A 57,671-nucleotide genomic window follows, 5' to 3' on the forward strand; every position below is an offset into this window, starting at 1 on the left:
GGTCTGACTCCTCTCTCTTTTGCAATATCTGCAATATCGGATAATTTTCCGGTTGTAACCCTCTGATCGGCCCTAAATCCCCTCTCAATTATCGCTACCGGTTTGTCGCTGTCCATGCCGTTTTCAATGAGCGATTTGGTTATATTGGGCAGGTTTTTGACACCCATAAGAATTACTATTGTTCCCGGAGATTCGGCAAGCCATCTCCAGTTTATTGCTGATTCGGGTTTTGTCGGATCTTCATGCCCTGTCAGAAAGGTCACCTGAGACGCAAATGTCCGGTGAGTAACAGGAATGCCGACATTTTCAGGCACTGCAATTCCGCTTGTGATACCCGGCACTGTCTCGACTTCTATGCCCTTTGCCCGGAGATATTCCATCTCCTCTCCGCCACGCCCGAAGAGGAATGGATCTCCGCCTTTAAGCCGGACCACGTTTTTGCCTTTCAGAGCATACTCTGCCATCAGGTTCTCTATCTCGTCCTGCTCTCTGGTGTGTTTTCCGCCGTATTTTCCGACATCAACCTTCTCGACATCGGGAAGGCTGTTTATGACCTCTTCTCCGGGCAGCTGATCATAAAGTATTACATCGGCACTGTCGATTACCTCGCGTGCCTTAAATGTCATAAGGTCAAGACCGCCGGGGCCTGATCCTACAAGATACACTTTTCCGGTCATTTTATTTTAATCCTTGATAATTCTGTTATTTCTGTGATTATTCTGAATCTATGGGAGTATTTAATATTCCAGACCAAGGCTTACCCGTGCCTCTTCTATAAGGTCAAAGGCAAGACTTTTCAGTTTCTGTCCGATAAACCGTGCTTCCTGCGGAGATCCTCCGCCATCCTCTATTCTCTCATAGCGGCTGCCGTCAAGGGAGAGCACTTCGGCTATTAAAAATCCGCTCTCGCAATAGACTCCCTGCGGAGTATAGCAGCCTCCGCCAATCTCTTCCATCACTACCCTTTCGATTGCAGTATCCTTCTCTGTCGGAATGTGGTTTATTGTTTCAAACTGTGCGGCAAGGTCATCGTCATTCCGGCAGACAACCGCTATTGTGCCCTGGTTTGGGGAGGGAACGTACCACTGCGGAAGAAGCCTTGTGCCCGGAAGATTAAGTCCAAGCCTCTGCATACCGGCTTCGGCAAGGACTATTGCATCGTATTCTCCTTCCTTTAGCTTTCTAAGCCTTGTATCTACATTCCCACGCAGTTCCTTAATCTCTGCATTGAGATTGCCACGCATCAGCTGGGCACGCCTTCTTGTGCTTGAGGTGCCAACAACCTTAATCTCCTCAAGCGGGCATTCGTGAACGAGGAAGTCTGCCGGAGAATCGCGTTTGAGTATTGCACATGTCCTGACACCTTCCGGCCTTGCGGCGGGGATGTCTTTCATGCTGTGGACTGCAAAATCAACCTCACCTCTGGTGATGGCATCATCGAGTGCCCGGACAAATATTCCCTGACCCCCTACCTTGTGAAGGGGGACTTTTGTATTTGCGTCACCCTCGGTTTTTATTATCTTTATCTCCGTTTCTATGCCCAGATCTGAGAGCATTGCACAGACCTTTTCGGTCTGTACAAGAGCAAGTTCTGATCCTCTTGTGCCTGCGATCAGAGGCATTCTGAATATGCTCCGGCAATTTTTTCAATGTCTGCATCTGAATGTGCGGTTGAGATGAAGTTTGTCTCAAACTGTGCAGGAGGCAGGAAAATTCCGGCTTTGAGCATCTTCTTCCAGAATAATGAGAATGCCTCTGTGTCGCTCTCCTTTGCCTCTATGTAGTTCTGAGGCGGTGTGTCCCTGAAGAAGAGTTTGAACATTGAGCCTTCATTTACAAATCTGGACTGGTATTTTTCCGGAAGGGACTCTTTTATTACCCTGATATTCTCTTCGAGTTTTACGTATATCTCAGGATTTTCACGCAGGTAGCCGACTGCGGCCTTTCCTGCGGCAAGTGTGAGCGGGTTTCCGCTGAATGTGCCTGCCTGATAGACAGGGCCGGACGGTGCGACCATCTCCATTATCTCTCTTCTTCCGCCGAATATCCCAACCGGAAGTCCGCCTCCGGCTACTTTCCCAAGAGTCGTAATGTCAGGTTTGATGCCGAATTTTACCTGTGCACCACCGATTCCAAGGCGGTATCCGCAGATAACCTCGTCACAGATGAGAAGTACGCCGTTCTCCTCCGTAATTTTCCTGACTTCCTGCAGATAACCTTTTTTTGGCAGAATCGGCCCTACATTGCCCATTACAGGTTCAAGTATGAAGGCGGCGATGTCGTTATTCTTTTCTATAAGTTCTGTTAAGGATTCGGTGTCATTGTAGGGCACCTGTGCGGTGTGCTTTACTATATCTGCTATTACACCGGCAGAGTCAGGAACGCCCATCGTTGTTGCGCCTGATCCGGCTTTTATCAGCACTCCGTCATGAGCTCCGTGAAATCCGCCTTCAATCTTGATTATGTCTTTTTTGCCGGAAAAACCCCTGGCAAGGCGGATTGCTGCCATAGTTGCCTCAGAACCGCTTGAGACAAAGCGGCACATATCAATGGACGGATGATCCGCTATAATCATCCGGGAGAGGTCCAGCTCAGATGGAGTTGGTGTGCCATACAGCCACCCTTTTTCAATCTGCTCTGCAATTGCTGATTTTACAACCGGATTTACATGGCCGAGGATTAACGGGCCGTAGCCGAGGCAGCAGTCAATCAGTTCTTCGCCGTCTGCTGTCTTTAATTTTGATCCTTCTGCACTCTCCACATAGAATGGATATGGTTTTATTGCCCTTACCGGACTGCTGACTCCACCGGGAATCAGCTTTTTTGCTTCTTCAAATAGTTCACTGCTTTTCATTTAGCCACCTCGCTGTATCTTCTGCAAAATATGTTATTATCAGGTCTGCCCCTGCCCTCTTGATTGCTATGAGACTTTCAAGAGCGACCTTTTTTTCATCAAGCCATCCGTTTGCCGCTGCGGCTTTGATCATTGAATATTCCCCGCTCACCTGATAAGCGGCAAGGGGAAGTCCAAGCGTCTTTACTGACGATATTATGTCAAGGTAAAATCCAGCCGGTTTTACCATCAGTATGTCAGCACCTTCGTATAGGTCAGTTTCTGACTCAAAAAATGCCTCGCCTGGATTTTCGGGTGCCATCTGGTATGTCGATCTGTCTCCGAATGACATGCCGGAGTCTGCTGCATCCCTGAACGGGCCGTAAAGTGCACTTGAGAATTTCGTTGAGTATGACATTATTGGTGTCTCAGTGAATCCTTCCAGGTCAAGTGCTTCTCTTATAGTTGCCACCATTCCGTCAAGCATGCAGGACGGGGCAATGATGTCTGCACCGGCCTTTGCCTGCGATACTGCAATCTTTGCCATCACTTCAAGTGATTCATCATTTAACAGGTCAGTTCCGCAGGGTGTATCTCCGATTATCCCGCAGTGCCCGTGGTCTGTATATTCGCAGGCGCAGGTGTCGGCTATTACAACCATCTCCGGGACTTCCTTTTTGATCTCCCTGACTGCCCTCTGGATAACTCCGTTCTCTGTCCAGCCGGAAGTTCCCTCTGAATCCTTATCTTTTGGGATTCCAAAGAGAATTATTGATCTTATTCCGGCTGACTGAACTCTCTGTGCCACAATTCCTGCTGATGAGAGCGGGTATCTGTACTGTCCCGGCATTGATTCAATTGCTCTTTTTTCTTCGATTGTCTCATCGAAGAAGAGCGGCATTACAAGGTCGTCCTTTGTAAGGACTGTCTCCTTAAACAAAGGCTGGATATGTCTCTTTCTCAGTCTTCTCAGTCTTCTTTGCGGGTACATGTTCTTCCTCTTGTTATTGCCAGAACCAGATTTTCAGCTGATCTGATGTCACCCGATTCTGCACATCCTCTTACTGCTACCGTTGCATCGCTCAGCAGTTTTTTTACGAGGACTTTTGTTAAGTCGTCTATCACTTCGGAAACACTGTTCTCTGTTTTTCCTATTCTTGAGACTGCCCTGTCCCTCTCTCTGACTCTTATAGCCTCTGCCCATGTATGCAGGTCAGCGAGCGGTTCGTTTGCAGCCGCACGGTTGATGAGGGATATGAACTGCCTGTGCTCTTCGAGGAGAAATTTTTCGGCATTTTCAGCCTCTTTTCGCCTGAGCCTCATATTTTCATTGCTGACAGATTTAAGGTCATCAATTGTGAAGAGTTTTACACTATTAATATCTCCGGCTTTCTCCTCAATGTCCCTTGGCTGTGCAATGTCTATTAAGATGAGCGGCCTTTTTGTTTCGTCAAGCGGCCAGCGGATCCTGTCCAGGGCCTCTTTCAGTGGTTCTGTTTTTATTACCGGATGAGGTGCTCCTGTGCATGAGATTACTACGTCTGATAGTGAGATGTAGTGGTAAAGTTCATCCATCATTACGGCTTTGCCGCCGATCTCTTCGGCAAGGATTTTTGCCCGTTTAAATGTCCGGTTTGTAACATATATGGCTGTCAGCTCTTTTGCCGAGAGTGCCTGTGCAACCAGTTTTCCCATCTCTCCGCCCCCTACGACAAGGATGTGCTTTCCGGAGAGTGTGCCGATAAGTTCTTCTGCAAGTTTGACAGCCGCCGATCCGATTGAGACCGCGCCGTTGTTTATGTTTGTTCTCTTTCTGACTTCAATTCCGGCATGGACTGCCTTTGTAATGCAGAGGTCAAGGACAGGGCATGATGTGCCTGCCTCCTGCGCCTGTGCAAGGGATTTTCTGAGCTGTCCAAGAATCTGGTCCTCTCCGACTATCATGGAATCCATTCCGGCAGCAAGGTAGAGGAGGTGCTTTAAGGCCTCACATCCTTCTTTGAGCCAGAACCCGGTTCTTCCGTTATCTGTCAGGTAGTTTTTGAGGGTTTCTGCATCGCCCTGTACGAATATTTCTATTCTGTTGCATGTCTGAAGCAGCACTACTCCCTTGAAGTGCTCTCTTGCATTGTTCAGAAAGTCTGTCTCTTCTTCAAACCGGAATTTTTCCAGTTCTGAGATGTCAGAGTTGTGATGGGATATTCCTGCGAATGCAATATCTGTGTGCAGTTTGTATTTCATGCGAGGTATTTTCCGTGTATGTATTCTCTTGCAGAATTTTTGTCCTTTTCGAGTTGTTCCCAGGCGGTTTTGTCACTGAGGATTTCTCTGATTATTCCGTTTCTCTCGCTTTGATCTTCAATTGTCTCTTTTAAGCGTTTTCTTGTCTCTTCCGTTATTTCGATCATTCCGTCAAGGTTTTTGAATTTTTCTTCAAGGAGTATTCTGATATGCCTTGAAATGCCGGGGCTTTTTCCTCCGGTTGTGACTGCGATTGTGTAGTTTTCGCCTTTAATAATTGAAGGAATTATTATGTCCCCCGGTTCTCCGTCTGCATTGTTGAACGGGATTTTTTCAGTCCGGCATATTTCGCCGATTTTATTATTGACTGATTTATCTGACGTTGCAGCAATTACAAGTGCAGAGTTTTGTATTATTTCAGAGATTTCTGTATTTTGATCGAATTTTTCTTTTTCTGTGCCGTATTTTTTATTCTGTGATTTTTTTTCCACTGAATTTTTGTCCATTGGAACTTTGTCCGGTGGATTTGAGTCCGTCTGTATGTCTGTTAATCCGGAGAGTTCTCTTTTCAGAAGTTTTGCCTGTATTGATTTGAATTCCGGAAGGAAACTTCCGCTTATTATTGTAAGTTCAGATTCGCCTGAAAAATAGCCGGCTTTTCTGAATCCGACTTTCCCTCCGCCGAATATTGTAACCCTTTTTCCGGTAAAGTCATGGATCAGGGGTATCATAAATATGATTTGATCGGGATATCTTTAAAATTTATTCATACTTTCCTGGTGGTTTTGTATGAACTGATCCGGGTAATATCTGTTTATGGTGAAGTTCTGAGTATTGTCTTCTGCGCTGTACTGTGGAGGGGATATTTATCTGCCGTTTTTTTGATAATTTTCAGTTTCTCTATGAGATTTTTTGATCTTATTTCTATTTATTTTGCTGATTTCCAAATTTTTGGTTCCTGATAATTTTCGGTTCTGTCTGTTTATTTTTGGATTTATCTTTATATTGATGTCTTTTCTGATTTCCATTTGCTTTATTTTAGTTTCCCGTTAATTTTTCTGATTCTGAAGTTAATTTCGACAGATTTATAAATTTCACCTGCTTATATTGTAGAGCACCACGGGTGCAAGGCACAAAAGCAACTGGTAATTTAGGAAATATTTGTGCGCCGATAGTGTAGTGGTTATCACTAAGCGTTGCCAACGCTTAAACCCGAGTTCGAGTCTCGGTCGGCGCATCAGACAATACGTCCGAATACGGTATCTTCCGTTTTGTCAGTTAAATTTAATTCTGTTGATTTTTTGTGCGCCGATAGTGTAGTGGTTATCACTAAGCGTTGCCAACGCTTAAACCCGAGTTCGAGTCTCGGTCGGCGCATATTATTATATATCCCTGAATCTCAGAGTGTATCTGATTATTTACTGCTCTTATCAGAATAAATAAATTTCAGGATTTCTTCTCCATCTGACGTATATTCCGTATTTTTTGTTTCCGCTGAATCTGCTTCATTGGCAAATGGTACAAATCCGTTCTTTTCAAGAACTTTTATTGACTGATTGTTTCCGGGTTCTGTATTTGCGATTATTTTCCCTGATAATCCTGAATATTTGGACCATCTGATCATTGCCCTTATTGCTTCTGTGGCATATCCTCTGTTCCGGAACTGTTCAATGACTGAATATCCAAGCTCATAATTTCCGTTTTCCTGTGATATGAATCCGCCGCTTCCAATGAGTGTTTTATGGGTCTTAACTCTGTTCTCTGCAGAAATATCTCTCATGACCCAGTAAAATGTATATATCTTCTCCTGCTTTGCGAGTTCAAAAAATAACTCAAGAACATCTCTGGTGACTGATTCATGTGGCCAGTTTTCCGGGATATATATATCTTTCAGGACATCGGGGATTTCTTTTTTCTCCAGCTCAAATTCAAATATTTCAGCAGTTGCCGGGATAAGAAGGAGTCTTCCTGTTTGTATTTCGTTAAAATTCATTTATTTTCCTCTGATTCTGTTATACTCTGTAATATTTGGTTGCGGATATGCTTCTTAATCTGAAAATTTCCGGGAATGCTGTGGAAAATGTCTGCTTAAAAGAAATTGGTGGTAAATATTTCTCCGCAGAAATTCCGGTTGTCAGAAAGCTCAGATATTATCTCTGTCTTCTCTTTTTTTTATCGGCCAGTTTAATTTTTTTATCGGTGCCGGATAATATACCAATTTTCCGGAGTTCGGAGACAATCATTGAAATTTCCTTATCAGTAAGTGTAATGTCGAATCCGGAGTTATCTTCTGTGTTTCTGATTGCTGTCTCATTAATTTCCTCTGCAAGTTCCTCTACTGGAATTCCATTATTCTCAGATACAACATCTAATAATCTGTAGATTATATGTTTTTTTATGCTGAGGTTCTTGATCAGCTGTATGGCTTCATCCTCATCATAATCCAGTTCATATATCAGATCAATCAGTTCTTCATTATTGCAGTACAGGTGAACTGATGGGTCAATTTTAACAAGATATTTTGTTGTGAGTTCGTAGTGCATCTGCCTGACAATTTCTCCTGCCTGGAAGTCTTCCGGCAGATTCACTCTATGTAATGTTAAATTTATCTGTATATCTCCACTGTCAATTTCTTTTGGTGCGATATATCCCTCTTCAGATTTTTCGACAAATCCCTGCTCTATGAGCATATTGTAATATATGAACTCCGGAACTTCTATTTCATCAAGTGGATTATCTATTAATTCTTGATCCTGCAATTTTTCAGTCTCTGCTAATTCAGCACTGCCTGGAGATTCGTTGTCAGATTCAGTATTTTTTGCTTCTGATAATTTTTTTGGTTCTTTAATATCGTCGTTTGTTACTGTCTCTTCTGTAGATTCTTCAGAATCGTCACTAAATTGTTCAATATAGGATTCATATTTTTCTTTGTAAATTTTTAAGAAAAGTTCTTTTGATTCTTCTATATTTTCGTTTTTAAAAAGCACTTCTCCGGCATTCTGATTTTCAGTTATTTTATTAACATTTATTACTATATTCCTGAGCTGTTCTTTTGCACTTTCCAGGTCATTTTCAAGAATATAGTATTCAGAAGTTTCGGGTTCTTCAAGCCAGTTGATGATATCTTTTACTTTTCCTACCAGATTTTCTTCAATAATGCCTTCACTATATGTCTGTTTCTGAGCTTTGCAACCTTCCTTTTTAAGAAAATCAATAAATTCGGAAGCATCCTCTTCATCGTAAAAAGAAATTCTCTCTTCAAGTATCATAATCAGGTTTATGTCTTTTTGGTGGAAATAAGTTTGTGGGATGTTTCCTGTTATCCGGAATTATTCAGGGGTTTGGCGGGTTATGCTGGAGTTATCCAAAATGAGATTTTATCATCACACTTTGTTGTAGATTTGCGCGATTGGGTGGTGGTGGTTGCTTTTAGGGGTGAAATTCAAATTCAATATTTTAATTTTCCGGTTTGGATCTGTTGGATATGTTCCAATAATTCTCACATTCACGAAGGGTTTATATGTGGCGACAGACAACATTGTAAGGCCGAAGTATTACGGGAACAGACGCCTCAGGGTGGCTGTAACGTTTAATTCGGGAGTCCTGTGAGTTTTTTCACAGGGTGGAAGTAAGCTAAGATGGATTCGCTGAGATATGCTTTCCTCTGCTTTTTGTAAATCGTAAAACAATGTGTTTATATAACAATAAATCTAACATTGTTACCTCGATTCTTAGATGGAGAACCGAAAGCACCCGGATGGGGGTGTCGGTTCTGACGTTGGCACTGACAATGCGGAAATTTGTTTAATAACCGCTAATTCCTTTTAGATAAACTAGTGAAATATCGATAGTGTGCCGAAGTGTAAGTACTTCAAACAATTAATTCTGGTTGATCCTGCCAGAGGTCACTGCTATCGGGGTTCGATTAAGCCATGCGAGTTGAGAGGGTTAAGACCCTCGGCAGACTGCTCAGTAACACGTGGATAACCTGCCCTAAGGTGGAGGATAACCCCGGGAAACTGGGGATAATACTCCATAGGTTAAAGATACTGGAATGTTCTTTAACCGAAAGTTCCGGCGCCTTAGGATGGATCTGCGGCCGATTAGGTTGTTGTTGGGGTAGTGGCCCAACAAGCCTGTAATCGGTACGGGTTGTGGGAGCAAGAGCCCGGAGATGGAATCTGAGACACGATTCCAGGCCCTACGGGGCGCAGCAGGCGCGAAAACTTTACAATGCAGGAAACTGTGATAAGGGAACCCCGAGTGCCCGTATATGCGGGCTGTCCGGATGTCTAAAAAGCATCCGAAGAAAGGGCCGGGCAAGACCGGTGCCAGCCGCCGCGGTAATACCGGCGGCTCGAGTGGTGGCCACTTTTATTGGGCTTAAAGCGTTCGTAGCTTGAATAATAAGTCTCTTGGGAAATCTGCAGGCTTAACCTGCAGGCGTTTAAGAGAAACTGTTGTTCTAGGAACCGGAAGAGGTGAGAGGTACTCCGGGGGTAGGAGTGAAATCCTGTAATCCCCGGGGGACCACCGATGGCGAAGGCATCTCACCAGGACGGCTTCGACAGTGAGGAACGAAAGCTGGGGGAGCGAACCGGATTAGATACCCGGGTAGTCCCAGCCGTAAACGATGTGCGTTAGGTGTGCCGGTGACCACGAGTCTCCGGGGTGCCGAAGGGAAACCGTGAAACGTACCGCCTGGGAAGTACGGTCGCAAGGCTGAAACTTAAAGGAATTGGCGGGGGAGCACCACAACGGGTGGAGCCTGCGGTTTAATTGGACTCAACGCCGGAAATCTCACCGGATAAGACAGCGGAATGATAACCAGGTTGAAGACTTTGTTTGACCAGCTGAGAGGAGGTGCATGGCCGTCGTCAGTTCGTACTGTGAAGCATCCTGTTTAGTCAGGCAACGAGCGAGACCCACGCCAACAGTTGCCAGCATGTTCTCCGGAATGATGGGGACACTGTTGGGACCGCCTCTGCTAAAGAGGAGGAAGGAATGGGCAACGGTAGGTCAGCATGCCCCGAATTATCCGGGCTACACGCGGGCTACAATGGTCAGGACAATGGGTAACGGCACTGAGAAGTGTAGTCAATCCCCTAAACCTGTCCCAAGTTCGGATTGTGGGCTGCAACTCGCCCACATGAAGCTGGAATCCGTAGTAATCGCGTTTCAACATAGCGCGGTGAATACGTCCCTGCTCCTTGCACACACCGCCCGTCAAACCACCCGAGTGAGGTTTGGATGAGGCTGTGGTTTATTGCCGCAGTCGAATCTAGGTTTCGCAAGGGGGGTTAAGTCGTAACAAGGTAGCCGTAGGGGAATCTGCGGCTGGATCACCTCCTAACGAAATATCGTGAGGGGTAATTAGCGGTTATTAAACAAACTGTAAAATTGTCAGTGTTAACATAAACAAAAAGCAGAGGGCTCATAGCTCAGCTGGAAGAGCGCGGCGTTTGCAACGCCGAGGCCGGGGGTTCAAATCCCCCTGGGTCCATAGCCGTTTTTTCGGAAACGGCTTTTCAATGCACCCGTTGATGTGAATCGACGGGGAAGGGCTGAGAGTCAGTAAGGACTCTTTGAGGCCGTGTATAGGTATTCACACAACGACGTTAAATGGATTTTAACGGTTAAACCGATAAAATGCTGAATTACGTTCTGCCTGTCAGTGAATGGCTCGGTTCGAGTGCCGACGAAGGGCGTGCCAAGCTGCGATAAGCTCCGGGAAGACGCAAGGATTCTATGATCCGGAGATACCCTAATGGGACATCCTGTGACATTAAGTCACGATCGGTAACGATCGGTAACCCCCCGAATTGAAACATCTCAGTAGGGGGAGGAAGAGAAATCAAACGAGATGTCGTTAGTAAAGGCGATCGAAAACGACAGAGTTCAAACTGAATCCCGGCAACGGGAGATGTGGTGTTGATAGGCCCACTGTTTTTGTGAGATATGAAGTGGAATTTGTTCTGAAAAGTCAAACCAAAGAGGGTGACAGTCCCCTACACGTAAATCTCTCACATATATGTGGTGTCCTGAGTAGCGCGGGTTGGAATTCTCGCGTGAATCCGGGGGTCATCAACCTCCAAAACTAAATACTCCTCGAAACCGATAGTGTAATAGTAGCGTGAGCGAAAGCTGAAAAGTAACCCTGAAAAGGTGGTTAAAAGTGCCTGAAACTGGCAGGCGATGGTGTGTTATGGCGTTAAAGGATCTTTACCGCGAAAGAATCAGCCGCGAGGCTGTAGTATGGGCGGTATTGCCAGCGTCATAACTTACGTTTTGAAGAACGGGCCAGAGAGTTTATTCTGTCGGCGAGGTTAACCCTGCGGGAAGCCGAAGCGAAAGCGACAGGTTCGTAGTGCCTTACGGCACATGGGACGACGTATTAAAAGTGCGTGAAGTCGGCAGGATAAGACCCGAAGCCTAGTGATCTATGCGTGGGCAGGCTGAAGCGTGACGAAAGTTGCGTGGAGGGCCGAAGCGGTATTGATATGCAAATCATTCGTGTGACCTGCGTATAGGGGTGAAAGGCCAATCGAACTAGGCATCCGCTGGTTCCTCTCGAAACATGCCGTAGCATGACCTGGATGGAGATAGACGGTGAGGTAGAGCACTGATTGTGGGAGTTGGGGAAGAAATTCCTTACCCTGCTGTCAAACTCCGAATTCCCCGTCATCTGAGAAGTCCGGAAGTCCGCACTGCGGGGTAAGCTTGTAGTGCGTAAGGGAGACAACCCAGACCGTGGTTAATGTCCCTGAGTGTAGGTTAAGTGTAAACACTAAATGAGGTCCCAGGCCAAAAACAACTGGAAGGTGAGCTTAGAAGCAGCTACCCTTTAAAAAGTGCGTAACAGCTTACCAGTCTAGGTTTGGGGCGCAGAAAATGGACGGGGCTCAAACCTACCACAGATACCACGGACCATATATTAATATGATGGCGTAGAGAGGCGTTCTGCATGGGCAGAAGCAGGGGTGTAAGCTCCTGTGGACCGTGCAGAAATGAGAATTCTGGCATTAGTAGAAGCATTAGATGGGTGAGAATCCCATCCGCCGGAGGGGCTAGGTTTCCTCGACAATGTTCGTCAGTCGAGGGTTAGTCGGTCCTAAGGTGTATCGTAACTCGAGTACGTCGAAAGGGAAACAGGTTAATATTCCTGTACCATCGGCCAATAATCCTGACGCTTCGGGATATGCTGTGCAGGGCCGTCGCCCTGTTTAATCGTATAAGCTCTTGGAGAACCGCAATGGTGAGAATTGAGTGAAAGCGTGATGAAGTAATACAGCAAATTCCTGGAGCCCGTGAAAAGGGGGCCAGATGACCGTACCGAGATCTGACACAGGTGCCCCTGGCTGAGAAGGCCAAGGCGTATCGGTTTAATTGTGTTTAGGGAACTCGGCAAAATAGCTCCGTAACTTTGGAATAAGGAGTGCCTGCTTGGAGATCAAGCAGGTCGCAGTGACTCGGGGACTCCGACTGTCTAATAACAACATAGCAGACTGCAACTCGGAAACGACTAGTATAGTCTGTGATTCCTGCCCAGTGCGGGCATCTGAAAACCGGGTACAACCGGACGAAGGACCCGTAAACGGCGGGGGTAACTATGACCCTCTTAAGGTAGCGTAGTACCTTGTCGCTTAATTGGCGACTTGCATGAATGGATTAACGAGAGTCCTACTGTCCCAAACACAAGTCCGTTGAACATTTTATCCTAGTGCAGAGGCTAGGGACCCCATATGGGAAGTGAAGACCCCGTGGAGCTTTACTGCAGCCTGTCGTTGTGTTACGGTATTCCTTGCGCAGAGTAGATGGGAGACTTTGATCCTGCCCTTGTGGGGGCAGGTTAGTCGTAATCTGAGACACCATCCTTGGTTTACTGTAACACTAACTCGTTTACGAGGACATCGGTAGGTAGGCAGTTTGGGTGGGGCGCCACACCCTCGAAAAGGTATCAAGGGTGCCCCAAGGTCAACTCATGTGAGTCAGAAACTCACAGAAGAGTGTCAAGAGCAAAAGTTGGCCTGACGCTGATACGAATAGCAAGTATCTGCGAGAGGAAACTCGGGTCTAACGAACCAATACGCGCTTTTGATGAGTGCTATTGACGACAGAAAAGCTACCCCGGGGATAACAGAGTCGTCGCCGGCAAGAGCACATATCGACCCGGCGGCTTGCTACCTCGATGTCGGTTCTTTCCATCCTGGCTGTGCAGCAGCAGCCAAGGGTGAGGTTGTTCGCCTATTAATGGGGATCGTGAGCTGGGTTTAGACCGTCGTGAGACAGGTCGGTTACTATCTATATGGGGTGTCGGGAGTCTGAAGGTAAGATGGAAATAGTACGAGAGGAACTTTCCGTCGTCGCCACTGGTAGACCGGTTGTCCGACAGGGCAATGCCGGGTGGCTACGCGATAAGGGATAAAAGCTGAAAGCATCTAAGCTTGAAACCTGACCTGAAAAGAGACTCCGTCACAGGACGCGGGTAGAAGACCCGTTTGATAGACCTGGGATGTACGCACGAAGGCAACGACGTGTTCAGTCCACAGGTACTAAAGTCCGATAATTCGGCAACGGAAACATTACTTAACCGTTAAAATCCAGACGAAATCGTTGTGTGAATGCCAATATGCCGGATAATTGCAGACAATAATTCAGGTTCATGACCTGATGTCCGGTCTGTGATTGCGGCCATAGCGGCGGGGAAACACCCGGACTCATCTCGAACCCGGCAGTTAAGCCCGCCCACGTTGGGTGCTGTACTAAGATACGAGAGTTCTTGGGAACCACCTAACGCTGCAATTGCTCATGTGAGTGATTGTGTCTATTCTGAAAAGTTATTTTGTTAGTGTAAGCTGTTATTCTCCGACATTATGTCATTAAGCCTTTATAAATATATTTATGCTGTCGATTGCTCATATTTGTAGCAATAGTTAAATATTTGAAAATCAGGTTTTAATTGTGATACCTGCATCTGATTATGATTCTGCTGAAAAAAAATGCCTCCCATACTGGAATGTTTTTTTTGATACCCTTCTTGAATTTATTCCGTGTGATTGTGAAAATATTCTGGAGCTGGCATCAGGAACTGGTTTTTTAACCGAAATTTTAGCTGCTGAATTTCCGGATTTGGATATAACGTGCCTTGATATTAACAGGGATTATATTGAATTTGCCCGTCGTAAAGAAAATCTTTCTGGAGTTAAGTTCATAACCGGAGATATGCGTGAATTTGTCTCTCACATAAAATATGATGCAATTTTAATTTCGCAGGCTCTGACATTTTTGAATGCTCATGACAGGCTGAAACTGGCAGGAAATATTTACCATATGCTCAATGACGGCGGCACATTTATTGCAGGTGATATCTTCAGTCCGGAAAGTTTGTTTGAAAGAGATCTCTACAAAAAATTGTGGATAACTTTTATGGTTAAAAACGGTTTTTCGCCTGAAGAGGCAAGTGATATGGTTGCTCCTCTTGACGATTACTGTCAGGGGAATACAGTCTCATCTTTTGAAGAAATACTTAATTCAGCTGGTTTTAGCCGGGTTATTGTTCCATACCGGAGAGAATATTATGGAATTGTTATTGCATATAAATGATCTGCCCGGTGAAATGGAAGTCTGCTTCCGGAGGTATTTTTTAATTTCCGGATGAAATGTGAATATATTGAGATATTAGATCATTGACTGTCTCTTTTAAACGTCAGTTTTTTGGCTTGTAGTTCTTAATAACGCTTTTCTCCTCATTTTTGGTATAATTATTTATTATTTTTTGTATCTTTGTCTTAATTAATTGTACAAAATTACAAACATTAATCTTTAAAACCAGCAAAAATAAGATGTGATGAAGATCATCTCCGCAGGCAGTGCAGAAGAAAAGTTCGGAATACCTCCTGATTTCCTTAATGGTGAGGATAAAGGAGTGCCGGATAATTTCATCCGGATTCCGGAAACAATTAGTAAATCAGGTAAGGAGAGCATATATGCGAATACATGCAGTTCTCTAACTGTACACAACTCCGATAATCCGGAAATATCTGAGATAACCATTCTTCCCGGAATTAACCGGGATGGCTGCCGGGAAAATTTTAACAGCATAACCATCCGTCCGGGAGATACAATATCAGTTGTCGGGCCGACCGGTTCTGGCAAGAGTGCACTGATTAATGACATTGAGATCTTCGCCAGAAAGGATACAGTCACCGGAAGAACCGTTCTCATAAATGGTGAAGATCCTCCGGATGAATACATCAGAGACCCTGCAAAAAAGCCCGTTGCACTGATTACCCAGAATACAAAATGCCTGGCAGATCTTATTGTCAGGGATTTTCTTCAGATGCACCTTCTCTCAAGGAAAATGACCGGAGACAGTATTATTCAGGATACAATCTCACTTGCAAATGAGTTCACCGGAGAAAAAATAATTCCGGATGTGAAGATGACCTCACTTTCCGGAGGGCAGACGAGATCACTTATGGTAGCTGATGCGATAATAATCTCCAATGCTCCGATAGTTCTTCTGGATGAAGTGGAAAATGCAGGAATTTTCAAGGAAAAAGTTATCGAGGCTTTAAAAAAGCACCAGAAATCCTTAATTTTTGTAACCCATGATCCTCTTGTCTCCCTTCTCTCGGACAGAAGAATTGTAATGAAAAACGGTGCTGTCGATAAAATACTAATTCCCGGAGAAGAAGAGAGAGATGCTCTCCGGGAGATTATCAGAATGGACGGGATATTCTGTCGTATGAGGGAGAAGATAAGGGCTGGTGAATTAATTACTTCAGCCGGTGTCATATGAAATTACTTGTCATCGCCGGGCCGCCTTCTGCCGGAAAAACTGCGGTTGTAAGGCAGATAATAAAGCATTTCAACCCGGAAGTTTTGTGTGCATACCTTAAAATTGATGTCGTGACAGCATTTGAGGACAGAGAACTTGCAGAGGAGTTTGGTATTCCGGCAAGGAAGATCTGCTCCGGAGATCTATGCCCTGACCATGCCGGAATTATGGTTATGAAAGATGCAGTCTTATGGGCAGAAGAGGAAGGTGCAGATATGCTGATCGTAGAGAGTGCGGGTCTCTGCCTCAGATGTTCGCCATATACTACCCAGTCGCTTGGAATTGTAGTGCTGAGTACTGTATCCGGAATAAATTCTCCCTTAAAGATGGCACCAATGCTGGCACTTGCAGATCTTGCGGTTGTGACAAGAACTGATCTCGTTTCCCAGGCGGAAAAAGAGGTATTCAGGGAGAGAATTAAAGGTGTAAACGGGAATCTTGACATCGTTGAGACAAATGCGGTTCAGGGTACAGGTATGAGATATCTCTTCAGGGCAATAGATGAACAGACGGATATTTCAGATGCTGATGAGATTGTTCTCAAAGGCACTCCTCCCCTTGGAGTCTGTACAGTATGCGTTGGCAAAAAAGAGATCGGCTGGCAGAATCATTTTGGGGTGATAAGGCCGCTTGACAGTGCAGAATTTATGTTTCGGGGTGAATGAAATGGCAGGATGGCAGCCGCCCGGAAAAGACTGCGGCAGATGTGGCTGTCCTGAATGCAGTGAGTTTATAATTTTATTGAAGTCCGGAAAAAAGGTGCTGACAGACTGCCCTTTTTACAGACCGGAAAGTGAGCCTGTATTGATAAATATTGCCGGAGATACGAATTACAAAGATACTGATATCATTGGCAATTCTCTAGATTTTATACTGCATGCACTTCCCGGAGAACCGTCTGCAAGAAAAGTTGTACAGCCTTTTCGTCCTGATCTTGTTGAAAAATGGAATATAATTCCGGGTGATATCGTTCTTGGCCGTCCTGAAGGTGCGGGATGTCCGGTTCAGCATGTTCTTTCTGTAATAGATGCCGACTCCGTAACAGGAGTTTTAACCACTCATGTGGTAAGTCCTCTTATTGCAAGAGATCCAAAGAGAGATGTTAAAGACATTAAGGCCTATAATATGATAGCTTTTGAAGGAATTGCAGAGACTAAAAGGAATCCTCCGGTATTCGGGATGAGGCAGAGGTTTCTGCCTGGTTACTGCATGATGCATCTTGGTCATACCGGATTGGTAAATATGGTGCTGAAAAGACCTTCAGGTGTTCACATAAGGGTGGAGGATATTATTATATGAAAACAACTGCTGAAATCAAAGCAAAACTGGATAAAGGAGAAGCAAAAGTCTATATGGCAGCCGAATTTAAAAAAATGATACGCGATGGCGGAAAACCGTCTCTTGATGACGTTGATATTGTTACATGCGGGACATGCGGGATAATGTCTGGTGCAATGGCGGTAATAAGCCTTCAGGTGGCAAAGCCGGGTACATTCAGACGTGCAGATACAGTCTCTCTGAACGGAGTGCCTGCATATCCTGGTCCAAGTCCGAATGAAGGTCTTGGCATAGTGGATCTGGTTGTATACGGAACCACCCATGCTTCTGATGATTATGGCGGTGGTCATTTATTCCGTGATATCATTGAGGAGAAGGAGATTGAAGTTATTGCAGAAGCCGGCGGGAAAAGCTATTCCAATATACTGTATGGTGATGAATTCCTCTCTTCAAGGATGATTGCCACAAGATGCGCCTACAAAAACTACTCCTGTTTTGTGAATCAATCTCCTGAAGATATAAATACAATATTTTCAGCCCTGCCCCTTCGCGGCAATCTGGCTGAGGCCACAGTCAGCGGCTGTGGTGAAATAAATCCGCTTCAGAATGATCCTGAGATGAGATCCCTGAAGTCCGGTGCGAAAATTCTCTTAAACGGTGCTGAAGGTTTTATCATGGGGCCTGGTACCAGGAGCACACCGGAAAAACCTAATCTCTCGGCATTTGCTGATATGGGCGGGATGTCTGGTGAATATACCGGGGGATTTATCACTTCGGCAGGTCCCGAATGTATAATGTCTGTGGCTGGTGCAATTCCGGTAACAGACGAAAAAATCCTTTCAGATGTGAGCATACTTGACGAGAATATTCCTCTTCCGATTGTGGATATTAAGGACAGATCGCCGCTTGCATATGGGACAAATGCAGACATATGGCAGGGAACTGACCACAGAATTAATGTAAATCCGATGAACTGCATATTCTGTGGTGACTGTCCTGCACTTGCAAAATGCCCGACAAAGGCTATTATGCCGGGCGGTGGTGTTATTTCATCAAGGTGTGTCTCATGCGGAAACTGTATCCGGACATGCCCCGGTGAGGTTTATTCAATGAAGACAAAGCCGGTTAATGTTGGCGGAAGAGAGATCCCTGTAACTCTCAGGCAGTCTGACAGAACGAGAGGGGATAAAATATCAGGAGAATTAAAGGAGAAGATTATTGATGGTACTTTCTTATTTCTCTGAAGGAAAATCTCCAGTATGGTGAGTTAAATGGGTGAATATAAGCTAAAATGTCCATACTGCGGTAAGATATTTCCGGATAGGTACACAAATGAATGCCCGTCTAAATGCGGACTGATTCGTGCAGATTACGGGCACAGGCAACTCACTGTCAGAAACCTTCCCGGAATGTTCAGATTTCAGGACTGGCTGCCGGTTAAGGGACATATCAAATCAGATGCCGGACCTGTCACATATAAGAGCCTTGAGCTTGCAGAAGAACTTGGTCTTTCAGAACTGTATATCTGCTTTAACGGCTACTGGCCTGAAAAATCTGCCTTTATCAAAACATGCTCTTTTAAGGAACTTGAAGCTCTGCCTACATCACTCCGGCTAAAAGAGCATGGGGGAGGAGTTTTGCAGGTGTCATCCGCAGGAAATACCGGGCGGGCATTTGCGGAAGTGTCTGCAAAATCGAAGATCCCGGTTATTCTGTCAGTGCCGGAAGAAGGAGTGAAAAATATCTGGACTACTGAAGAGACTGAAGATGTTCTTATGTATTCCGTTTCAGGCGATTATACGGATTCAATAGAGTTTGGAAACAGTTTATGTGAAATTCCGGGTGTTATCCCTGAAGGCGGAGCAAAAAATCCGGCGAGAAGGGATGGCATGGGCACAACACTTCTTGATGGTGCTGTCACGATGAAACGGCTTCCTGACTGGTATTTTCAGGCTGTCGGAAGTGGTACCGGGGGAATTGCCGCATGGGAGATGTCACTGAGACTCATTGCGGATGGCAGGTTTGGGAATAAGCTCCCAAGGCTTCATCTCTGCCAGAATGAGCCGTTTACACCAATGGCTGATGCCTGGAATAAGGGGCTGAGGGATATTGTCTCTGATTCAGGTGAAATGGAGTCCAGAGAACTTGCTCTTGAGGTATATGCAGGTGTTTTAACAAACCGGCATCCGCCATATTCTGTGGCCGGAGGTCTCTTTGATGCCCTTACTGATACAGACGGGGTTATCGTCCCTGTTAAAACTCCGGATGCGAAATCTGCCGGAAAACTGTTTGAGGATACTGAAGGAATCGATCTTGACCCTGCGGCAGAGGTATGTGTCGCGTCCCTGATTGATGCAGTTGATGCCGGAACTGTAAAAGATGATGATTATATTCTGCTGAATATCACCGGAGGCGGTTACAGGCGGCTTACTGAAGATTACGATATGATTCCTGTATTACCTTCTGTAAATCTTCCGGCAGGGAGTACTAATGAAACTGTCAGAACTGAAATTGAGGAGTGGCTGAAAAATTATGAATGAGGATAAGGTTCTTGATATTTTAAATGATTTGGGTATTGAATTTGTTGTTTCCCTTCCATGTGACCGGACAAAGGATCTCTGTGCGGGAATGGAGAGTAAATTTCATTATGTAAATATCAACCGTGAGGAGGATGGGGTTGGGGTCTGTGCCGGTCTTTCCCTTGCAGGCAGGAGATCTCTTCTACAGATGCAGAGTTCAGGACTTGGTAATTCCATGAATGCTATTATGACACTTACAGATCTTTATGGTCTGCCTCTTCCTGTCATTGCAAGCTGGAGAGGTGTCTATGAGGAGAAGATTTCTGCTCAGATTCCGTTTAATTCAAAGATACCTGAGATGCTTGAGGCATTTAATATCAGCTATACAATTGTGAATGAACCTGATGAGTCAGATCTTATCAGAGAAGGGATAATGAAAGCTTTTGATAAGTCAGAAGTACATGTGATCCTAATCACTCCAAAATTCTGGGAGGGTGGAAGACCTGATTGCTGCGTTCCAGAAATATTCCCTGACAGGTGCAGGCATGTTTCTGTCTCCTATAAACGTGAGATTAAATCTCCGGTTATGAAAAGGTCTGATGCAATTGAAGCTCTTGCTCCGTTTCTCTCTGATATGCCCGTTATCTGCAATATCGGTGTTCCATGCAAGGAACTGTACAGGGCAGATGACAGGCCTGAAAATTTCTATATGCTTGGCAGCTATACTCAGGCAACTCCTATAGGGTTTGGGGCTGCACTTGGACAGGAGAAGGATGTTATGGTGATTGACGGTGACGGAAGCCTTCTTGGCACTGCTGTTTTACCGGCTGTTGCAGCAGAATCTCCTGTAAATCTTATTATTCTTGCCCTTGATAACGGAGCATTCGGAAGTACCGGCATGCAGAGAACTCATGCCTGGAATATATGTGATCTGGAATTAATGGCAATCGGAGCGGGGATAAAGAATACTGTTAAGGTACATACTAAAGAGGAACTGTTGGATGTTTTAAAAAGAAGAAAAAATGGAGAACTTCAGGGTACTCTTTTCATCCATGTTATTATTCTTCCCGGAAATTCGGATGCACCAAATGTACCCTTAAGTGCATCTGAGATTAAGGAAAGATTTATGACTTCAATCTGATGTATGGATCCATAATATTTTCATACTATTTTTAATATTATTTTTGTGCTATCGTTCTGTGTGGCATCTTTTCTCCAATTTCTCCGACTCCTTCATACTTCCCCACACCCTCTCATACTCCCTCATCAAGCCCCAGCAGAAAGAGCGTTACCGGAATTAATTTTATCTTAATCTCACCTTCAGTGATTACCACGGATGAACTTTCGGTTATGATTACTCCTTCATCCAGGCCGAATTTAGTGCATGCAGCCAGCAGTCCTTTAATCTCCCTCTTTTTATTGTCCTCATTCAGGTCATAGCAGACCTGGTAAGCCTCTGTTATATCCGATGAAGATGCTGACAAAATGATGGAAGCAATTGAAGAGGATTGAACGATAATTCTTTACAGCACTTTTTTAATAGATCTTATTAGAAGTCAGAACAGCACCAGGCATAAACGGGCTAAAGAAATTCTGAAGAAAATGGTAGAAGACAAACAAAATTTTAACACTACTTTTGTAAATGTCTATGAACTGTATAAGGGAGCTTACAGGACAAAGGATGTCAAAGGGTCTATAAGAAAAATTAACAGATATTTGCAGGTAATAAACGTCCTGGAGCACACCGATGAATATTATGACATATATGGTGAAATCTCAGCAGATTTAGAGAAAAAAGGAACACCAATCGGTAAATTTGATGAAATGGTGGCGGCAATTGCCATTCATAACGGTGCAAAGATTCTCACCAATAACACAAAGGATTTCGCAAGAATACCAGGGCTTGAAATCATCAGCCATTAACCATTTTTTCATTTCATCCTCAGGCTCTTATGTATAGTTTCATAATTTCAATTTTAAATAAATTCGTTGTGCTGAACCGGGTAATTATCTCTGGATTTCTTTTGGTACATCCTTTCAGTTCCGGATATTTTTACTCCCGGTCTCCTCCCGGAATTACTCTTTTATATGACTTATCAACGCCGATGGTTGCAGTAACTGTTTTGGTATCGTCTTTATTCTTTTTGATTATAGGCCCTGCTTCGATCCATTCCGGGATTTCGAGCCTTTTTTCAACTTCTTTTAAGGAGGCACTGCCTGTAAGGCAGTCTTCATTGAATGGGATATAAAACTTATAACTGCCTCTCGTTGTAATCAGGAGTGCGAAGGGGTGGCGCTTCATGTCTTTATGGGGTATTTCGCCCTTGCGATAGAATGTTACGTAGAGTTTCTTCTCTTCAATTCCGGAAGAATCAGTGGTGACCATCTCGGCGGTTACATATGTTATTTCGTCTTTTTCAGAGGTTTTTTTGAAATTTTCGATTTCTTCGATCTCTTTTTTTAGATCTTCAATAGCCTGGTTATTACCGTCATTGTCATTGAAAAAGTCAATATAGGTTTTTAAAAATTCCATGTTGGTCTTGTGAAAATGCTCGGCTGCTGCTTCCCAGTATGTTATGAGATAATCTATTTTTCCACTGAGGGAATCTGAATATAATTTATTGTATTTAAGCCTCTGAAGTGTACTGTTTTTAATTCTGATAGTGGTATAACCGCTTAAGTCTGAACTGTCTTTTGCTGGCATAGTTATGAAATATATATTCTTTTAATAGGATATATTTGTTGCTATTAAACATTAGTCACCTTTTACTATTTTTTTGCGACAAACATTTTATATGAGTTAAGATCCAATTAGCATTAATGGAGTATAAGTTTTTAATTATCAATAGGTTGATTAATTATTCTGAACGTGTGGGTAATTCTTAAAACTGTACTTTCAAAGTATGTTTTTTTGATATTGTAAATAATCTAACTTATGGCACTTTTTACACATTTGACATAATTTTTAAATACAATTGGCTCCTACGATGTAGTATATCAAAACTAAAAGGAGTTGATCATGTATGTCAGAAATTACAAACCGGAACTTTGGCAGAGCGGGTTTAAACAACGATAATGGGGGAGGATTATCTCCAAAAAGAGGAATGGCTGAGTCTATAAAAAGACCGGCAGGGGGCAGAAGGGATTATTCCGGGGGGGAAAATCTTCACAGGCACCGGGAGAGAAAGGAAGAATTTGTTGATGATTTTGTAAGGGAGGTCATAAAGGACTGCAAAACTCCGAAGGAAGAGTTGATCGAAGTCCTTCGTGCCAGGGGATTTTTAATTGACGAATTGGACGGTGAGTATTACCTGAGTGACAACTCCTGCCTGAGAAATCCCGGTGCACACTGCTCTAATGATGACCTTGACCAGGTGGTCCTTGCCCGGTTCCTTACAGAATCCGGGCTTGGAACTCTCGATATTGTTTTTGATGACCGAAGAGATGGGGGCACGGTAAAACCCGGTTATGGTCGTTATAGCCGGAGTTTTTGTCCGGGGCCAAATGACCGTGCAAAGTACCGGCTGAATATTGTGCATGACCCAAAGTTCCGGCACTTAACAGCGGCAGTGAATATTTTTCAGGGCCTTGAGGGATCGACTATTCAGTACTTCAGTCACAGCCAAAAGGCGAAAGAGGAGCATTTCTTTGGGCATGAGCACGGGAGAAAGGTCCCTGTCTGTGTGATGGACGGTGCCATAGCCCGGTTGTGTAAGGCTGTCTCGGCATGTGGCATTACGACTGAGATGGCCTGTGACGGTCATTTTGGTCAGAAAGACTCTGCCTGGATTATCTTTTATACCCATCAGGACCTGGAGTGGTTTAAGATTATAAATGAGTGTGTTGTACAGCCGCTGCTACATCCAAAGATAATATTTGATTACGGGAGGCGTGGTCAGTTGTCCGGGGATGTTAATGTTTATTTCTCCGGACAGAGTCCTGTTCCGGATTATATGGAAATTCAGAGGATTGCAGCATTTCTATATGAGCACAGGTTCCGTTTAAGGCAGGTTAAGAGAAAGTTCTGTGAGGATCATCAGAGACTTGCTTTCTTCTCCTTTGAACTGGATAGTTCTGAGAAGCCGGGTGATATTCCGGAGGAGACTATCAACAGGCTCTGTGAGAGGGCAGGAAGTCTTATGAGAGGTGGCAGATCTTTTCAACCGGAGCAAAAGGGCAGTTTTTCAGAGGGCCGGTCTGGTACCAGACGGGCTTTTGAGGAGAGGCCTGACGATGGCGTGGTTGCTTCACAGGCTGCCTGTGTGAGGGGCCGCGGTGGTGCCGGTATTCTTCCTGAAAATCCGAAGTTCTTTTTCAGGCGGTACAACAGGATTCTTGAGGACCTGGTGAGGATTTACAGTCCGTCCGGACGGGAGCAGGAGCTTGCTGAGTTTATCGTCCGGAAGTACGGGAGGGGGAGATGGGTGGTCTCATCCGATGAACTGTGCAATCTTTACATCAGGCCGAAAGGTTATGGTGAGGGTGATAAATCTTTAAAGAGATCTGTTGGTCTGGAGGGTTTTAAATCCGGGAGGTCTGAGCGCTTTAAGAGTTCAGCAGGTCCGAATGGTTTTAAAACTTCTAAGGGTTATCAGGCCTATGCGGACTGCGGGAGTGATGATAGCGATGAGGTCTACGCAGATTACGGCGGTCATGTGGACCGTTATGGTAATGATTCCTTTGAGATAGTGCCGGCGGTTGCCTTTGGGGAGATAGAGGCTTTTTGTAAGGGTGGCAGGGGCGACGGTAAATGTGAAAATTATGGCCGGAATGAGGTTGAGGTTTATCGCGGTTGTGATATTGATGAGGGCTGTGAGAGTTATGGCTGCTCCAGGGACCTGCCTTTATTAAATGTGCATCTTGACACTTTCCCGCATTATTATAAGGGCCATGAAGATGAGGCCGGTTTTATTGAAAAACTTTCAGGTTACCGGATTTCTTCTGAGTTCTCTGGTTCTCCCGGAATTTCTGGTGTTTATGGTTCTCCCAGGTCTTCCGGTTCTGCTGTGGTCTCCGGTTTGTCCGGGTTGAACAAGATCATCCCTGGTTTTAATGCCGGATTTGACGATAAGGCCGGGGTTGCGATGGTCCTTTACCTGATGAAGTACACTTCCCTGAAATTTAAGGCTGTGTTCACTGTGCAGGAGGAGCAGGCAGTAACTTATCCGGCGAAGTACGGACGTGGAGGTGGTGGCGGTATTGACTATGCCATTTTGAAGAAGCCGGAATTCTTTAAGAATTCTGCCTGTGTCCTGACAATTGACCGGCAGGGCGGCAGGGATATTATTGCTTCTTATGGTTTTGACTCCAAAGATTCGCCCAGGCTGAAGTTATGCAGTGATGCGTTTCTTGAAAAATTCATTGACGTTTCAAAGAAGGTTTATCACCCGATGGCGGTTGCAAAGGGAAGTATTGCCGATGCTTATAATATCCGGGCTGCCTTTCCGGGTCTTGATGTTTTGAATATCTCTGCCGGATATTACAACGAGCACCGGGAGAGTGAATGGCTTGACTTGAATGACGTTTTTGGAGTGATGAGGGTTGTTGTTGGTTTTTTGAAAGATGAGAGTAAATCCCTAAGTTTATGATGAATGCAGAAAGCTTCAGCAAAAAGGCATATTTCAAACGGAGGATAGAATTAAATGAAATTCATAAATATTATTTGTTATAAAGATAACAGATCAATAGTGGAACAGTCTGATTTTTTTGTTAAACAGGATTATCCCGAAAACTTTGGATTTTATTCAAAAAGTTCTCATACGGGGCGTACAGTCATGCTTTCTGAATTCATGACTGTAATGGATAACGCACCCGGCTTTAATGATAAAGAAATTCTTAAAAAAATATTTGTTGAAGATAATTTATTAAAAAAAGAGAGTAATTCCGGGAGGAAAATATCTTTCTATTATTTAAAGCACCTTTATGGTCTGGACTCTGAAAATAAAAATTTTCAGGGACTTTTGAAGTACTGGAAGGAGAAATCACCTGATAATAAAATAATGGCACTCCTTTGTGCATTATCCCGTGATGAAGTATTAAGGTTGTCATCCGGGTATATACTATCAGTTAAAACCGGAGATTTTGCTGAAAAATCCGGTTTAAAAGAAATAATAGATAATTATTATCAGAACATTTACAGTGAAAAAGTCCGTGAGTCGATGGTCAGGAATCTGATGTCATCATGGACTCAGTCAGGGTATCTTGAAGGCAGGTCCAATAAAATAAGGATTAAACCTGAGGTATCTGTACATTCTTTTGCATATGCCTGTTATCTGGCATATCTTTCCGGATTTCGGGGAAAGAGAATATTTCATTCTCCCTGGGTTTTGGTATTATGCCTCAATGATTCAGAGGCAGAAGAATTAACAAAAGAATCAAACAGAAAAGGTCTGATGTCAGTAAAAAAAGCCGGAAGTGTTGTTGAGGTCACATTTCCGGAAGATTTGATTGGGGGAACTCAATGACCAAATTACAGAATCTGTCAAAAAGATACAAAGAGCATGTAGAACTGGTATGGCAAAGAAATATTTCCGGACCGGAAAAAGTCTGGTTTTGTATTTATGATCCAAATTCCGAGAGGAAAATCCGTGCAGGCATAAAGGAGTTTGAGATCTATACTATACAGTCCGGGCATAAATGGACTGAAATAGATTTAAGCCCGTTTTTTGAGGAATGGCTGTCTGAAAATGAATACCGGGAAGAGTATTTTTCCGAACCGGAATATCTGCTGGATGATCTGTCTGAACTAAAGGAATTTCTGGTTGAAAAAATCAGGGGAAAAACTTCTGATTCAGATGAGGACACTGTGATTGCCGTTCTTGGCATTGCATCAATGTTTGGAATATTAAGGGCAAGTCAGATTGTTGAGCTTATTATTGATAAAGTTAAAATCTCAGGAAGACTTCTGGTCTTTTTCCCCGGAGAACGGGATAAGAATAACTACAGATTACTAAAAGCCAGGGATGGGTGGAATTATCTTGCATATCCGATTGAAGCGGAGGAGGATTGATCATGGCAACTATAACGAATAATGAAGTATTTTTCAAAGATCCAACAACATATACAATACCTAATGATGGTGTCGCAAAGGTAGCACCATTGAGCAGAGAAGATAAAAACGACTGGATTGTGGCCAGATATGAACTTGAAAATTTCGTCTGCAAGGGTTCATATCATGAAGGGCTTAGAAGAATTCTCCAGTCATACCTTGACCATCTGGATAAGGCAAGTCAGCCTGCGGTCTGGGTAAGCGGGTTTTTTGGCTGTGGTAAATCGCATCTTGTCAGGATTCTGGACTTTTTATGGAGAGATATTGAATTTTCGGGCGGAATAACAGCAAGGGGTCTTTGTACCCTCCCTGATGATGTGAAGGTGCTGTTAAAAGAGTTGTCAACTGAGACCAAAAGGAATGGTGGAATATGGTCTGCGGCAGGAACTATGAGTGCCGGAAGCGGAGACGGGCCAAGAACGGATCTTCTTCAGCTCGTTCTTCGTTCCGCAGGGCTTCCTGAGAATATTGAAGTTGCAAGAGTTCACCTGTGGCTTGAGGAATGTGGAATTCTTGATGATGTCCGGGAATATCTGATCTCAATAGATAAGGAAAAGGACCTGCTCCACCCTTTTGTTTCTCCAAAGTTTATTGAGGCTGTTATTAAGTTTCATCCGGATTATTCTGGAGATGAAGATCCAAAGGATGTTAAAGACGATTTAAGACGGGAATTCAGGACAAGTTCAGGGATTTCCAATACAGAGATGGTTTCCATGCTTAATCAGATCTTCCTGATGCAGTCTGAGAATAAGGATAAACTGCCTCTTGTGCTGATTATCCTTGATGAGGTCCAGCAGTATCTGACTATTGGTGATGGTTCGGATAAACTGCTTGATTTTCAGGAAGCTGTTGAAGAGTGCTGCAGAAGGTTTAGCGGGAAAGTCCTGTTTATTGCGACTGGACAGGAGGCCCTTCAGGCAAATACCCAGCTTCAGAGGCTTCAGGGCAGGTTTTCCGAGAAGGTTATTTTAGAGTCAAAAGATGTTGATACGGTATTAAGGGAGACTGTATTACTAAAGAAAGAATCCATGAAACCGGAACTGAGATCAGTTCTGGACAGGGTTAACGGTGAGATTTCAAGGCATATTTCCAATTCAAAACTGGCACACAGGCAGGAGGATGACAGGTTTATTCTCTCTGATTATCCTCTTCTTCCGACAAGGAAGCGTTTCTGGGAGAGGGTTTTGGCATCCGTTGATCCGGACGGGATGGGTAATCAGCTCAGGAATCAGCTCAGGCTTGTCTTTGACGGACTAAAGGACTATGCCGGCTGTGATATTGGACATTTTATTCCTGCGGATTACATTTATACTCAGAATAAGCGGTATCTGAGGCAGAATTATATTCTTACTCAGAATGTCGATGACCTTATCAGCAGAGAAAATGACGGAACAGAAAAAGGTGAACTCCGCTCACGTATCTGTGCCACGATATTTCTGATACAGCATATAGACCCTTCGTATGGGATTAAGGCCGAACCTGAGACAATCTGTGATCTTATGGTCAGTGATCTTATTTCCGGGAGTGAATCACTCAGGCAGTCAGTGCCTTTACTTCTTGAGGATATGCATACAAGAGGAGTGCTTGCACATATAGATACGGAGTACCGTATTCAGACAGAGGAAGGGAGTGTCTGGGAAGGAGATTATCAGAAAAGAAGAGCGAAATTTAAGGGTGATGATACAAGGATTATTGATGAAAGGGTGAAGTTCATCAAAAGCAGGATGTCGGGTATTTTAGGCAGTGTGAACCTTATTCAGGGTGAGAGCCGGACACCACGCAATATTAAAGTTACATACTTTGGGGATGAAAGGCCAAAGACTGAGAAGGATATTCCCATCTGGGTACGGAACGGATGGGACATCCCGGAAAAGGATGTCATCAATGAATGTGCTGCTGAGGGAAATGAGAGTTCTATTGTTACGGTGTTTATTCCGCTTGAGTTTAATGATGACCTAAAGAATGAGATTGCAGGCTATCTTGCGGCAGACAGGGTCATTGACAGAAAAGGGACGCCAAACACTCAGGACGGTATTCAGGCTAAACAGAATATTGAGACCAAACGTGAAAGGCATAAGGCAAGAGCTGAGAGAATTGTTGATGATATTTTAAGGGATGCAAAGGTTATTCTTGGCGGCGGAACTGTTGTACCCGGTGATTCTGTTTCTGAATGCATTAAGGATGCTTCAAACCGGGCAATGGTCCGGATGTATCCAAAATTCGATGATGGGGACGCTGCCGGATGGGATAAGGTAGTAAAAGCAGTAAGCAGGGAAGAGCAGTCTCCGCTGTCAAAGATTGGGTTTGGGAGGGACCCAAAGGAACATCCGGTCTGCCGGGAGATTTTAAAGAGGCTGAATAGTGAGAAGAAGGGCAATGAACTTCTTAAGGCCCTGGGTGAACCTCCGTTTGGATGGCCTAAAGATGCAATAAATGCCGGGCTGATTGTGCTTGTTGCCTCAGAATATGTCAATGTTAAGTTAAATAACAGACCCGCAGGAGCGGTGGACTTAAACGCCAGAAATATTGGCAATGCATCTTTTGAAGTTGAGGATGTGGTCCTTTCCACTAATGAGAAATTTGGTGCAAGGAAGATGTATGCTGAACTTGGCCTCTCCGGGAAGAGCGGGAAAGAGACTGAGGAGGCAGGTCTGTTTCTGGAAAAGCTGAATGCTCTTGCAAAAAGTACAGGCGGGGATGCACCTCTTCCTTATGCTGCAGAACCTCCTTATCTCTCTGAACTTGCCGGATATTCAGGGAACAGTCTTGTTAAAGAGCTGAATGAACGAAGAGAAGTTATTCTTTCTGATATTAAGTTATGGAAGGCGACTGCTGAACTGATAGATTCCAGGAGTAAGGAGTGGGCTACTTTTTCAAGGCTTCTTGATCACTCTGAAGGTCTGCCTGATTATGACCTGTTTGATGGTGAAGCAAAGAGTGTTATTGCCGGGAGATCACTGCTCAGTGATCCTGATCCGGTTGAACCTCTGCTGTCAGATCTGAGAAACAGTATCAGGGATTATTATACTGCCGGTGCTGGCAGTGTCAATAAAGCAAGGAAGGAAGTAACGGACTCACTTGAGTCAGACAGTTACTGCCGGGAACTTGCAGATGATAAAAGAGAGAGTCTGTTAAAGGAATACGGGCTTGATGATGAGTTTACTGTCACTGTCGGGAGTGATGAGGAGATATTTACTCAGCTGAGGAAAGTTCCGGTAAACAGCCTTAAGTCCAGGGCTGAACTTACGAGGTCTTATCTTCCCAAGATTAAGGAGAGGATTGCCAGAATGCTTGAGCCGGAGACGGTTGTTATTTCACTTAAATCTCCGGTTACGATTAAATCTTCTGAGGAACTTGAGGATTATCTTCTTTCTGTTAAAGAAGAGGCAGAGAAGGCTTTGAATGACGGAAATCCGGTGATGCTGAGATGATTAAAACGGGTGTTTTTTTTCCGTTAAAAATAAACCAGTTTTTTGGGATTTTTGAATGAAGGGGTGTTATAATGACTGTTCTTACTGATACTGAGAGGAAGGGCCTTGAGAAGTCTGTTCTTGATGCCCACAGGAAGGCTGAAGCCGGTGCTTTTAATGCCCTGAATTATCTTGGCGTTGAAGCGGATAAGAAACCTTTTCATCTGAGTGATGCTGAGGCGGAGCTTAGAAGGAGACTTCGTTCTGAGATGAGGAGGCTTGGGAGTTATGATGTCCTTATCTCTTCGGTTGCCTATGAGCAGTGGCACAGGATGCTTTTTGCCCGTTTTCTGCTTGAAAATGATCTGCTGATTCATCCGAAATTTAAGGTTCCTGTCTCTTTTTCTGATATAACTGAGATTGCGGATGAGAAAGGAAGTGAGGCCTGGGAGGTTGCAGCGGAGTTTGCTTCTCATATGCTGCCCGGAATTTTCAGGCAGGATGACCCTTTTCTGATGGTTAAGTTTAGTCCTGAGGACAGGATTGCCCTTCAGGGTGTGCTTGACGGTATTTCATCTGAGAGTTTTTTAGCTGAGGATGCACTTGGCTGGACTTATCAGTTCTGGCAGAGTGAGAAAAAAAAGGAGGTCAATGATTCGGAGAGGAAGATCGAAGGTTATGACATCTGTGCTGTGACTCAGCTTTTTACTGAGCCTTATATGGTTAAGTTTCTGCTTGAGAATACTCTTGGTGCATGGTGGCTTTCTTTGCATCCGGATTCAGGTCTTAAGTCTGAGTGGGAGTTTTACAGGTCTGAGGTTGAGCATGACTTTTCCGGATGGCCCTCTTACATCAATGAACTGAAGATCCTTGATCCCTGCTGTGGGTCCGGGCATTTTTTAGTCCGGGCTTTTCATATGCTCCTTTCTATGAGAAGGGAGAAGGGAGAAGAGAACGAAGCCGCCATTTCTGCAATCATCTCCAAAAACCTGCACGGGCTTGAGCTTGACCCCCGCTGTATCCAGATTGCAACCTTTGCCCTTGCCCTTGAGGCATGGAAGGAGGGTTTTTCCCCGACTGATTCCTATCTGCCTGTTCCAAATCTTGCCTGCACCGGAATTCCGATTAAGGCTGAGAAGGATGACTGGCTTAAGCTTGCCGGCGGTGACGGTATGCTTGAGTCTGCCCTTGAGAACTACTATGACTTATTTAAGAACGCCGATTCATTAGGCAGTCTAATCCAGCTTGACAATCAGAGCAGTTCTGGCACTGACAAACATAGTTCAGTTAACCAGACTCTAATTGATCAGAAAACCCTGATGGAAAAACTTGAGCAGGCTTTAAAGAAAGAAACAGCAGCCGGCGATCCCGTTGCAGAAACCTTCGGGGAAACTGCAAATGCCATCATGAAAGCTGCCCATCTCCTAAACTGTAAATACGACTATGTTGTGACGAATGTTCCATATCTTACAAGAGGAAAACAGAGCGACATTTTAAAGGATTTTTGTGAATCCAATTATCCATTATCAAAGAATGATATTGCAACTGTTTTTCTCGAAAGATGTCTTTCATTTACTTCAATAAGAGGAAAGGTTAGCATTGTCTTACCTCAAAATTGGCTATTTCAACCAAGATATGAAAATATCAGGAAAAAATTAATAAAGTCAGAAAAATGGGATATCCTAGCAAAGCTTGGTCCGGGTGCTTTTGAAACAATTTCTGGAGAAGTTGTTAAGGCGATTTTAATGAATATAGAACATGGATCCATATCTAATGAACATTTGTTATCAGGAATTGACGTTTCAAATAGAAAAAATGCCTCAGATAAAGCAATAGGATTACTTTCAGATGATATAAAAAAAATCCAACAGATAAAGCAATTGGAAAATCCAAGTTCTCTCATATCATTTGAATCTTTAAATAAAATAAACCTACTTGGTAAATATGCTACTTGTATCGAAGGTCTCTCTACAGGTGATTCTGACAGGTTCATTAAAAAATATTGGGAAGTTTACCCTAAAGACAAAAACTGGGAGTTATTCATTCAAAATGTCAATGAAAATATGAATTATGGAGGAAGAGAAAATATTCTTTTTTGGGAAAATGGGAAAGGTGCCCTTCAACGATTTCCAAATTCGCATAATTTCCCATCTAATACTATGAATGGGTTCCAAGTTCTTGGGAATAAAGGATTAAGAATTACTCAAATGCAAAACCCTAAAGTAACAATATATACTGGTGAAATATTTGGAAAAAGTGCAGGCACGCTGGTTTTAGAAGATAATTCACTTTTAACTGCTGTCTTATCGTATTGTAATTCAGATTTGTTTTCAAAAGAAGTTAATATAATAAATCAATCACTATATAAACCCGTTGGAACCTTTTTAAAAGTCCCATTTGATCTTGAATACTGGCAGAAGGTGGCTGCTGAGAAGTATCCGGACGGACTTCCGGAACCGTATTCAGATGATCCTACACAGTGGCTGTTTCACGGGCATCCAAAACCGTCAGAAAGTCCGCTTCATGTGGCAGTTGCACGGCTGCTTGGGTACAGATGGCTGGCTGAAACCGATACTGAGATGGAACTCTCCTCTGAGGCACGGGACTGGATAAAAGAGAGTGAGAAGCTTCTATCGTTTGCAGATGATGACGGTATAGTTTGTATTCCTTCTGTCCGTGGTGAAGGACGGATGGATGAGAGGGTACGTGAGGTGCTTAAGGCTGCTTTTGGCAGTGAATGGTCTGCGAGGCATGAAGAGAAGATGCTTGCTGACCTTGGTTATGTAAAGAAGGACGGCAGTCTGAAAGGAGACCTTGAGAAGTTCCTCCGGGATGAGTTCTTTAAATCACACTGTAAGTTATTCCATAACCGTCCGTTTATCTGGCATATCTGGGACGGGGAGAAGGACGGTTTTTCTGTTCTTGTCAATTATCATAAGCTTGATCGCCGGAATCTTGAGCGGCTTATATATTCATATCTTGGCCCCTGGATTTCACAGCAGGAGAGGGAGAAGGCAGACAATAAAGCCGGTGCTGAAAAGAGGCTTGTTGCAGCCAAAGAGCTTAAGAGAAGACTTGAGCTTATTCTTGAAGGTGAGGCTCCTTATGATATTTACATCCGGTGGAAGCCTCTGCATGAGCAGGCTGTCGGCTGGGAGCCGGACATTAATGACGGTGTGAGGCTTAATATCCGGCCTTTTGTCGAAGCTGAAGTTTTGAGGTCCAAAATTACTGCGATTAAGTGGGGCAAGGACAGGGGTAAAGATGCAGTGCCTAACTGTTCCGGAACGGTAGAAAGGCATAACGATCTGCACTTTACGCTTGAGGAGAAGTGGAAGGCGAGGAAAGAGGCAGAGTGAGATGGAAATCGCAGATACAAAAGAGTACAATGAGCTTATTTATGAAATAAAGTCCATTGTCCGGACATCAAGGACGCAGGCAGTAGCTTCTGTTAACCGTGGGTTAATCAATATGTACTTCCGGATTGGAAAGAACATACTCTTAAAACAGGAGACAGAAGGCTGGGGAAAATCTGTTGTTGACTGTATTTCATCAGACCTGCTGAGAGAATTTCCGGAAATGAAAGGATTCTCTGCAAGAAATCTATGGAGAATGAGGAAGTTCGCAAGGGAATATATAAAGTTTATTGATCTGCCACAGCCTGTGGCAGAAATTCCCTGGGGTCATAACATAGTGATAATTGAGAAAATTAAATCCACAGATGAACGGGAATTCTATATAAAAAAGACGATTGAGAACGGCTGGTCAAGAAATGTCCTTATACATCAGATTGAGAGTGATTTATACTCAAGAACTCTCAATGCTCAGAAAAAAAGTGTAAATAATTTCAGGAGTACACTGCCGGAAAAACAGTCTGAACTTGCAGTATCAATTATGAAAGACCCCCTCTGCCTTGAGTTCCTCGGAGTATCTGAAGATGTAAAGGAGAGGGAACTTCAGAGATCATTAATCTTTAGACTGAGGGATTTCCTTATCGAACTTGGAAAAGGCTTTGCATTTGTCGGCAATGAATACAGGTTGTCAGTTGGTGGGGAGGATTTTTTTATTGACCTTCTGTTTTACCATACGAAACTTCACTGCTATGTGGTAATAGAACTGAAGATTGATAGTTTTAAACCGGAATATGCCGGGAAATTAAATTTCTATCTCTCAGCCGTTGATGACCTGTTAAGAGACCTTCCGGCTGACAACCCGACAATCGGATTACTGCTCTGTAAGGAAAGAAATGATATTGTTGCTGAGTATCCTGCATTCCCGGAAACACATAACCCACTCTGAAATCTAACTCCACATTTTTCTTAATATTCCAAAATACTCCCCAAGATCAAACCGATAGTTTTATAATCGTTATGTGTTAAATAATACACATAACGATTAGGGGTTTACATGGTCGCAATAGTTCACCAAACAGACAAAAGATCCGGGATAACCTATGCTTACCGCTCTGTATCATACTGGGACAAGGAAAAGAAACAGTCACGTGCCAAACGTACCCTTATTGGGCGTGTAGACAAAGAGACAGGTAAAATAGTCCCCACTGATGGACGCAACAGGAAGAAAAAAGAAGGTAATCCGCCTGTGAAACGTAATACAAAGAGGGTTGAGGAAGCACATCGTTCATTCTACGGAGCCACATATCTACTGGATGCTATTGGTGAGAAATTAGGTCTCATTCAGGATCTGAAACAGTGTTTCCCCGACACATATGAGCAAATCTTATCCGTTGTGTACTATTTAATCCTTGAAGACAGCACTCCGCTATACCGTTTTGAGAAGTGGGGACTCCTACATAAGCATCCTTATGGCAAAGACATCACCTCACAACGCAGTAGTGAACTGTTTTCCAGCATTACCGAGGCAAATAAACTACAGTTCTTCAGACTTCAGGGAAAGAGAAGGATGGATAATGAATTCTGGGCTTATGATACAACATCTCTGTCCAGCTATTCAGAAACCCTCAGGCAGGTACAGTATGGTCGCAACAAGGAGCACGACAAACTGGCACAGCTGAATCTTGCTCTGGTCTTTGGACAGGAGTCCAATCTCCCTTTCTATTACAGAAAACTCGCAGGTAATATCCCGGATTCAAAGACCATTACACGCCTGCTTGAAGAGCTGGATATTCTTGATCACTCAAGAGTTAAACTGGTTCTTGACCGGGGCTTTTACAGTGAGGTCAATATCAACAACCTGTTTAAGAATCACGTGAAGTTCCTTGCAGGTGTCAGAATGTCTCTGAAATTTGTCTATGGAGAACTTGATGCAGTCTATGACACTTTTAGGAGCTTTGAACGTTACAGTGAGAATTACGAACTGTATTACCAGACTGTCCGGACCACCTGGAATTATACACAAGAGCGTCCTTACAAAGGAGATACTCTTCAGGAATCACGCCGTCTTTACATCCACTATTTCTACAATATTGACCAGGCAGCCGAAGATGAGAAAAACTTCGACCGAAAGCTAATCGCACTAAAAAAGGAACTGGAGTCAGGAGAGCGTGTTCCAGGACACGCTAAACTTTACAAGCAGTACTTCATTACCAAAACAACACCTAAGAGAGGAACAAAGGCACAGATTATTGATGAAAATGTCATCAAAGCCAAGCGATATTTTGGGTTTTTTGCTCTGATTACCAATGAAAAGATGGATGCAGTAACTGCTCTTGAACTCTACCGCAACAAAGATGTGGTTGAAAAGGCCTTTGGAAATCTCAAAGAACGCCTGAATATGCGCCGTACACTCGTTTCTTCAGAACAGAGCCTTGATGGGAAACTGTTTGTGCAGTTTGTGGCACTGATCTACTTATCTTATCTCAAAAAGCAGATGCAGGATCATAACCTTTTCAGGAATTACACATTGCCTGGTATGTTGGACAAACTGGATGTCATCGAGTGTTTTGAACAACCAGGAAAATCTCTCAGAGTGGGTGAGATACTCGATAAACAGGAGCAGCTGTACCGGGACCTGGGGGTGACACCACCCACATCGTTATGAATGGGCGGGAATCTAGGGAGTATGCACTCCGGGATTTATCTAAACCTATGGGAATTTCAACATATTACTTAAAGACACCTCCGGAAGAGATGGAGAAATTACTCCCGACTGTTAAAGAGCTTCAGGGTATAATTGAAGATGATGAATGAGTGTATCTTTTAGGTTTTTAGTTTAATGAGTGGGGATTTTTGGGAAATTTATGTCCGGACTTAGGGTATTGGAGTTTATTGACGAAAAAGAGGCGGAAAATCCGGGTGAGTTCTGGACAAATGTTTACTTTTTGGTTTTTTTTGTTCCTTTAGTTTTAGCGGCCGGATTATATCTTCTGCTAAAAATTTTCAAATTTCCAACAACTCTGGATGATGATACAACAAGGTACCTCTTAAGTGCGTTTATCCAGAGTCTTGCTGCTGTAATTGCTATTGTTGTATCCTTAACACTGGTTGCAATTCAGTTTACTGCCTCGGAATATTCTTCAAGGGTCATTGAGGTTTTTAAGAAAAACCATGCAATGTGGGCGATAATTGCCGGATATATCTCCGGGATATCTCTATTTGCATTTATTCTGATGAGTATTTCAGATTCAGAGGTAGTTTACGGAATTAAATCATATGCTGTTTTTTATTCGTTTTTCCTGTTTATTGCTCTCCTCGTTACATTAATTCCACATATCAGAATTACTCTTAATAGTATGAATGCGGAGAAGGTAATTGATAATTTATTTGATGATCTGACTTCTGAGAAACTTATCAGTTTGCAGCCTAAAGATGATCCATTCCATGATCTTTTTGTGATAATTAACAGTTCTGCAATTAAAGGTGATATGGTAACCTTTAGTTATGGGCTTAAAAGAATCAGAGAGAAATTTATTGAGATAGTTAATTCTTCAGAGCAGGAATTAAACTCAAATTCTATCTGCTCTGGATTTTATGATAATGTCAAAAGAACATCATTAATTCTCTTTGAAAAGCGGGAAGAAAAGTTTCTTTTTGAGATCATTATCAATATGAATAATATTGTAAGGAGAATTGATTGTAATAATATATTAAAATTTAAAGAGGATACGTTAAATCTGGATGAAAGTATTGAGATTAATATTCATAATATTATAGCATTTTTAGGAAATAATGCAATTGATCATGAATTTGAATCAATTTATTCCTATAGTATTAATTTGATCTCAGGAAGAATTGCTCACTGTTTGGGTTTATATTACTACAAACATGATGATGATTATATTTTTATTATGAAGAGTAAACTATTGTCTCTTAACAAAATGGCTTACAAATTTATGAAATCTGGAAACAGTCAAAGTTATGATGAAATAGTTTCTGAAATTAAAAATATTAACCAAAGTTTTATTGACAATAGTAAAGAAGTTCCAAATGAAATTATAAATTTACTGGTTGATAAGTGGAATGATCTTGTTTACAGGTATATGAAATCACCTGAGTGCCAAAAAGGACAATACTACTTAGAGCCAATATGGGAATTAGTATCTTATTCCAAAATTAGTCATTTAAATAAAGAAGAGATAGAGAATATTTTGGAGATATTGAAAGATATAGGAAGAGATGCTTATCGGAAATATAACCTGCCTGAAATAACTATTCTGATAAAAAGGGAATTATTTGATTTAGGTCTGCATTTTATGGATGAAGACAATTCTGAATTAAATGATATTGTTGTGAACTATCTTGCTGAATTACACTACTTATGTGACGGGCTTGAAGAAATTGAAAATGATTCAAAAAACAGATTTGCCTATAGTTCCGGGGTTTATGTTGGTGAAAAAGAACTTGAATACCGTAGGGGATCAATATATACTGATATAATAAACACTTTGGAGAGACCATATTCGTGCAGTGATGAAGAGGCTGAATATATAAAAAAAAGGATTTACATTGAATAAATGAATTTAGGAGTTAACAGGGAGTAAAAATCATGCCGGGGAAATTTATTGAGGAAGTGAAGAAGGCTATTTTGAGTGCAGCGTCTGACTATGACAGGGAGAGGTTATCCGCTCCGGTTGCACTGATATGGACAGATCATAACCGGGAATGGGAGCCGGTTGTTGAAAAACTTGTAAAAGATCACGGGATGCCGATTGCAACATTTGGCAGTTATGATCCTGAGGAATTTAAAGGCCCTGCAATTTATATCCGGTGCTTAATATCACATAATCTGAACGGTGGCAGTTTTGGGGCTGCTGATGTTTCCCCGGATTCCGGAGTGTCTGATGAATCAGGCATACCGGGATTTCCAAAAGAAGGAACTCCGGTGATATACCTTCCCGGATATTCAAAGGATGTCCTAAGAAACCCTGAGAACTGCCCGGAAGAACTGATGCAGCTCTTTGAACTTCAGTACAGAGGGATAGTATGGTCACAGAAGAACAACAGGGACTGGACAATACCCGCCTTCATCAAAAATATCCTTGATATTGAAATTATAATGGATAAGGAGACAAGACAGGCTGCCATAAATGCAGTCGGTGCTCTCTGTGACGAAGATGTAACATTAATCAAAAACAAAGCACCCTTAAACGCCTCATACTTTAACTCCCTCATTCACCCCGACACGATAAAACAGCTCCTCCTCTGGATGAACTCTCCAAAAGAAGAAAAAGAGAGAATGGGGCCGGAACAGTGGCGGCCATTCTGCTCAATCTGTAAATCCGAATATGAATTTGACCCGGAAAAAGATACTCCTGTAACAGCCGCAGAAAAACTTGGCTCACTTAAGAACAACTGGCATAATGTCTGGTCAAGATTTTCTGAAAATCCGGATGCTTACCCTGCCATACCTAATCTTTTAAGAAACGCTCAGAGACCACAATTATGTTTTTATGATGATACCTGGCCGCAGATCAATGATAATCATGAAAAGAAAGTTAAAACTGAACTTCTCCGGCTTCCTGAATTAAACCGCATTGAAGGAATAAAGTTAATCAGAACTCTTGAACATAACCATAAAATCAGAAGAGAATGGATATGGACAAAAACCGGAGACAGTCCTTATGCATGCACTTTAAAATACCTTGCAAAACTTGCAGAAACAGTCAGTGATAACAGATTTTCCGGAACAATCCGGGAACAGGCAGAGAGATACACAAATGAATACTTCACAGCCGATGATGCGATATTAAAGGCAATAAGGGAAGCAGGAAAGGACAAAGAATGCCTCCGGATAACATCAGCAGCAATTGCAGCAATATCAAAATCATGGTTTAACTCACTTGCAGAAAGTTTTCAGAATGAATGGATCACTAACCCGCCGGAAATTTCCAAATCCGGTTATAAACCGGAAAAAGGAACGGTTTATCTCTTCGTTGATGGTCTCAGATTTGACCTGGCAAATGAACTCAAAGAGATAATCAGCAAAGACCATCCTGAAACGGACCTTGATTTCAGCTATGCAGCCCTTCCCACATTAACCTCAACTGCAAAACCGGCAGTCATGCCAATAGCCGGAGAACTGGTTGCAGGCAGAGAATTCACTCCGTTAACAAAAACAGAGGCAGAAGCAAACATCACAGCCCTTAGAAGAATAATGGAAGAGAACGGGATTCAGGTACTCAGTGACAGCCAGACAGGAGACACGGAAGGCTCTGCATGGACAGACTGTGGAAATATTGACCATGAAGGGCATGACAAACAGATCGAACTCCCGCAGATAATCCCGGCAGAACTTGAAAGGATCAGCAAAAGAGTAAAGGAACTGATAAATGCAGGCTGGAGCGAGATAAAAATTGTAACAGATCACGGATGGGTTTTCATGCCCGGAGAAATGGATAAGACAGAACTCCTCCCTGCACTAACAGAAGTAAAAAAGAGCAGATGTGCCAGACTTCGTCCGGATGCGAAAACCAACCTCCCTACAGCAAAGTGGCACTGGGACAGAAATGCAACCGTGGTTTTCGCACCCGGAATTACCTGTTTTGACTCCGGAAAGGTATATGAACACGGCGGACTAAGCCCTCAGGAAGTAATAATCCCTGAAATTACAGTAAAGGGCAGGGAAAAAGCCAAAACCGGATTAGTAAAAATAACAGAACTGACATGGAGAGGACTGAGACTGAAAGGAAAGACTGAGGGCTGTGAAGGTCTTTCTGCTGATATAAGGACTCAGCCGGGAGATGAGAACTCTTCTCTTATTGATTCCGTCAGGGAAATATCTGATGAAAAGATCTCCCTTTTGGTTTTAGATGACAGCCTTGAAGGTTCTGAGGCATTTCTGGTTCTCATGGACTCAGATAATACTGTATGCTACCAGAAAAAAATAACAATAGGAGAAGAATAATATGTCTTTTGAACTTGACTCCCTTGATGAGAAGACCGCAGATCTTTTTGAGGGCTATGTAGTCAGAAAAGACCTTGCAAGAGAGTTTGCAGAAAAATATCCGGTTCCAAATTACGTAGCAGAGTTCTTAATCGGAAAATTCTGTGCAACAACAGATGAAGATGAGATTGCTGAAGGTCTGGAGATAGTTCATAAACAGCTAAGGGATAAGGTTGTAAAAGCCGGAGAACAGGAACTATTTAAGGCAAGGGCCAAAGACAAAGGGACTGTAAAGGTAATTGACTTGATCACCGCAAGGCTGGATGCGAGATCAGACAATTTCTTTGCCGCAATTCCATCTCTTTTAATCAATGATGCCTTTATTCCGTCTGAATTCGTCTATGAGCATGAAAGGATGCTCACCGGAGGTTTTTATGCGGAAATTGAGGTTGAGTACGGGGCTACACAGGCAGAGGGACAGAGATCATACCCATTTACTGTGAAAAATCTCCGTCCGATTCAGCTTTCAAAAAGAAATGTTCTCGATGACCTTGCAGCCGGCAGGGAAAAGATGACAACAGAAGAGTGGAAGGATTTTCTCTGCCGGAGTGTCGGGCTTGAACCCTCTTCATTATCTGAGCGTGCAAAAGCAGTTCTCTTTCTCCGGATGATACCCTTTGTTGAAAAGAATTACAATTTTATTGAACTTGGTCCGAGAGGAACAGGTAAAAGTTACCTGTTCCAACAGATAAGTCCTTATTCCCATCTGGTTTCCGGCGGAAAAGCAACCGTTGCAAAGATGTTTGTTAATAATTCATCCGGACAGAGAGGGCTTGTCTGTCAGTATGATATAGTCTGTTTTGATGAAGTCTCCGGAATCAGCTTCGATCAGAAAGACGGCGTTAACATCATGAAAGGCTATATGGAGAGCGGAGAGTTTTCCAGAGGCAAAGAGAATATCAGGGCAGAAGGCGGCATTTCAATGCTTGGTAACTTTGACGTTGATGTTGAGCATCAGCAGAGAATCGGGCATTTATTTGGTCCGCTTCCAAAAGAGATCAGGGATGATACTGCATTCATGGACAGAATTCACAGTTACATCCCCGGATGGGACTATCCAAAAGTCCACCCTGACCTGCTGACTGAGCATTACGGTTTTGTCAGTGATTTCCTTGCGGAATCATGGAACCGGCTTAGAAATGAGAGCAGACTCCATAAAATCAGTGATAAGGTCTTTTTTGGAGATGCACTAAGCGGCAGGGACAGGCGTGCGGTCAACAAAACCATTGATGGGCTGTTAAAACTGCTCTATCCGTCATATGAGATGGAAATTGCAGAAGAAGATCTAGAGTGGGCTGTAAGAACTGCACTTGAATGCAGGAGGAGGGTTAAGGAACAGCAGAAGAGAATTGGTTCTGCTGAATTCAGAAATACTATGTTTAGCTACCGGCTTGGTGCTGATGGCATTGAGCAGTATGTTTCCACCCCGGAATTACACAGCGAGAATGAGATCAGTTCAGATCCTCTTCCTCCGGGACAGGTGTGGGGAATCGGGCCGGGAGATCAGAATGAAGGAAGCGGACTTTATAAGATTGAAGTTACCACAACTCCCGGTTCAACAATCCGGCTGATAAATGTTAAGGCTCCATCAGGGTTAAGAGAGAGTGTAAAGACTGCTGAACAGGTCTTATATACGCAGAACAGAATTCTGATTGGAGATCACAATCCAAAGGAGGCTGAATTTTCTATTCAGGTCAGATCTCTGACATCAGCAAAGGGTGGAAGCTCGATAAGTATGCCGATTCTTCTGGCTTTATGCTCTGCATCACTTGGAAAGAGTCTTAAGGGAGGAATTGTTGTTGTCGGTGGGATGAGTGTCGGAGGAACCATTGAGCCGGTTTATAATGCACTTGATATGGCAGAACTTGCTGCTGAGAATGGTGCTGTTGCAATACTTCTTCCGGTTGCCAGCAGGAAGCAGTTGATTGATATGTCAGATGAGCTTGCTTCCCGGCTTATGGTGATTTATTATAAAGATCCAAGGGATGCTCTGTTTAAGGTGTTGGGGGAGTGAAATAAACTCTCTGAGTATTCTTTTTTATTTTCTGTTTTATCTTGATTTACGCTTTCTTTGGCATATTGAAGCCCTAATTTGAGGAAATTTATTTATATTTTCTGAACATAATTTAATATTATGGGGATTTCGCAGAAAGCGGAGGATGATGTGTTAATATCGTCTAAAGCGAAAAGGAAAGATGAAAGGGGTACTCTTGATAAGGAAATTAGCTCTATTTTTAATCATATTTATGGTAATAATTCATATAGGAACAGGTTCTCAAAATTGGAACTTAACCAGATAGTCAGCTATTATGGAGAAATAAAAGAAATTGTCAATCCTGATGGTGATCCTCAATATAATACTTCCGAAATAAAAGAATTCCTGAAAAAGAAAAGAGATACATCTCAATATAGAGTAAAGGATGGATTTGTATATCAGAAGGTTACTCAAAAAATTAAATCAAAGAAACAGAAGGAGCTGGAGTTGGAAAAAAAACGAAATGAAGAAAATAAGGAAAAAGGGAAATCTGAAAGATTAAATATTCAAAAACAGGTGAAATTACGGTTTGATCCCAAACTTGGATTTGAATTGACTCTTAAAGATTGTGATACAATAATTGCAGAAATAAAACCCGATACTCCTTTTAGCATTAATGAAAAGGATATTTCTATTTTATGTCAGAGGGTAGAATCACTGAGGAAAAGATATGGTAAATACCGTACATTAAGAGAATTATTTGACCTTGAAAAAAAGAATACATCCAATAATAAAGGGAAAAAGGAAAAAGTCGTACGGAAATGCCATCGTGAACCTGAACAAAATATTATAGGTAAAAAATTGGGGAGAGAAGGAATCAAGAATGATCTGGATTTTGGAGGGAAGAGGAAATATTGTGGAACTTATGATAAGGGGTCTGCAAAGGAAATAAGTAACCAGGAAATTGACAGAGCATTTTTTAAAATATACGGCACAGGACAGAAGGAAAAGAATTGTTTCTCCATAAATCAGCGGAATCAGGTAGTATTGTATCGAGATGAAATTATTAAAATGATTGATATTGATAGTATTGCTTCTGAAAAAACGGTATTAATTAAAAAATTCCTGCTTAAAAAGGGAGCAGCTGAAGAAAAAAAGTTACAGGCCAGATTAAGAAAGGCTGAAAGAAAAAAACAAAAGAGGGAAATCGAAAGAGAAAAAAGAAATATTCATCACGACCCTGTATTAGCAGGTAAAAGGGAAAAATTATGGCAAGAAAAAAAGGAAGCAAAAATTCAAGAGCAGTATTATTTAAAAAAATACATGTGGGGTTCGAGCTTTTGAATTTATGCTCTCAATAGGCAGTGTATTTTAACATTGCAATCTCAATTCTGTTCAGGTTTTGTCACTGCCGTGTTAAAAGTCACCAGGTCTGCCGGTATTCCTGAGAATTTTAAGTCTGTAAAATCTGTTATTATGAAGTTAATAAAGACCGGAATTTAATAAAGACAGGAAGTTAAAAAAGGTCGGAAAGTAAGATTGGGTCTGAAAACCTCCGTTTTAGTATAGGTAAATTGGCAATAATGTTATGTTTCAATATAATTTACTCCCGTTTCGCTGATCCTGAATAGCAAATCATAGATTGCCACAAATTTTCTTGAATATTCTTTCATCCGTCCCCAGAAGACTCAATATTCTCTTTTGCAAATCGGTCAATTCACTCATAAAAACCATATTTACTCCCTCTATATTCATTATTGTCAAAGTTACAGATTCAAAAATTTTTAACATCCTTTCAGCACGTGGCTTTTTTGTAATTTTCTTGGGATTGTATTCATATACTCCTGCAAGACTTTCCCCATTTTTATCAAGAGACTCATGAACTTTCATCTCAATTGACACCAGTACTCTTAAACCAAGTGACGCAAGTTTGATCAGACCATCAATATGATCATCTCGTGTTAGAAACATTGGATCTAATGATGTTGGGTGATTTTTTAGCCGGTGGAATTTATCCTCAATAATATACTGATTTCTGTATGCCAGTATCACTTTTTCAAGAGAAAAACTGCTATCGGGTTTATTTGTTGCATAAACACGCCACCCCATAGTCTTGCGTGCGTCATTGTATGCCTGTTTATTTAGATTTACCTGGCAGTTTATTGTTTTTTTTATAATTTCATGTTCAGGATTATTTTTGTATTTTCTCTTGGTAATCCTTTCCTCATTCTCCTTAAAATCAATTTCCAGGATGCCAGTAAGGGAATAATTGTTAAGAATATTTTTTCCTTTTTCTATGGCTTCTTCTATTGTTTTTGGTGGTTTTCTGCCCCTTCCTCTCAGATTCATTTGTTCTGTTTCTTCGGTTGCTTTTTTAATGCGCTTGTCCAGTGCCTTTTTTTGAGTTTCAGCATAGTTAAAAGATCGGGCATAAATTCTTCTCTCCTCCCATTGAAATCCAACATCATCTTCAACTGAACTTTGGGAAGTCCATTCTTCAAATCCCTCAGCAATTTGGCGTATTTCACCATCAGAATATTCTCTGCTAACTTCAATAAGTTGATTGTCAGATTCTTCAAACTGCTTTATTTTTTCTATTAGAAGCGTATTTGGCATTATTTTTTTAGGGAGTGGTGTGAGATAAAAATCACCGTTCCGGACAATTTCTGTCCGTATTGACATTGCACTCATTTTAGAATCCCCAACGTACAGGAGTCCGGATTTATTAAGAGATTTACGAACTTTTTGAATTATTGGAGTATATGTGGGATCATCAGCACGATTCCCAGGTAAAGTTGAAATGGTTAAGGGCAGACCAATAGGATCAATTGCTGCAAGAGCAATTTTTATCTGAGGCAGATCCTGTCTATCTTTTGATCTTCCAAATTGGACCAGACCATCCTCCGTCACTAAACAATTTGAGTTGACAGTTGTACAGTCAATTCGTACTGTAGGGTTATCAATGTCATAAATACGCAAACTTTCCTGATTTAGTCGTGATTCAATCTGTTCCCATACTTCATCATCGGATAATTTTTCGAGTATGATTGCTAATCTATCGTCCGTAAAATCAAGCTCTCGCACTTCCATTCCAAGAAATAGACTTAATGTATGGATATGACAACGTGCCCACTTTTGAACATGGCTTAATCTGTGATCGGCCTGACTAATTATATGAGTAATCCAAATGGCACACATCTCACCAATTGGAAGCCCGCTCCAGTTTCCATGAGTTGGACAAATTTCATTTATGATTGCTGGGAGATTCATAATTTGCAATGTGTTGAGCAAAATAGGAATGTCGTCTACCATCTCATTAGTCACTAACTTAGCCATTGTATACTATATATTGCTCTAATGGCAAAAATAACTCTCCATGTTCGATTTCTGTTTGCAATTTGATTATTTAACTTTTGAAATGGGCGAAAGGGCAGAATTTATTTCTAAAATAACTTCTATTGCACTATGAGTTTTTAAGGATTGAATCATATTAGATTGTAATGGCTCTGCTTACCAAGATTCAGGATCTTTGGAATGTCCAGCTTTGAGAGTTCCTGCATGATTAGAATATTGTGTGGTAATATTATAAATTTATGGTCTGGTGTAAGTTTTTGATAAAATTTATTAATCTATACCTTAAGTTTTAAGCCACATTACTTAATGTATGGATGAACTACCCCTGTTACCTGCGTTTTACCAGATAAAACCGGCACACATTGAGCATTTTTAACACGGCAGTGACACTTACTTCACTCCCCGTCCCCGGTAAACCGGTAAGCCCCCTTTGGCACAGTCATCTCAAAGCGGGCACCCTTTCCCTCTTCACCGTTCTCAGTTATGGTAATGCCCGTAATTGCAAGGATCTCACGTGAAAGAAACAGCCCAAGGCCCGTATGCTTACCAAAACCGCGTTCAAATAGAAGCTTTTTGTCCTCCTCCGCAATCCCGGCACCATCGTCAGCAAATACAACAGAAAGCCCTGCCTGTCCGGCCTTTCCGCCCGATGGAACCTGTGCATCCTCTCCGTCCTCCCCCTCTTTAATCTCCGTGCAGGATACGGAAATTGTCTTAAAAGGCGGAGCATACCGGAAAGCGTTGTCAAAGAGATTATAAAATACCTTCCGGAGGAGCGGGTCTGCAAAAATCTCAACATTCCGGCATTCAACATTCACAGTAACCCCCTCCGTCCTGAACGCCGGCCCGGTCATTTTAACAATATCACCGACATTCTGCCAGGTTGCTGCATTCACACCAATCTCCTGGTATTCCCTGGTAAATTCGATCTGGTGCTCTATATTTTTTGCACTCACGTCCATATGCTGAAGATAACCCTTAATCTTCGGTCCCGCCGGTTCATCAAGGGCAAGTTCAATATATCCGCCAAGGACCATAGTTGCATTCAGGATGTCATGGCGGGTGATGCCTGAGAGCAGATTTAATTTCCGGTTCGCCTGCTTAAGTGCATCCTCCACCAGCTTTCTCTCACTTATATTCCTTGTCACACTGATAATACAGGGAATGTCCTGAACACTGATGATCCTTGCAGAGATAATTACAGTTATCTCACTGCCGTCCTTTCTCCGGAATAAAGTCTCAAAATTCTCACAAATTCCGCCCTTATTAATTTCATCAAAGACCGCCTTCCGGTCGTCCGGATTTTTCCAGAAATTTAAATCCGGGGAGGAATGCCCGACTGCCTCCTCACGTAAAAATCCGGTAAGGTGCAAAAACCCTTCATTGGCATCAATAATAACCCCATTGTCCATCTGCGAGATCATAACCCCGTCCGGACTTGTATTAAAGAAGAGTTCAAAGTGCTCCTTTGCTTCAGTAACATCCGCATTCAGCCGCTGGTTTACCATAATTATCAGACCTAAAGTCAGAAGAAAGCCCTTTACAAAGAAGAGCATAAATGTTACATTCTGGACTGCTGTTGAGGTGAAGAGACTCTCAACAGACATTGCTGTAAGGACATATCCAGCACGGAAAAGGAGGAAAAATGCGATAAAAGACTCTGCCGCAACGATAAAACGGGCCGAACCGGCTATGCCCCGCGGCTTTGTCCCAAGCAGCGCAAAAGCCTCTAAAAAGAGGAAATATGCCAGAAATACAGACATAACTGCCGTCCGTACAGTAATGTCATCACTGATACAGGTGAAATAACAGTACAGTGCAGTAAATATCAGATACGGCGGAATAACAAGCCTGAGGTCCTCTCTCTTTCCGAGAAAACGCATGAACCCGGTGTAGAAAAAGACAGAACCAAGTATAATAAAGGCATTTGAAAGGATTACTGTAATAAATATAAACGGGATAATATCCCGCAGGAGCAGAAAGGCGATTCCCGCTGCCGACAGCGTGGTCCCAAGTACCCACCATCCAACGCCCGGATAATTTTTATTGCTCCTGTAGAGATAAGCGATTGCAAATGCCTCAAAAATATATGCAACCACAACCACTAAAGAGAGAGTACGAAGATCAATATCCATTCTGGTTCACTACTGAATATTTTTTACTGTCTTAGCATGCCGGAAATAACCTTTTAATCAGAAAACCAGACACTGCCTCTGGTTATTATCTCAGATATAACAATATATCATCATAAGTTAAAAAGGAATTGCATGAAAACTATCCGGACAGAAAAGTTGCCCATCTCTCTGTGCTCATCTATGCCCGGAACAACTCCTAAAAAACCCGTTCTGGCAGCGGCTGAAATAATAAAAAGAGATGTTATCATCCTGAAAAGGCAATCATCGCCCTGTTACCTCCGGGTATTTTGGGAGACTCACTGTCCGAAGTAAGAGGCATCTGTCAGGCAGAATAACCAACAGGACCCGGAATTTATCTGCGCAATCCGGCCAAAACATTATTTGTTCAATGCCTGTAAAGATCAGTTGTCTCTTAATATTCTCTGAAATGCCTTATTTATTCAGTAACCATTGAAATTCATTGTTTCATCATTGCCCGGAAATAAACAGCCTATTTTTTTATCAGTATCTTTAACGTAGATATCTACATACTGATTTTTACTCACTTCATTCGGGTACATCTTTTCAATGTTCTGCACATAGTCATAGTTTGAGCCAAGCTCCTTAAAACTCCCGTCTTTATATAAATAGTAATGAGAGCCGGAGTAGTGAATGGCTCTTGTGCAGTATTTATTTGATATCTCTTTATACACAGTGATAAGCAGTTTATCACCATCATCATTTGAGATTATTGTTCCGGCAGTGAACTTCGGCTCTTTCGATGACGAAGCTGATGACGATGATGAAGCAGTCCTTAGATCAACCACCGTCTTCTCAGAAGATCCGGCAGATACAGATTCATCCCCGGCTGCCGATGTTGCTTCCGGAACTGAACCAGCTGAACTTTTCTGTATCCCGTCAGTGTTTTTTTTGACAGAATCAGAAACCTGATAATCTGAACCTGTAACCTGATCAGAATCTGTAATTAATTTTTCAGAGATACCTGATACACAACCCAATGTAAACGAAATAAAAAGCAGAGTTATAACTACCGCAAATGTTTTCAATCCACCCATCATAGTTTTTAATGGTTTTAAAATTATAAATGTTTTTATGATTTGCCATGTAATGCTGCCCTTGCCAATGCCGGCTGCATCATATCCATAATCTGAAAACAGAACTTCACTATAATTTTGTCATTGACACATCCGGTGATCATCTGCACAATCTGTACAAAACATTATTCATTCACTAATCCGCATTCTCCCGGCAATGAACAGCATACTCTCAGTAATAAACCTGAAGCAGATTCCGGCAATAAAAAATCAGAAAAATATTCTTCTGATCATCTTTATAATGGCCATCATCAGCATACAGGCCGCAGCAGCAAACCCTGTTGGATCTGTTGATATAACCACCGATCCTCCCGGAGCTGACATCTATTTAGACCAGATAAAACTGGATTACAAAACTGATATTCTGATAAACGGCGTTGATGTGGGCCTTCACTCCCTGGGACTGGAACTCACAGGCTATGATCCGTATTATATCAGTAACCTTGAAGTGCTGACCAACACCAAAACCTATGTAAAGCACACATTTGAAAAACCACAGGATAACATAATTATCTCATCCAGTCCAAAAGGTGCAGAAGTATATATTGACAGCATCTATTATGGCATAACACCCGCCGGAGTTTCCCTTGACCCCGGCACATATAATTTCAGAATAGAACTTGACGGCTACTTAACCTCTGAATCAGAATACAATGCCGATCCATACTCCATATCCGGCGACACCTACTTTGAACTTGAACCGGTCCCGGATAAAGGCAGCCTTATTGTAACATCCATCCCTGACAATGCCCTGATATATCTGGACGGAAAACGTGCCGGCACAACCAGCTTCAGACTGAACGAAATTGAACCAGGGGAACATACAATCCGGCTTGAAAAATCCGGATTTGACAGTCTGGAAGAGACAGTTGTCATATCAGAATATGAGGATAACATTGCTGAGTTCATTATGCACCCACAGGCCGGCATAATAAGCGTGGATTCAGTCCCTGCCAAAGGTCAGGTTTACATAAATGAGAAATATCTTGGGAAAACCCCGTTTTCAGACTACTTTGAACAGGGCAGTTATGAAATCATCATAAAATCCGAAGCATTTGAGGACTATTCCGAAGAGATTGAACTTGGAAATGACGGTGAATCCCTCCTTGCCGTTCTTACCCCCTCAGCAGAAAAACTGATAATCTCTGCTGAAGAAGAGATTGAAAAAAATCTGAAGTATGAGCCGGATACAGCCATAAATTACCTGAATCAGAGCAGAAAGGAACTTGAAGGTAAAGATTACATCTCCTCAGAAAAGTCAGCAAAAACAGCAATAAGTTATGCAAAAGACGTTGACGGAGACGGCCTGCCCAATACAATTGACATCCAGCCAAAAATCCGGAACCCGTACATATACTTAATTCCGCTTATACTATTCCTGATAATCATCCTGATAATTTACATAGATTACAGAAGATGCAGCTTAAATGCTGACGCTGAGATTTCAGAGATAAAATCTCTGAATGAAGAAGGCATAATTGCGGTTGTAAACCTCACCTCTGATAATTATTACAGAGGATTTGTATGCTCCGTGTATCTTGATGAAAAATTAACAGAGATAATCACCGATCTTGGAATGACAGAAGTCAGCATTGAAAAAATCCCCTCAGGCTCTCACGAACTGAAAATTAAATTTGTCATCGACAAGTGGAGATATGGAACAAAAACTATTGAAAAAAGCATAAACTTTGATATAAATGATCTGGTGTAATTAAGAGTAAATCTCAGAATTTTGAGATTAAATTATCGTAGCAGAGCTACTCTCTGAAATGAAATGTTCTTCGTTATGCCGTGACTGATATTTTATCCGGAAAAATCCCTCACTCTCACAATGATTTTATCATTTCCCGGCATATAAACTACAATATTATCTGGGAAAATTCAATGGAATCAAACATAATAAAAGATGACTCACCGGCAGAAGAGGTAAGGGATGCCCTTACTAAATGTGCAGAATATCTGAATACAACCGAAGGCTGCATATCGGGGAGAGATACAGATAAAGCTCAGTACACCTTCAGCCAGGGTTCTGACTGTTTCAATGAAGCCTTCATCTCATTTCAGGATCTCTACACTGATCTGATACAGCTGAAAGTGTACGGAGAAGTAACAGCACTCTGCGATGAATTCACCGGAAATTTACAGAGAATTAATAAGATTGGCAGAGCTCTCGGATTTAATATGCTCGGTGCAGTAAAAGCAATAGAATCAGAAATTGCGGCAATCCGGGCATCCTGCTGCATTGCAGAGAAAGATTTCCTCTCAGCAATGAAGATCTATGATGCCTCAATAAAAAAGAACAAACATTCAGCAACAGTATGGATTGCCAGGGGCATGTGCCTCAACGAACTTGAAAAGTACAAAGAGGCAATAAGATCAATTGAGAAAGGCATAGCTGCTGAAGAAGACTCACAGAGAGGGTGGTTCTGTAAAGGCATAGCATATCTTAGGTCCAAAAGATATGAAAGAGCACTCGAATCATTTGAAGAGGCAGTCCTGGCAGATACCTCAAAGCAGTGCTCCTATTACTATATGCTTCTCGCATACCTGGGGCTGAATTTAAAAGATGAAGCCGAAAAACTGATAAAAAGACTATTAAAAAAAGATCCCGGCCCGGAAGACTATTACACAATATACCTGATACAGGCAGCATTCAAAAACGAAGCAGAAGCTGAAGATGCCAAAAGCCACGCCCTTGAAATGGAGCCGGATATAGCATCCTGGCAGTCAGTGGCAGATATAAAATCAGAGATCGACAGGATAACAGCAAAGAAGAAGTGACAGACATGATCTTCTCATTTTTCTGACAGCAGCCAAAAACCCCCGATATCTGCATCACAAAAAAACCCCGGAATACTAAAAATCCGGAAATAATATTTTATTGACAGATCAATAGTAGTTCATGAAGGTTGCAGGTGCAAAAGTTCTGGCTGCAATGATTATCATTTTTATACTCTCTGCGGGATGCACAGGAACTTCCGGAGAAGATACTGATATAGCCTCTGAAACCGGAGATGACCGGCAGATTATAGACAAATCACCGGCAGCCGATAACCTGTATTCCAAAGGTCTCTCTGAGTTTAAATCCGGAAATTACAGGACTGCTGAAGGATATTTTGCGGATGCAGAGAATTTTTACCAGAATTTAAATAATAAAGATAAAACCCTTAATGCCCGGTATATGAAGTATAAATCTCTCAGGGCATATATTGAATATCCATACAACCAGACAGTGGCAAAAGAGGAGATGGCCGCTAAAATTCCGGGCATAACAGAGGAAGAGATGAATCTCTGGCTCAGCGGAGATGCACAGAAGATAACAACTGATAATGAAACACTCTATTATGAAAATACTGTAATTAATTATTTATACGCCAATTCTGAAGTTTTGCAGAATTTTAACTATCTTAATTTTGGTTATGTATCAGAAGAAGCCCTCTCACGCAGTAAAGAACTGTCAGGCCCTTTTTACACAAACCCCAGGCATTATAAGGGGATTGAAAGCTTAAACATTCCAAAGGATAAATTTACAGCTGATGGAATAATTAAAATCTGGTTTCCACTCCCGTTAAATACCGAAGCACAGAGTAATGTTACTGTGAACAATCTCTCATACGAAGAGTATATCGTTAAAGGCCCGGTCACAGACGGCAGTATCGGGTATGTGTACTATGAAATTCCGGGCGGAAAAATTGCAGGCGACCTCATAATTTCGGCTGATATTGGTTTTACATATTACGAACATATCTCTGATACTGACCCCTCACCTGTTATGGAATATAACAGAAGCAGTCCTGAATATCTACACTATACGGCCTCTGTGGGAAATACTGAAATTTCTGAGGATATTAAAAATAAGGCAGAGGAGATTGCAGGGGGTGAGAAGAATCCATACCTTCAGGCAAAACTGATCTATAATTATATTATCACAACTTATCCGTACAGCCAGGTGCCTCATTTATCCCTCGATACAGTTGAGCCGAAAATCGCTGAAACTGCATATATGTATGAAACCGGAAACGGGGACTGTGGCACACAGAGCATGTACTTCTCAGCACTCTGCCGTGCACTCGGTATTCCGGCACGGGCCTTAGGTGGTTATCAGATGGTTATGTCAGATTCACCGGGTGAACATTTCTGGGCGGAATATTATATCGAAGGTTACGGCTGGGTGCCGTGTGATCCAACCGTTGCAGAGACAGCCGACTGGGTTGAAATTCCGGATGAAAAGAGAGAGAAATTTAAGGAGTTTTACTCAGACAGCCTCGATGCCAGAAGGTTTGTCATACAAAAAGAGACTGATGCAGTGATGATTCCGTTATTTGAGGAGAAGACAGTATCTCCTGATAACCTTCCTGTATTCAGGCCGGTTCTTCAGAGTCCGGCGTTTGTTCATGATGAATCTGAGACTGATATTGATCTCTTTGCAAGGGGATATTTCAGTATTGAATTAAAGGAAGTCTAAAGTAAATTTCCGGTGGGTTTTTTTGGCATCTATGCCACAATCCGCCATCCGCCTTCCGGAACCGTCATCTCAAACCTGACGCCCTCACCATAAACCCCGGTTTCAGCAATAGTAATTCCGGTAATGGCAAGAATCTCACGGATTAAATAGAGCCCAAGGCCCGTATTCGAGCCAACACCCCTATCAAAGATACTCTTCTTCATACAGTCCGGCACACCGCATCCGTCATCCTCAAAAACTATCACATATCCTAAAGATTCTTTACCCTCAGCAGGCATATCGTCCCCTGTACGTTTCTCCGGGCCGCAGGAAACCCGCACCTCAGTCGCACCTTCACCGTGCCGGAGTGTATTGTCATAGAGATTGTAAAATACCTTCTCAATCATCGGATCTGCAAAGATCTCAAACCCTTTGCAGTCACTGATAACAGGAATCCGGGCCTGCCCGACCTTTCTGATAACAGTTCCAGGATCAATCCAGACCGGATCTTCAGCTCCAAGTTCTTCATACTCGCGGGTAAACTCAATCTGGCGCTGAATTCCGGAAGCAGCAGAACTGATATTTAATAAATACCCGTCAAGCACTGAATCCTTTTTTAGGGAATCAGTAAGGTCCAGATAGCCCTGAATCACCATCAGATTATTCAGGATGTCATGCCTTGTTATCCCCGACAGAATACTTAACTTCTTATTAGCCTGCTTAAGTGCCCTCTCCGCCTTTCTCCTCTCAGTAATCTCATAATTTCTGTCTGATACAGTCTGCACAAGTTCCCGGTAAGTTTCAGCAATCGCAATCGAAAGCCCGGCAATCCTGCATATAAATTGTGCAGGATTAAGATATTTATCCAGATGTTCAGGAAATAAAACGTTTTTTACAGAGATAATACCCTTTAAAACACCGCCATAAGTGACCCTGACAAAGAAACCGTCACCGGAAGAACTGACCCCCGTCTCATCCCCCGAACTGAAAAACTCCCTCCCGGATTCATCCGGAAAAACCTCTCCGGTAGTGACGCTTATGGCTTTACCGGGCTTACCGTCCGCAGATTTGATATAACTGATCTTCTTTGGCGAAAAGAGCAGGACAAAGAGATCTAAAACCTCATGAATAATCGTCTCCTCATCATAGATGCCAATTATACGGTCTGTAAGCTCAGCAATCATAGAATAATCGGCAGCCTTCTTCTCACACTCCAAAACTCTCTGCTTAAATCCGGCCTTCTCAGCCTCAAAACTCCACTTCAGATATGCCGACTCAAGCTTAAGCCGGAGATTCTCAGTTCCCGCCGGAATAATCCGTGATGAAAGCCCGGTAAACTTTGAAAACTCCGCAAGCTCATCTGAAATTCCCGGACGAACTGCGGTGTCAATGAGCAGAACCTCAGACAAAGCCTCCCCGTAAATCTCTCCGGCAGTCGCTTCATCAAGACCATTACAGGCAGCATTCTCCCGCCACTTGAGCAGAAATCCGGGCAGAATGAGCATACATCCTTCCTTCTCATAACTCCTTACAAGAAATTCCGGGAGGAAAAGCGATGCACCGCTCCCGCCGAATATGAAATCCGGACTCTCCATCACACCAGCAGGGATGTCAAAAGTATTCTGGCACCCACAGCCGCAGAAAAATACAGTACTTCCACCCAAAGCCGCCTCTTCATAATAGCTGCTTACAGTATCCCATACTGACCTGACATGGCCGCAATGTGGAGGATATGAGATGACAGATGCCCCGGGCATACCCGCGACAGCTGCATCCACTTCTGCAATTAAATTTTTACAGCAGAGAATGACAAACCTCTTATCAGTCAAGCGGATACTGCCCCCACTTCCGGACTGCTTTACCAATAGCATAAAGAACAGAGTCCGGAACCTGATATGGAATCTCACCATGATTGTCGGTCAGAATAAAACCTCCGCCATGCCCTGCTGCTGATATCGCCTCCTTAACCTTCGCCTCGGCAACATCGTCAGTCCACCTTCTCATCTCAACGCCGTTTAGATTTCCCATAACCGTTATTTTGCCATAGCATGCCTCCTTAACGGCAGCCAGATCGTCAAAGGCGCTCACAGCGACACCCGTACAGCCTGTTTCAGATATGTCACCGATAGCCGGAAGTGCCCTTCCGGACGCAAGGTGCATTGCCATAGGGCCTTTTACCTTTGAAATAACCCTTTTTGCGGTTAAAAGCCCTGTCCTCCGGAACAGTTCAGAGTCAATAATATCAGGGGATGCAAGCGGGTCAAAGTATGCAACCGCCGTTGCCCCTGCATCAAAGAGTGCATTGGCCCATGAGATGCAGAACTGCTCGTTCTTCTTCATAAGCTTATCAAAGAGAGGACTGCCCGAATAGATGAGATCAAGATAGCCTTCAAAGCCCATCTGCATAACCGGCAGGGAAAACGGCGAGACAGCAGCAGATATCACAGGAATATTGCCATCTGCTGCTTTGTTCAGCCGTTCAACTATACTGAGGGTGTTTTGGAGGCATGGGCATTCTGATATCTCAGGGACTTGTATCTTCTCTATATCCTCAGGTTCACGGATGACCGGCCTTCCGGCATTCGGAGGGCCGTTATCAATAAAGATGACATCACTGCCCCATGCCTCAGCCTCTAAAGCTGCATAGGTAAATCCAAAATAACAGTCACTCCCAAACTTCTTCTGCAGCCTCACCTGCCCTTCTGCCACATATTCCGGTTCTGAAAAATAATTCTTTATCGAAAGTCCAAGTTCCTTTGCACCATGCATCGTTAACAGAAGAAAGAGTGGTACACGGTCAGGCTCACAAAACTCCATCGTTTTAAGTGTCCTCTGCATCGGGGTCATATATTCGCTCATTCTTTAACCTCTCCTGTATATCTCCTGACAAGCTCAAGAGACTCAATGGCAGAAAGCCCCATCGCATCGGCTCCGACATCCTTCCAGAGCATTGAATCGAAACTGAATGGTGCCCCCCCAACAATAATGACGGTATCAGGCTGCTGTTCTTTTATCATTGCAGCCGCTTCCTTTATACTGAGGGCAGCCGGGAGCATAAGGGCAGAGATAAGCATGATTTTCACCTTATCCCGGATAACAGTCTCAGCAAGATCAGCAGCGGAAATCCCATGGCCGTAATCTGTAATCTCGTACCCGCCTGCCCGGAGCACTGAGGCAACAATCCGTTTGCCAAGTGTATGGTGATCCTCAATAACCGCTATGCCAATCTTTGGATGAGAAGTCCTCTGCGGATCTTTTGGCGGGAGCATTGTATCTACAATCTCCTCACATATACGCCCGCTCATATATACCTGTGACAGGGCCAGTTCACCCGACTCCCAGAGCCTTCCAATCTCTTCAAGTGCCGGCACTATAAGTTTTTCAAGGCAGAGAACAGGAGAGTCTGAATTGCATGACTCCTTGACAATCCTGTCTGCATGTACCCTGTCAACAGATCTGAGGGCATCAACCATACTGTCCAGATCAGGAGATATGAGCCTTTTATTGTCATCAGCCCCTTCCCCATGGGCACTGAAATCTCTCATAGATAAAAGGTTTATTTTATAGTAGTTAAATATTAGCACAGATATTTTACCCAAATCTCCGGTTCAGAGGTTATTTCCCGGAGATGTGGGAGAGTTGTCATTCAGAATCTTCTCAAGCTTTAATAGGCGCTCTTCCCTCATATCAAGAAGTTCATGTACCTTTAAAAACTCGTCATTATCCTTTTCATCATACGGCTTTGTGTTTGCTGTCATAATTTTTTCAAGGCAGGCAAACATATCACGAAGTACCCGGACATTATTCCGGAGGGCTGCATATTCATCCACGGCCTCTGCATCTGCCCCGGAATCAAGTGCCCTCTCACAGAATCCTCTAATTTCTGCTTCTTCTGCAAAGAATGCGTTTACAATATCCTCAAACATTTTCCTGCGAAGAGGCTTCATTGAAAATCCGTTCAGCATTCTTTCATAGCTGATAATCTCATCCGGAAGAGGCATCTTTCCGGTGAAGACTATCACAGGAACATCCCTTGTAAGTTTATTCTCCCGAATATGGCTAAGCACCTCCCACCCGTCCATAGGCTCCATCATAATATCCAGCAGTACAAGATCAGGCTTTTCTTCTGCAAGAGCCTCTA

Annotated in this window: 39 protein-coding genes, 3 tRNA genes and 3 rRNA genes (2 of these 45 cut by a window edge); 28 read left to right on the forward strand and 17 right to left on the reverse strand. The window is 42.8% G+C overall.

What is annotated here, in order from left to right; genetic code table 11:
- The 6 genes in view from cobA to L6E24_RS14275 are tightly spaced (at most 60 nt apart) and all read right to left on the reverse strand, a layout consistent with a single transcriptional unit that may run on beyond the window.
- On the reverse strand, window positions 1–677 hold the 5' portion of the coding sequence (gene cobA / locus L6E24_RS14250; RefSeq protein ID WP_257742615.1) for a uroporphyrinogen-III C-methyltransferase. The gene continues 49 nt to the left of window position 1, outside the view; only the first 677 of its 726 coding nucleotides appear in the window; its start codon is at window positions 675–677; the stop codon falls past the left edge of the window.
- 60 nt (window positions 678–737) lie between these two features.
- Entirely contained in the window at window positions 738–1,622 is an 885-nt protein-coding gene (gene hemC, locus L6E24_RS14255; RefSeq protein WP_257742616.1) for a hydroxymethylbilane synthase, read from the reverse strand.
- Entirely contained in the window at window positions 1,613–2,854 is a 1,242-nt protein-coding gene (gene hemL / locus L6E24_RS14260) for a glutamate-1-semialdehyde 2,1-aminomutase (protein WP_257742617.1), read from the reverse strand. Before hemL ends, hemC begins: the two co-directional genes overlap by 10 nt.
- A complete protein-coding gene (hemB, locus tag L6E24_RS14265; RefSeq protein WP_257742618.1) occupies window positions 2,841–3,824 on the reverse strand; it encodes a porphobilinogen synthase in 984 nt (327 codons plus the stop codon). The genes hemL and hemB overlap by 14 nt, the downstream gene beginning before the upstream one ends.
- Window positions 3,803–5,074 carry a glutamyl-tRNA reductase gene (gene hemA, locus L6E24_RS14270; RefSeq protein ID WP_257742619.1) on the reverse strand — a complete coding sequence of 424 codons (1,272 nt, stop codon included), beginning with the start codon at window positions 5,072–5,074 and terminating at the stop codon, window positions 3,803–3,805. The genes hemB and hemA overlap by 22 nt, the downstream gene beginning before the upstream one ends.
- Window positions 5,071–5,805 carry a precorrin-2 dehydrogenase/sirohydrochlorin ferrochelatase family protein gene (locus L6E24_RS14275; protein WP_257742620.1) on the reverse strand — a complete coding sequence of 245 codons (735 nt, stop codon included), beginning with the start codon at window positions 5,803–5,805 and terminating at the stop codon, window positions 5,071–5,073. Before L6E24_RS14275 ends, hemA begins: the two co-directional genes overlap by 4 nt.
- Window positions 5,806–6,239: 434 nt before the next feature.
- Here L6E24_RS14275 and L6E24_RS14280 point away from each other — a divergent pair.
- Together L6E24_RS14280 and L6E24_RS14285 are read left to right on the forward strand one after the other, a co-directional pair.
- Window positions 6,240–6,311 (forward strand) — tRNA-Gly (locus tag L6E24_RS14280).
- A 68-nt stretch (window positions 6,312–6,379) separates the two neighbouring features.
- A tRNA-Gly gene (locus L6E24_RS14285) sits at window positions 6,380–6,451 on the forward strand.
- Window positions 6,452–6,488: 37 nt separating this feature from the next.
- Here L6E24_RS14285 and L6E24_RS14290 read toward each other — a convergent pair.
- Window positions 6,489–7,067 (reverse strand): GNAT family N-acetyltransferase, encoded by a 579-nt coding sequence (locus tag L6E24_RS14290; RefSeq protein ID WP_257742621.1) that lies wholly within the window; start codon window positions 7,065–7,067, stop codon window positions 6,489–6,491.
- A gap of 157 nt (window positions 7,068–7,224) precedes the next feature.
- On the reverse strand, window positions 7,225–8,343 hold the full coding sequence (locus L6E24_RS14295; RefSeq protein WP_257742622.1) for a hypothetical protein: 1,119 nt from the start codon (window positions 8,341–8,343) through the stop codon (window positions 7,225–7,227).
- Between the two features lie 613 nt (window positions 8,344–8,956).
- On the opposite strand from L6E24_RS14295, the gene L6E24_RS14300 reads away from it, so the two are divergent.
- From L6E24_RS14300 to comD, 11 genes are all read left to right on the forward strand, one after another.
- Window positions 8,957–10,425: ribosomal RNA gene (locus tag L6E24_RS14300) — 16S ribosomal RNA — on the forward strand.
- A gap of 79 nt (window positions 10,426–10,504) precedes the next feature.
- Window positions 10,505–10,577 (forward strand) — tRNA-Ala (locus L6E24_RS14305).
- A 145-nt stretch (window positions 10,578–10,722) separates the two neighbouring features.
- Window positions 10,723–13,649: ribosomal RNA gene (locus tag L6E24_RS14310) — 23S ribosomal RNA — on the forward strand.
- 108 nt (window positions 13,650–13,757) lie between these two features.
- Window positions 13,758–13,879, forward strand: a 5S ribosomal RNA gene (rrf, locus tag L6E24_RS14315).
- The 16S, 23S and 5S rRNA genes sit together here with 1 tRNA gene alongside, the layout of an rRNA operon.
- A 156-nt stretch (window positions 13,880–14,035) precedes the next feature.
- Entirely contained in the window at window positions 14,036–14,677 is a 642-nt protein-coding gene (locus L6E24_RS14320; RefSeq protein ID WP_257742623.1) for a class I SAM-dependent methyltransferase, read from the forward strand.
- Between the two features lie 244 nt (window positions 14,678–14,921).
- Window positions 14,922–15,875: an ATP-binding cassette domain-containing protein gene (locus L6E24_RS14325; RefSeq protein ID WP_257742624.1), complete on the forward strand. Its 954-nt coding sequence runs from the start codon at window positions 14,922–14,924 to the stop codon at window positions 15,873–15,875.
- Window positions 15,872–16,579 (forward strand): GTP-binding protein, encoded by a 708-nt coding sequence (locus tag L6E24_RS14330; RefSeq protein WP_257742625.1) that lies wholly within the window; start codon window positions 15,872–15,874, stop codon window positions 16,577–16,579. The genes L6E24_RS14325 and L6E24_RS14330 overlap by 4 nt, the downstream gene beginning before the upstream one ends.
- Before the next feature lies 1 nt (window position 16,580).
- Window positions 16,581–17,213 (forward strand): (Fe-S)-binding protein, encoded by a 633-nt coding sequence (locus L6E24_RS14335; protein ID WP_257744047.1) that lies wholly within the window; start codon window positions 16,581–16,583, stop codon window positions 17,211–17,213.
- A complete protein-coding gene (locus L6E24_RS14340) occupies window positions 17,210–18,436 on the forward strand; it encodes a methanogenesis marker 16 metalloprotein (protein WP_257742626.1) in 1,227 nt (408 codons plus the stop codon). The genes L6E24_RS14335 and L6E24_RS14340 overlap by 4 nt, the downstream gene beginning before the upstream one ends.
- Before the next feature lie 27 nt (window positions 18,437–18,463).
- The gene (locus L6E24_RS14345; protein ID WP_257742627.1) at window positions 18,464–19,732 is read left to right on the forward strand and encodes a cysteate synthase; all 1,269 of its coding nucleotides are present in this window, start codon (window positions 18,464–18,466) and stop codon (window positions 19,730–19,732) included.
- Complete coding sequence (comD, locus tag L6E24_RS14350; protein WP_257742628.1) at window positions 19,725–20,852, forward strand: sulfopyruvate decarboxylase subunit alpha; 1,128 nt, start codon at window positions 19,725–19,727, stop codon at window positions 20,850–20,852. Before L6E24_RS14345 ends, comD begins: the two co-directional genes overlap by 8 nt.
- Window positions 20,853–20,964: 112 nt before the next feature.
- On the opposite strand, the gene L6E24_RS14355 is transcribed toward comD, so the two are convergent.
- The gene (locus L6E24_RS14355) at window positions 20,965–21,195 is read right to left on the reverse strand and encodes a hypothetical protein (RefSeq protein ID WP_257742629.1); all 231 of its coding nucleotides are present in this window, start codon (window positions 21,193–21,195) and stop codon (window positions 20,965–20,967) included.
- Between the two features lie 106 nt (window positions 21,196–21,301).
- Between L6E24_RS14355 and L6E24_RS14360 the strand changes: the two genes are divergently transcribed.
- Window positions 21,302–21,634, forward strand: a complete 333-nt coding sequence (locus tag L6E24_RS14360; protein WP_373021274.1) for a type II toxin-antitoxin system VapC family toxin — start codon at window positions 21,302–21,304, stop codon at window positions 21,632–21,634.
- A gap of 130 nt (window positions 21,635–21,764) precedes the next feature.
- On the opposite strand, the gene L6E24_RS14365 is transcribed toward L6E24_RS14360, so the two are convergent.
- Window positions 21,765–22,415, reverse strand: a complete 651-nt coding sequence (locus L6E24_RS14365) for a hypothetical protein (RefSeq protein WP_257742630.1) — start codon at window positions 22,413–22,415, stop codon at window positions 21,765–21,767.
- A gap of 319 nt (window positions 22,416–22,734) precedes the next feature.
- Between L6E24_RS14365 and L6E24_RS14370 the strand changes: the two genes are divergently transcribed.
- The 11 genes from L6E24_RS14370 to L6E24_RS14420 all read left to right on the forward strand — a co-directional run bounded on the left by L6E24_RS14370 (window position 22,735) and on the right by L6E24_RS14420 (window position 43,847).
- Window positions 22,735–25,299 carry a hypothetical protein gene (locus tag L6E24_RS14370; protein WP_257742631.1) on the forward strand — a complete coding sequence of 855 codons (2,565 nt, stop codon included), beginning with the start codon at window positions 22,735–22,737 and terminating at the stop codon, window positions 25,297–25,299.
- Window positions 25,300–25,353: 54 nt separating this feature from the next.
- Window positions 25,354–26,175 (forward strand): hypothetical protein, encoded by an 822-nt coding sequence (locus L6E24_RS14375; protein ID WP_257742632.1) that lies wholly within the window; start codon window positions 25,354–25,356, stop codon window positions 26,173–26,175.
- Window positions 26,172–26,720 (forward strand): BREX protein BrxB domain-containing protein, encoded by a 549-nt coding sequence (locus tag L6E24_RS14380; protein WP_257742633.1) that lies wholly within the window; start codon window positions 26,172–26,174, stop codon window positions 26,718–26,720. The genes L6E24_RS14375 and L6E24_RS14380 overlap by 4 nt, the downstream gene beginning before the upstream one ends.
- Before the next feature lie 2 nt (window positions 26,721–26,722).
- Window positions 26,723–30,190, forward strand: a complete 3,468-nt coding sequence (gene brxC, locus L6E24_RS14385) for a BREX system P-loop protein BrxC (RefSeq protein WP_257742634.1) — start codon at window positions 26,723–26,725, stop codon at window positions 30,188–30,190.
- A gap of 71 nt (window positions 30,191–30,261) precedes the next feature.
- Window positions 30,262–33,528 (forward strand): Eco57I restriction-modification methylase domain-containing protein, encoded by a 3,267-nt coding sequence (locus L6E24_RS14390; protein WP_257742635.1) that lies wholly within the window; start codon window positions 30,262–30,264, stop codon window positions 33,526–33,528.
- 1 nt (window position 33,529) lies between these two features.
- A complete protein-coding gene (locus tag L6E24_RS14395) occupies window positions 33,530–34,468 on the forward strand; it encodes a PDDEXK nuclease domain-containing protein (RefSeq protein ID WP_257742636.1) in 939 nt (312 codons plus the stop codon).
- Between the two features lie 108 nt (window positions 34,469–34,576).
- Window positions 34,577–36,187: an IS1634 family transposase gene (locus L6E24_RS14400; protein ID WP_257742637.1), complete on the forward strand. Its 1,611-nt coding sequence runs from the start codon at window positions 34,577–34,579 to the stop codon at window positions 36,185–36,187.
- Between the two features lie 199 nt (window positions 36,188–36,386).
- The gene (locus L6E24_RS14405) at window positions 36,387–38,099 is read left to right on the forward strand and encodes a DUF2254 family protein (protein ID WP_257742638.1); all 1,713 of its coding nucleotides are present in this window, start codon (window positions 36,387–36,389) and stop codon (window positions 38,097–38,099) included.
- A gap of 32 nt (window positions 38,100–38,131) precedes the next feature.
- Complete coding sequence (pglZ, locus tag L6E24_RS14410) at window positions 38,132–40,489, forward strand: BREX-1 system phosphatase PglZ type B (RefSeq protein ID WP_257742639.1); 2,358 nt, start codon at window positions 38,132–38,134, stop codon at window positions 40,487–40,489.
- Between the two features lies 1 nt (window position 40,490).
- On the forward strand, window positions 40,491–42,542 hold the full coding sequence (gene brxL / locus L6E24_RS14415) for a protease Lon-related BREX system protein BrxL (RefSeq protein ID WP_257742640.1): 2,052 nt from the start codon (window positions 40,491–40,493) through the stop codon (window positions 42,540–42,542).
- Between the two features lie 120 nt (window positions 42,543–42,662).
- Window positions 42,663–43,847 (forward strand): hypothetical protein, encoded by a 1,185-nt coding sequence (locus L6E24_RS14420; protein WP_257742641.1) that lies wholly within the window; start codon window positions 42,663–42,665, stop codon window positions 43,845–43,847.
- Window positions 43,848–44,138: 291 nt separating this feature from the next.
- On the opposite strand, the gene L6E24_RS14425 is transcribed toward L6E24_RS14420, so the two are convergent.
- The 3 genes from L6E24_RS14425 to L6E24_RS14435 all read right to left on the reverse strand — a co-directional run bounded on the left by L6E24_RS14425 (window position 44,139) and on the right by L6E24_RS14435 (window position 49,050).
- A complete protein-coding gene (locus L6E24_RS14425; RefSeq protein WP_257742642.1) occupies window positions 44,139–45,839 on the reverse strand; it encodes an IS1634 family transposase in 1,701 nt (566 codons plus the stop codon).
- A 413-nt stretch (window positions 45,840–46,252) separates the two neighbouring features.
- Window positions 46,253–47,992: a PAS domain S-box protein gene (locus tag L6E24_RS14430; RefSeq protein ID WP_257742643.1), complete on the reverse strand. Its 1,740-nt coding sequence runs from the start codon at window positions 47,990–47,992 to the stop codon at window positions 46,253–46,255.
- A gap of 440 nt (window positions 47,993–48,432) precedes the next feature.
- Window positions 48,433–49,050, reverse strand: coding sequence for a hypothetical protein (locus tag L6E24_RS14435; RefSeq protein WP_257742644.1), 618 nt, complete (start codon window positions 49,048–49,050; stop codon window positions 48,433–48,435).
- A gap of 193 nt (window positions 49,051–49,243) precedes the next feature.
- Here L6E24_RS14435 and L6E24_RS14440 point away from each other — a divergent pair, with 193 nt between their 5' ends.
- The 3 genes from L6E24_RS14440 (at window position 49,244) to L6E24_RS14450 (ending at window position 53,551) form a co-directional block, all read left to right on the forward strand.
- Window positions 49,244–50,797 (forward strand): PEGA domain-containing protein, encoded by a 1,554-nt coding sequence (locus tag L6E24_RS14440; RefSeq protein ID WP_257742645.1) that lies wholly within the window; start codon window positions 49,244–49,246, stop codon window positions 50,795–50,797.
- A 173-nt stretch (window positions 50,798–50,970) separates the two neighbouring features.
- Complete coding sequence (locus L6E24_RS14445; RefSeq protein ID WP_257742646.1) at window positions 50,971–51,867, forward strand: tetratricopeptide repeat protein; 897 nt, start codon at window positions 50,971–50,973, stop codon at window positions 51,865–51,867.
- 121 nt (window positions 51,868–51,988) lie between these two features.
- Window positions 51,989–53,551, forward strand: coding sequence for a transglutaminase domain-containing protein (locus L6E24_RS14450; RefSeq protein ID WP_257742647.1), 1,563 nt, complete (start codon window positions 51,989–51,991; stop codon window positions 53,549–53,551).
- Window positions 53,552–53,580: 29 nt separating this feature from the next.
- Here the strand turns inward: L6E24_RS14450 and L6E24_RS14455 are convergent, their stop codons facing one another.
- The 4 genes in view from L6E24_RS14455 to L6E24_RS14470 are tightly spaced (at most 9 nt apart) and all read right to left on the reverse strand, a layout consistent with a single transcriptional unit that may run on beyond the window.
- Entirely contained in the window at window positions 53,581–55,359 is a 1,779-nt protein-coding gene (locus L6E24_RS14455; RefSeq protein ID WP_257742648.1) for a sensor histidine kinase, read from the reverse strand.
- The gene (locus L6E24_RS14460; RefSeq protein ID WP_257742649.1) at window positions 55,352–56,389 is read right to left on the reverse strand and encodes a uroporphyrinogen decarboxylase family protein; all 1,038 of its coding nucleotides are present in this window, start codon (window positions 56,387–56,389) and stop codon (window positions 55,352–55,354) included. The genes L6E24_RS14455 and L6E24_RS14460 overlap by 8 nt, the downstream gene beginning before the upstream one ends.
- The gene (locus tag L6E24_RS14465; protein ID WP_257742650.1) at window positions 56,386–57,129 is read right to left on the reverse strand and encodes a cobalamin B12-binding domain-containing protein; all 744 of its coding nucleotides are present in this window, start codon (window positions 57,127–57,129) and stop codon (window positions 56,386–56,388) included. The genes L6E24_RS14460 and L6E24_RS14465 overlap by 4 nt, the downstream gene beginning before the upstream one ends.
- Window positions 57,130–57,138: 9 nt before the next feature.
- Window positions 57,139–57,671, reverse strand: partial view of a response regulator gene (locus L6E24_RS14470; protein ID WP_257742651.1) — the 3' portion only. 112 nt of this gene lie beyond the right edge of the window; the window shows 533 of its 645 coding nt (coding positions 113–645); its start codon lies off the right edge, out of view; it ends in the stop codon at window positions 57,139–57,141.

The organism is Methanoplanus endosymbiosus (genome assembly GCF_024662215.1).
GTDB lineage: Archaea > Halobacteriota > Methanomicrobia > Methanomicrobiales > Methanomicrobiaceae > Methanoplanus > Methanoplanus endosymbiosus.

What these genes read in the sequence shown, in the direction of transcription:
- hemC (WP_257742616.1), bottom strand. Translation starts at nt 1,622, where the DNA reads ATGCCTCTGATCGCAGGCACAAGAGGATCAGAACTTGCTCTTGTACAG.
- hemL (WP_257742617.1), bottom strand. Translation starts at nt 2,854, where the DNA reads ATGAAAAGCAGTGAACTATTTGAAGAAGCAAAAAAGCTGATTCCCGGT.
- hemB (WP_257742618.1), bottom strand. Translation starts at nt 3,824, where the DNA reads ATGTACCCGCAAAGAAGACTGAGAAGACTGAGAAAGAGACATATCCAG.
- hemA (WP_257742619.1), bottom strand. Translation starts at nt 5,074, where the DNA reads ATGAAATACAAACTGCACACAGATATTGCATTCGCAGGAATATCCCAT.
- L6E24_RS14275 (WP_257742620.1), bottom strand. Translation starts at nt 5,805, where the DNA reads ATGATACCCCTGATCCATGACTTTACCGGAAAAAGGGTTACAATATTC.
- L6E24_RS14290 (WP_257742621.1), bottom strand. Translation starts at nt 7,067, where the DNA reads ATGAATTTTAACGAAATACAAACAGGAAGACTCCTTCTTATCCCGGCA.
- L6E24_RS14295 (WP_257742622.1), bottom strand. Translation starts at nt 8,343, where the DNA reads ATGATACTTGAAGAGAGAATTTCTTTTTACGATGAAGAGGATGCTTCC.
- L6E24_RS14325 (WP_257742624.1), top strand. Translation starts at nt 14,922, where the DNA reads ATGAAGATCATCTCCGCAGGCAGTGCAGAAGAAAAGTTCGGAATACCT.
- L6E24_RS14330 (WP_257742625.1), top strand. Translation starts at nt 15,872, where the DNA reads ATGAAATTACTTGTCATCGCCGGGCCGCCTTCTGCCGGAAAAACTGCG.
- L6E24_RS14335 (WP_257744047.1), top strand. Translation starts at nt 16,581, where the DNA reads ATGGCAGGATGGCAGCCGCCCGGAAAAGACTGCGGCAGATGTGGCTGT.
- L6E24_RS14340 (WP_257742626.1), top strand. Translation starts at nt 17,210, where the DNA reads ATGAAAACAACTGCTGAAATCAAAGCAAAACTGGATAAAGGAGAAGCA.
- L6E24_RS14345 (WP_257742627.1), top strand. Translation starts at nt 18,464, where the DNA reads ATGGGTGAATATAAGCTAAAATGTCCATACTGCGGTAAGATATTTCCG.
- comD (WP_257742628.1), top strand. Translation starts at nt 19,725, where the DNA reads ATGAATGAGGATAAGGTTCTTGATATTTTAAATGATTTGGGTATTGAA.
- L6E24_RS14365 (WP_257742630.1), bottom strand. Translation starts at nt 22,415, where the DNA reads ATGCCAGCAAAAGACAGTTCAGACTTAAGCGGTTATACCACTATCAGA.
- L6E24_RS14370 (WP_257742631.1), top strand. Translation starts at nt 22,735, where the DNA reads ATGTCAGAAATTACAAACCGGAACTTTGGCAGAGCGGGTTTAAACAAC.
- L6E24_RS14375 (WP_257742632.1), top strand. Translation starts at nt 25,354, where the DNA reads ATGAAATTCATAAATATTATTTGTTATAAAGATAACAGATCAATAGTG.
- L6E24_RS14380 (WP_257742633.1), top strand. Translation starts at nt 26,172, where the DNA reads ATGACCAAATTACAGAATCTGTCAAAAAGATACAAAGAGCATGTAGAA.
- brxC (WP_257742634.1), top strand. Translation starts at nt 26,723, where the DNA reads ATGGCAACTATAACGAATAATGAAGTATTTTTCAAAGATCCAACAACA.
- L6E24_RS14390 (WP_257742635.1), top strand. Translation starts at nt 30,262, where the DNA reads ATGACTGTTCTTACTGATACTGAGAGGAAGGGCCTTGAGAAGTCTGTT.
- L6E24_RS14395 (WP_257742636.1), top strand. Translation starts at nt 33,530, where the DNA reads ATGGAAATCGCAGATACAAAAGAGTACAATGAGCTTATTTATGAAATA.
- L6E24_RS14400 (WP_257742637.1), top strand. Translation starts at nt 34,577, where the DNA reads ATGGTCGCAATAGTTCACCAAACAGACAAAAGATCCGGGATAACCTAT.
- L6E24_RS14405 (WP_257742638.1), top strand. Translation starts at nt 36,387, where the DNA reads ATGTCCGGACTTAGGGTATTGGAGTTTATTGACGAAAAAGAGGCGGAA.
- pglZ (WP_257742639.1), top strand. Translation starts at nt 38,132, where the DNA reads ATGCCGGGGAAATTTATTGAGGAAGTGAAGAAGGCTATTTTGAGTGCA.
- brxL (WP_257742640.1), top strand. Translation starts at nt 40,491, where the DNA reads ATGTCTTTTGAACTTGACTCCCTTGATGAGAAGACCGCAGATCTTTTT.
- L6E24_RS14420 (WP_257742641.1), top strand. Translation starts at nt 42,663, where the DNA reads ATGGGGATTTCGCAGAAAGCGGAGGATGATGTGTTAATATCGTCTAAA.
- L6E24_RS14425 (WP_257742642.1), bottom strand. Translation starts at nt 45,839, where the DNA reads ATGGCTAAGTTAGTGACTAATGAGATGGTAGACGACATTCCTATTTTG.
- L6E24_RS14430 (WP_257742643.1), bottom strand. Translation starts at nt 47,992, where the DNA reads ATGGATATTGATCTTCGTACTCTCTCTTTAGTGGTTGTGGTTGCATAT.
- L6E24_RS14435 (WP_257742644.1), bottom strand. Translation starts at nt 49,050, where the DNA reads ATGATGGGTGGATTGAAAACATTTGCGGTAGTTATAACTCTGCTTTTT.
- L6E24_RS14440 (WP_257742645.1), top strand. Translation starts at nt 49,244, where the DNA reads ATGAACAGCATACTCTCAGTAATAAACCTGAAGCAGATTCCGGCAATA.
- L6E24_RS14445 (WP_257742646.1), top strand. Translation starts at nt 50,971, where the DNA reads ATGGAATCAAACATAATAAAAGATGACTCACCGGCAGAAGAGGTAAGG.
- L6E24_RS14450 (WP_257742647.1), top strand. Translation starts at nt 51,989, where the DNA reads ATGAAGGTTGCAGGTGCAAAAGTTCTGGCTGCAATGATTATCATTTTT.
- L6E24_RS14460 (WP_257742649.1), bottom strand. Translation starts at nt 56,389, where the DNA reads ATGAGCGAATATATGACCCCGATGCAGAGGACACTTAAAACGATGGAG.